Genomic DNA, 57,671 nt, shown 5'->3' with positions numbered 1-57,671 from the left:
CAATTACGTCAAATGAGTATTAGTAAAAATCAAATGTTTTAAAAGCCAGTAATTCATAAAAAATTAGATACAAAATAATAAAAATGGTTCAGCAACTACAAAAAGATTGCTGAACCATTTTTTCTGTTCTTTTTATCACTGGTTTTATAGTAATAAATTACCTCCCCAAAATCAATGGAAGTGCATCACATAAATTATCATATTTTTTTAAGCAAAGAGAGTCTAATCCACTTGCATGAATGTTTCCACCATGTAATCCAATCGCTTGGAAACCTGACAGCCGTATCGATATAACACCTGCAGAGGAATCTTCAAAGCCTAATACGCTAGCTTTATCCTTCTCTTCAATTCCAAGACCAACTCTTGCAGTTTCAGAATAGAGCCATGGATGTGGTTTTGGAGCTAATTCACCTATGGTACCTGCTTGACCTTTCTGTAAAGATTGTCCTGCGGTTATAATAGCGTCATAAAAATCGAAAGGATCTCCCATATTTAAAGTGTGAAATGCTGAAATAATCTCCGGTATTGCCTTATTATACAATCCTGAAGTTACTAGTCCGATTTTTATTCCATTTCCTTTGACTTCCGTTAGAAATTCTTTTAGTCCCGGAGCTGGACTAAATGCTCCCGGTTTTCCTCTTCCTTCTAGAATTTCTTTCATCTCATATTCTGTGGTTTCAAAATAAAGTTTCCTTGCATCGGTAATTTTTTTATCAGGACAATATTTGTCAATACAATATTGTAAATGCTCTGATACAGAATGCCCCGATACATGGGGTTCATCCTCGCATTCCAGTTGAAATTTGGGTTCTTTTTTTAGCTTTGCAATGGTCTGCTCAATGATCCACATCCAAAAGGATTCACTATGTACGCTTGTTCCATCTAGATCCATTAAAATCGCTTTTGCAGGACCTTCATAGCTAGATACCGGCACATTATAGATAGCTGGATACCCCATGGCGGATTTCACATTACATAAGGTTTTATCATCAAAGGCAATAAACTCTACTTTTCTATCATAAGGCGTGAAGATCGCCTTTACCCCTTCCTTCCCTGATGTAAAACTTCCATCCGATGTTTTATCTAAAAAGATCATATCTTCCACGTGGCCAACACCTGTAAAAAATTGTTTTTCCATTCTGATTCTCCTATAGTAGTAGTTGAAAATTAAAAGACAAGTATTCACCATCTTGATTTAACGCACGTTAAAGCGCGCCGATGTGAGTTAATGTGAATTTTATTGTGTATATTTTATTTGCAGGGATTACTAATTTTATCGTATTTTCATTGATATCTAATTCTTGTACAAACTCTTCTTTTAAATCGGTTAGCTCTGCTTTCTGAATTTTTCCATTCAATTTAACAGCAACATCTTCCCTTGTTTTATTGGAGTTATACACCCTCAATATAATGGTATTATCTTCTATCCCTTTTTTCAAACAAGAAACATTTACTTTTCCTGATACTTCGTAGAAGGAATAGGATGATGGGAGTATTCCTTTACCGCTAGATGGTACACTCGTCTGTATTGGTTTGAGCGGAACGTTAAATTCTTCTGCCTTTCTTGCTAAATCTTCCTTCGTAAAATCTTCTCTTTGAGGTGAAATAGCATAATGATACTGAAGTTTTCTTAGTAACTGTCCTCCATCTTGATTTGGGAAGTATCCCTCACTACGAAATTCTGTACAGATTATATTTCTTACTGCCCTAAATAGTGTAAAGGCTACCGTGCTAGCATGATCTTTTCTAAGCTCATACTCCCCAAGACAGTCTGTTATAACTGCAAATCCTCTATTGCCGTCATAAAGGGAAAGGAAATTTTGCAAAGGCTGTGTTGTTAATTCATTGTAATATCTACCATCTTCATCCTTTCGTGGTAGTGCAGGTCTTTCATCTACCGTAAAATGCCCTTGTGCACAAGCGGTATCTGTTTTAACACCTGTTTCCATTAACACACTCATTCTATGATCCATGCACTTATTGTCTATGATTACTTTAACTTCCACCTGGTCGCTATCTTTTTTTAATGTATAGTAGGTCGTGATTGGCAATTCCTGCAGTTCTTCACTTCTCTCACTTTTTCCCCTTATATAATTATCAGGACGGTAAGCATATTTAGGCAAATGCATTACCATATCAACTCCTATCGTTGCAGATAGATTTCCGTTTTCTTTTAAATAGATGGAAGTATGTATTCCTTTGCTTGTATAAGTTTTGTTTGAATATGGTGGATAATACATCCAGTAATCTCCCACATCCCCAGTGCTTTCATAGTAGTTTAGAGGGCCATAGGTTTCATTTATTCTCTTATCTGTAATCGTGATACTACCATCTGAATTCACTTTCACACGAATGATATCATTTTCCATAAAGTCACAGCCAGTTGCTAACTCTCTACCATCTGTTTTCCTTGTTTTAGCCCAGAATTTAGTTTTTCTTATAAAGGTATCCATTTCTATTAAGCGATAGACTTCATATCCACCTGCTGAAACCTCTCCGGTATCGAAAAAAATTCTATGCCTGTCAGTATAATAAGGATATGGCCTTGCGTGAAGATGTACTACTGGTGAAACCACTTCTTTTCTTTCCGCAAATTGTAGTTCTCTTTTATTCCCCTTGGAATCTTCCATGCAGAAATCCCAGATGTTTCTATCTTGTGGAGTATCTATATATACCTCTATAATTTCTCTTCTTGCCTTAGCTCCTTGGTTAAATACAACTAAAATTAAGTCCTCTTTCTCATATTTAGAAAAATCTATCTTCTTAATGATCTGTTGTAGTCCTCTATTATATACGGTATCTGCAATTTCACCCGCTTGAGATAAGCGGTATACCACGTCATCAGCAGTTTTATCCTGTGTTACCCCGTTAATCGAATCATGAGGATGGGATAATAGCAGATAATCCATTGCTTTATCAAGAAACTTCTCCTCATATTTTTCTCCAAGGAGCATATTCATAGCAGATACAGGTTCGGCCATTCCAAATAATTTATTTTGTACATTTTTATTTAGTGTTTTAATATAAGCTCTTGTCATTAGAGCATTTCCAGAAAGAGAAGTAGTAGGACCATCTCTCATCTCTCCATGAATCTCGATTACATCATCAAAATTTAACTTATCCTTTAAAATAGACACGTATTCTTCAAGAGAGGAGCTTCTAAATTCAATTTCTTCTATCTGTTTATTAATTTCTTGCAATAATTCCATTAGCTTAGGCTGGCTGGTAGTGGAGTCTGTTCCGTCCATCATAATTCTATGGTCTGGCAGTAGGGTATCCTTCATTCCATGCCATGCTTTTTTAACAGCTTCTTCAATATATTCCTTATGAATTTTTCCGGTTTCCTCTAACAGAAAATAATCTTGTATATGCTCCTTATCTCCTTGGTGATAAATCTGTCCATCTTTTCCATATTGATATTCATACTCTTCTGATTTATATTCTTTTCCGGTCATAATTTTTAGATATGCATTCATAAAGAAATTAGCACGGGCGTCATCTCCAAGCCTTGTAGCTAAAACCTTTGTTCCATCCGCTCCAACCCAGATAAATTCACACCTTGGAGCTCTGCTTTTATCTACATTCTTCGATACAATCACCGTATCGATATCAAATCCTTTGTATATTTGCGGTAATTGAGAGGGTTGGCCCCAACCAAAGGATTCATAGCCTATTTTCAAATACCCACCTAGCTCCTGTGCCACTATTTTACCCTTTAACAAGTTCCGAACAATGGACTCTCCCGAAACGGGATATAAATCCGGTAGAGTATACCAGGGCCCAATTTGAATTCTATTTTCTGAAATTAATTTTTTTAATACCTTCTCTTTTTCGGGACAAATCTCCAGATAATCCAGTATTGCAATTACCTGACCATCCATTAAAAAGCTTTTATAATCTGGATTCTTTTCAAGGGTATCTATTAATTCTTCCATTAAATCTCTTAAATAGAGACGGTTTTCCCAAATTGGATATCTCCACTCCCGATCCCAGTGGGTATGTGGAACCACATACCCAATTGCCTTTTCTTTCATTCGTCTAGTCCTCCTTAAAGCAGTTGTCACTAGGTATCATATAATACGTAAAGCAAAATTCTTTTTCTTTAAAGCGATACTGCTCAAAGGTGAAAGGACCACAGCTTCCTGTTCCTAAACCTGTCATACCATAATCTATATGCAATACGGTGTATCCACTTTTCTCTAACATAATGTTATGTGTTTTATTTTCAAGCTCTTCCCTTGTGTATTCAGACACAGAGAAACTAAAACTTCTCTCGGAAGTAAACAAAAGTTTAGTATCATCACTCATAAGCGCACAGTATTCTGAATTATAATGAGATGAATTTTCCTGTGGTCTAATATAGTTTTCAAACATATTGCTAACATTGTCTGTAAACCTATCCATATAGCAGCCTTCGTGTTTATCAATATAGCTTTCTGTTGGACCATATCCAAAATACTCACATTTGCTTAATTCTTTCTTTAGGAAAAATCTCATTCCAAATCTAGGTAGATATTCAATATTCTTTCTAACCTGTACCTTTAAATCAACTTTTACAGCGCCACTGTTATAGATGGTGTAGCAGGCATTAATTTCTGCTATATTAGCGATATGATCCGTTACTAAGGATAACGGACAAGTGAGCACCACACCTTCTTCTACCTTTTCTATAGTTGTGTCATAGGTATAAGGATACATCTTATCAAACCCAAGTGCTTTCCAGTTTTTTTGTACATGCGGCATTCTTCCAGCTTCATTCATATCATTATCTGCCGGAGCTCTAAAAATTTCATATTCTACCGGCTTTTCTATCACAGACTTTCCATTGTATATAAAGGAAGTAAAGCTTCCGCTTTTTTTGCTAAAGCAATAGGAGAATTTTTCACCTTCTATATATACGTCTTCCTTATCTTCCCTAACCTTAAGATTACCTGAATGGTTTGGATGAGCTATCTTTGTACGCGTTGTTGAAAGATCAAATTGGGAAAATCCTACTATGCTTTCTTCTTTTACAAGCTCTTCTGAATATTTCTTTACGAAATCAAATTTAACATATACTCTTTCTCCAGTAATGGATGGAATGTTCACTTGTAACTTCTTTTTCTCATGAGGCTTGATATCTAGATCATCAATTCTGCCCTCTGCTTGTAATTCTCCATTTTTACGAATCGTCCATGTAATATATAGGTAGTCCTTTAAATTCGTGAAATCCAAACGATTGATAATATAGTACTCTTGATTCTCATAACTGATTTCTGCTGGTTTAGCACAGTTCTTTAGCTCTAAAAGTCCGGTATGAGGGGTGCGATCCGGGTATACTAAGCCATCTACACAAAAATTGGAGTCATGTAGCACTTCACCAAAATCTCCGCCATATAGGTACATATCCCTTCCCTCTGCATCTTTTGAAAGAATGGCGTGATCACACCACTCCCATACAAAACCGCCAGCTAAGCTATCATATTGATAAAACAGATTGAAATACTCCTTTAGTCCACCCGGTCCATTCCCCATGGCATGAGCATATTCCACTAATACCAATGGTTTATCATATTCCTTCTTAAAATACTCTTCCACCACGTGAAGCTCTGGATACATAATACTTTCAATCTCTAGATCTTCAAAGGTAATAACTCCCTTTTCTATAGAAGATATTACTTTAGACTCGTAGTGTAAGATTCTGGTAGAATCCAGACTTCTTAATCTTTTTATTGCAGCATAGATATTCACCCCATAGCCACTTTCATTTCCAAGGGACCAAAAGATAACACTAGGTCTATTAATGTCCCTTGTAATTAAACGGTTTACACGATCTACTACTGCCTTTTCAAATCTAGAATCCTGCATAACCAAGTTATAATATTCGTTATCCCGTATTCCTTGGCTAGACCATGCTCCGTGAGTTTCTATATCACATTCATCAATGACATAGAAGCCATAGTTATCACATAACTTATAAAACTCGGGACAGTTAGGGTAATGGGAGGTACGAATTGCATTGATATTATGCTCTTTCATTAAGCGTAAATCTTTTTCAAGCTTTTCAATTGTAGCAACATATCCTGAATCCGGATAGCTGTCGTGCCTGTTGACGCCTTTTAACTTAATAGCCTGACCGTTTAATTTTAGAATCCTATCTTCTATGGCAATTTTTCTAATTCCTATAAAATCAATAATACGTTCCTCTTTTGTATCCATAATAATTTTATAAAGATAAGGCTGCTCAGCATTCCATAGAGTAGGCTCATTTATTGTTAAACAAACCTTATTTTCATTGGTCTCTTGCACATCTACTACTTGATTTTTATTATCTAAAATTGTTATTTTCTTGCTGATATGGGAATCCCCATCATCAAATTGAATGAATACCTCTGCTTTTTTCTCATCAAACTCTGTTTGGATGATATAGTTATAAATAAAGGATTCCGGTCTTTTTAATAGGTAGACATCTCTAAAAATACCTGACATTCTAAATTTATCTTGATCCTCTAGATAGGTGCCAAGGCTCCATTTTAGGACTACTATGGTAAAGCGATTCCTTCCTTCCTTTAAATATTTCGTAACATCATATTCGCTGGTGGAATGAGATACCTGGCTAAATCCTATAAATTCATTATTGACAAAAAGATAGTGACAAGAATCAGCGCCTTCCAAATTCAGGTGGAATCTATATCCCTCCTTTAAGCTTACCTCCACGTCCTTCGTATACACACCGCAAGGATTATCCTTTGGCACATAAGGAGGATTGTATGGTATGGGATAATCAATATTCACATATTGATGAGAATCATATCCATAATATTGCCAGTTAGAAGGAATTTCTATTTTATCCTTTCCTTCCTCTTCTATATTGGATTCTGTGAATATATTAGATTCTGTAACTAGATTGAGTTCTGTAACGCTTTTATAATAACTAAAATTCCATTCTCCATTTAGGAGCATCACCCTATCATTGTCTTCCTTTTTATCTGTTTCTCTCGTTAGGGCGCAAGGTATATAATATGCCCTATCCTTCATTGTACCGATGCGAATCGTATCAAAATTTTGATGATAGTTAAAATTCATTGCACTCTCCCTTTTCCTCTTTAATTGTACTCTATTTTCAAAAACTGTTCTGTTTCTGAAGATTCTTTTGCTTTTAGACATAGTAATGCACTTTCCATTCCAGCTTTTAATGGTGCAACAGACTCTGTTTCCTTTCCTCTGATTAATTGGATAAAGTTTCTGCACAGTACAATATCACCACCGCCATGTCCGTTTGCTGGAGTATTTACCTTAATCGTTGTTACCTTATCACTCATATGATCAAATACTTTTATTTCATCTGTTCCAAAGTTAAATTCAATCGTTCCTTTATATCCATACAATCTGGCTCCTCTTCGAGCAGCTCCTTTTCTTGCAAAGAAATTTTGTGAATACACCACATGCATTCCTGATTCATATTTTACAATCATACTTCCGGAATCCTCATTTCCTGTATCTACTGCAAAGGAGCAGTAATCACTTCTTGGTATATCATTTCTAATCTTTTCAATGTTATAGGTACTATCCATACAAGTTTCCCATTTATCGCATTGACTGCATCTAAGACCAGCGGGCATATCCCCTTTGTATATCTGTTTCGACTTCATAGCACAAACACTTACAGGCTTTTCCCCTAATAAATAGTTAATTACATCTATATCATGAGTTGCCTTTTGTAAAAACAATCCGTGAGAAATAGTTTCATTTCGATACCAATCATGAAAGTAAACAAAGCCGTATGGCACATCATTAAAGGCTTGCACATGCTCCACTTTTCCAATGATTCCAGAATCAATAATTCGTTTAACCTCCTGCACCATTTGTGTTACTCTCAAAGGAAAAGAAACTACAACAGGGGTATTGGTATGTTCTTCGCATACTTTTAACAATTTTAAGTCTTCCATAGAGATTCCAACTGGTTTTTCTAAGAAAAGCGGAATCTTTCTATCTAAAACTTTTTGAGTAAAAAAAGCATGTGTATCACAATTCGTACCAAGCATAATCCCGTCAAGCTCTTCTTTCTCCATCATATCATCTGCATCCGTATAGAAATTGATATCTTCTGGGTTCATGGGACATTCGCGGAGGAGTCCATCTATTTTATCGATTTCCATCTCATGCATTTTTTCTTTCGAAGCATTTTTTTTCATAAGCTCCCATACTCTATCTTTATTTACGTCTGTAATAGCTTTTATCCTTACATCATAAGGTAAGCCCATAATCTGATCCATCAACATGTCAATCCTAACACCATATCCTATCACACCTAAATTAATCACAATTCTTTCCTCCATCTCTATAAATATATTTCGTTATTTTCTCTCCTGCTTTCATAGGTATATGAAGCATTGTAGAATAATAGTTATGCTTAATTTTATCTATGTAATCACTTTCATCTACAAGTATATTCACAATGGTATCATATTGGGTATTATTACATATCTCTGCCAATACATAAGTCTTTTCTTGTTCTTTTATATGGCAAGCTATGTGGTCAAAGCATTTTACAATGCCATTGCTAAAGTCGATATAGACACTTGGAATTTCAGCAAAGGTAAGCATCATCGTTACCTCCGGCCAGTTAGAACCATACAAGAACTCTCCTATCGTTTCTTTTCCCTCCCAGTCACTTGTTTGTACCCTTTCATTTACATATCCATAAGGCAGAAACAATTTTTCTAACGTAAGAACAGCTCTGTTTTTTACGGATACATATTGGGTAATACTATGGGAAATAAGGAAAAGCCAATCCAAATATCTAGAGTCTTTGGTAAAACGATAAAGTTTTAATATGCAGTTCCCTGACAGTGTGCATATCCCCGGTGCAGAATGCTTATTTTGTGCATTAGCAAAAACAGTACCTATGGTATGAGCCTTTCTTTTGGAAGCAGTGCTTTCTGATGGAAAATGAAAATCATAACTCATCACCCATGTAATTGCAATTTCAAAGGTTTCTTTTGCATACTTAAGCCATCTCGGTTCTTTCGTTGTCTCATACAATTGTACATAACCTTCTAACATGGCAAATGCAGATTCACTGTCAGGAGCCTGACAAATTTCTCCCGGACCTCCATTTAATATACCTTGTGAAACATAATTGACATAATAATATTCCCCAAGGTCTTCTGCCGTTTTCAAATATTTATTCGCTTTAAAACAATGAAAGGCTAAAGATAATGCAGCTACTGCAATAGCTGAACTTGCTGAATTACCAATTAATATCTCCTCTGTATTAATATCAATAAATTGACCTATCTGTCCATATTTGTTAAATAACCGAACAAATGCATCTGCTAGTTTTTCTATCTTTTCCTTGTAAGAATCAACGGAAATTCCTTTCTCCTCCAATAACATCATTTCTTTTAGTAAAAAGAACAGCAAATCTGCATTCTTACGTAGCAATAGTATACTTCCGGGCTTACCTAATTCAAAGGCATCTCCGTAATGAATCCCTCTTGCGTAGATACCACTAATCCATCCCTTTTCATTTTGAAGGTTATTTAGTATAAATTGAAAGGTTGAGTAGGCACGGGTAAAGGCTTCTTCTTTATCTTCCAATAAAAAGGCATAATTGTTCATGCCTCCTCCAATCCAGCCTGCCTGAAAGCATTGTTGTGGGAACTTCCACACTGTGCCAACAGAATAATACCCCTCTTCCATAAAATTCTCTACCTGATATTTGTCTTTTATCGCTTTGTAGGCAGTATAAAAGGGAACCACATTAGTTAATCTTCCTGTCTCCATACAATTTCTTACGTTGTTGAAATAGGAGTAAAACTGAGACAGATTTTCTGCTTCAAACTGGTAAATATGAAAATCGAATGCGATTTTCTCCCCCTCTTCAAAGCATTTTCCTAAATCATCCGAAAGAGTCCTAGCGTCTGGATAGAAGCCTGAGCCATCTCTTCTTTCTCCAAAAAAATATTTTACTTCTTCTCTCACCGCGGGAAGTGATAAAGAAAATACCGCTGTTTTATGCTCTAAATTTTCTATGATAGAAAATCCGGTATAATCTTCTCCAACCTCTTGTGGTCCAAATAGCAAGATTCCTAATTTTTTATTTTCATCATAAAATCCAATTGCTGGTGTAGTCATATCGCCGGAACGAAGTTGGATTTTAGAATAATTTTCTTCCTTACTAAGATGAGGAATATTTGTAATTGTCCCAGGTTCTGTCAGTGCTTTTTCCTTTTCTACCGCATTATAAGGAGGATATGCTAATACCTTACAATTAAAACGATTCCCGTTATAAACTGCACCGGGTGCAAATACATAATTTTCTCTTGACCAATCCTCTATCTCCATTTCAAAAGCAACTCCCGAAGGAGTGCTTAGCGTTTGTGAGAAGGAAACATCAATTCTTCCACAAATTTGCTCCTTTTCCGTCTTTATGTCCACATTGCCTTGACAAAAAAAATCAGAAAACCAAGCTTTGCTGTTACCGCTGCTTGCAACTTCATATCTTTGTTTTTTAATATTAATACTTCTTTCATAGCCACTGCATGATAGATAAAATTTCATATTAGTTCTCCTTTACGTGCCCTAGCACACATATAAATCAAGATGTTTTATAATCGCTTTTTATTTTTAACCTAACTCCCATCTACGTGCCTTACACATACATCAATCAGGATGTTTTATAATCCCTTTTTATCTTTAAAACAGGTGTATCACAAAAGTAATACACCCGTTTTTCATTCCTATCTTTATATTATTTACTAGCCTTCCATGCATCTATCTGTGCCTGTTTTTCTTTAATAATGTCATTTATTCCTGCATCTTCCAGTCTCTTTAACAATTCTGGAAGTATTTTCGCTGGATCTACAGAACCAGCACTTAAAGCTGGAACAAGTTCAGTAGTGATAGAAGAACAATTTGCTAATTGCGTTTTTACAGGTGTTGGGTCGAATGTAAAACCAGAAAGTGGAGATACATCTGCTTCTTTGTCTGCCTTAAATACAATTGCCTGGCTTTCTTTTTGTTTATCACCAGATTCATTTTTGTGATAAAGTGCTCTAGTGAAATTAGGGCTGTAAGATTGTCCAATTTGCCATTCGTTCCAGTTAAAATTAAATTTTCCTTCTACTTGAGTAAAGGCTCCATCTTCTCCATAGACATAGTCAACCCCTTCTTCTCCTTGAGTAATTAACATGTAAAGCTCATCGTCTGTATTAAGTAATTCAATTAATTGTACTGCTTTTTCAATATTTTTAGATTTCGCATTTACAGCAACCGCTGCAGTGGAACCAGCGTTTGCAGGAATCACTGTTCTAGATGTAGATACGGTTAATGCAGGTGCGTTCTCTGGAGTACACATAGACATCTTTTCAGTATCTTGGTTACCAGGGAAATCAACACTATCTGGCCATCCCTGTGCATATTCAGCAACAAATTTCGCTGCTTTTCTATCAGGGGAGGTATCATTAATTGTTGCACCATCCGCTCTTACATATCCCTTGTCATACCATTCCTTCATGATGTTAACATATTCTTCAAATTCCGGTGTTGCGAACTGATTAATAACCGTATTAGGCTCATTAAAGCGAATCCATCCAGGAGTTGTTACATCACCAATGTTCTCCATATCCCACATAATTGGCTCATTTGCATAAAAGCTCCAGTAGGAAGATGTCTCCCAACCAATCATATCTGGATGTTTTTCAAGAGCCTTTCCAATAAACGGATCAATCATCTTCATTGCTTCTAACGGAGCTTTTCCTTTTACCGCTTGCCAGTCAAAACCTACTTCATCCACTAGGTCTCTACGGAATTTTAAACCTTTTCTAGCAGCAGCTCCCCATTGCTGATAATTGACTGATGCGTAAATTTTACCTTTAATTGTAACTGCATCCCATAACCCTTTTGGTATACGTGAGTAGGTTTCAGGAGCATATTTAGGAAGAAGTTCTGTTAAATCAGCATACGCTCCTTTGCTAGCATTGTCAGCAAAGTTAATGCCACCCCAGTTTGCTGTAAAACATAGATCCCATTTGTCACCAGAATTAATCATTAGGTTCATCTTATCTGCATAAGTGGAACCATCAATTAGTATTAAATCTAATTTAGCGCCGATTTTTTCACCAATAATCTTATTTGCTTTTTCCATAATGCGATCAAGGTCATTCACAGGACTATTCGACATATAAAAGGTTAGTTCTACTGGCTTTTCTGTGTCTTTGTTTTTATTGCCCTCTGTTACTGTTGGGTTCGTTTTGTTCCCTCCAGTATTGGAAGAGGTGCCCTCTGATGGGTTTTTAGGCCCACATCCTGAGAGCATTGCAGATGTAAGCATCACACCCGCTAAAAGCGTTGCAAGAATCTTTTTTCTTTTCATAAATATTTCCTCCCTTTTTAATTTTTTATAATTTTCCGAATCTCCGCCTATATTGGATTATTCGGTAAATTTACTCTTTTACAGCTCCTATCGTTAAGCCTTTTTCAAAATACTTTTGTAAAAATGGATACAGCAATATAATAGGTCCAATCGCCAAAACACAAGTAGCCATACGGGCACCTTCACTAGGAAGCATTCCAAGTGCTGCTTCCATGGACTGTGAAGCGTGGACATTTGCTTGTAAATATTCAATGTTATTCATTAGAGCCTGTAGTAAATACTGTAAGGTATATAGTTTCGATTTTTCTATGTATAAGGAACAAGTCATCCAGTCGTTCCAATAGGCGATTGCTACAAAAAGGCCTATCGTAGCTAGGGATGGTGTGGATAATGGTAGCACAATTTTATAGAAAGTTTTAAACTCACTAGAGCCATCAATCCTAGCTGATTCTATTAGGGCATCTGGAATGGTCCTAAAAAAGTTCTTCATAATAAGGACATTGACTGCCGATACCACATTTACAATAATTAGAACCCAAATTGTATTCTTTAGATGTAAATACCTTGTCATTAATATATAATATGGAACCAAGCCACCATTAAATAGGACAGGTATATATACAAATAAAGAAATCCCCTTCCGATGTGTAACTTCTTTCCTCGATAAAGAATACGCCAGCATAGATGTAACAAATAGGTGTAAAATTGTTCCTAAACAAGTTACTAAAATAGTTACTCCATAAGCATTGAATACGGAAGTAGCACCACTAAACACATATCGATATGCCTTTACGCTAAATACCTGAGGTATAAATCTGTAACCATCAACCATTAAAGTACGCTCATCTGTGAATGATATGGCAACAACTAGGATAAGTGGTAAGATGCAAAGTAAACATAATAAAATAAATATGACATGAGTTGCTATTCTACCTGCTGATATTTTTATTCTTCTTGATTTCACAAACTCACTCCCTTTCTAGAATAACGCGCCATCTGGGTCGATTTTCTTTATGATAGCATTGGATATAAATACCAGCACGAATCCTACTGTTGACTGATACAACCCTACCGCTGATGTCATACCATAGTCATTCAGTTTTTTCAAGGAACGAAATACATAGGTATCAATAACATCGGTAGCTTTATAGAGGACACCTGCATCATGCGGCAAGGTGTAGTAAGCATTCCAATCACCTAAGCCTCCATTAAATAATTTTCCAACCCATAATAGTGATAATACGATGACTGTTGGCTTTATTAGAGGTAGGGTTATATTTTTTACTCTTTGCAACTTGGAGGCTCCATCAATCTGAGCAGCTTCATAATAATCTGGATTAATTCCTGCGATTGCTGCTACGTAAAGTACGGAATAATACCCGACATTCTTCCACAAATAAGCAAAGGGAAGTATGAATCTCCAATATCTAGGTTCACTATACCAAGCGATAGGTTTTCCTCCCATTTCTATCAGTATTCTATTCACAATTCCTCTATCTACACTTAATAAGCTAAATACTATGTACTGTATAACAATCCAAGAAAGAAATGTTGGTAAAAGAATGGCTCCCTTATAAATAGCAGAGACATATTTATTTTTAACATCTGTTAATAAAACTGCGAGTGCTACTGAACAAACTGTAACTAATACTGCTTGTAAAAGATTGTAGAATAATGTATTCATGGTAACTGTACGGGCAGTATCAGATTTAAAAAAGAACTCAAAGTTCTTAAATAATGGATTCACCCATTCACTTCCAAATATCCCATCGTTAGGATTATAATTTTTAAATGCTAACATAACGCCCGGCATAGGTAAATAAAATAAAACACTTATTAATAACAATCCCGGAGCCATCATCATGTAAAATGGCATTTGTTTTTTTATGGAACGTAGTCTTTTTTTATTCCTTACTGTTTTTACATTTTCATTTGTCAAAGTACTATCTCCCTTCTTGATATCACATTTCTACTCCATTGTATTCACAGAAGCTCTATTCTTCAACAAATATAAGTAACACTTTCATAGTTTTCCCTTGTTTTGCTTCTTTAAAAAATAACACTTTCTCCAAATTCCTTAGATAGAGCATAAAAAGATTGAATCAAAAAACTTTTCTCGATATAATATTCCTAGGATATTTGGAGGAGGGATCACATGCTTACCAGACATAAGGAACATAGTAGTCAAAGTTTTTTCAAAAAAGTTTTTTTGTCGTTTTTATTTGTATCCATAACACTTACTATTCTATTAACCACATTTTTAACGATAAATTATTTTAAGACTTCAGCTAATCTTGTTACTCGTTTAAACCATAATATGTTATCACAATTAAACTACAGTATTAACTACTTAAATGAACAATCGAATCGATTAAGTATTTCATTATCTAATGATAAAGACGTTATTGCCTTTTTAAATATGAAGCAAAAAAATAATTTGATTCCTGTGTTAGTGAATAATGCTTTAAACAAGCACATTGTTACTCTTGGTAATGTTGAGAGTATTTATCTTTATAACAGTGAATTGGATTTATTTTTCTCTTCAAAAAGTGGTGAGCAGCTATCTAGCGATCAATTTTCGGACAGAGAAATTGCAAGATTAGTTACTACGCCTGATTTTATAACTTCCTATAATGGAAAACCAATGATTCATCAAGTCCCTTTGCCTAATTCCTCAAGTACCGAAACTTGTACTTATATAGTTTTCGATAGCTATTCTAATAAATCTGATATTAAAAATGCTGTGATCATTAATATGCGTTTAAGCATCCTCACAGATTCAATTAAAACAATGAATCAATTCAAGTCAGACAGTAATATGTCCTATTTTGTGGCAGACAAAGATGGAACCTTAATCGACACTCCTTTAAGCCAGCCTTTTATTGATAAACAAAAAGTATTCTCTAGCTTACAAGCAAAAATTGCAACACAAAATAATGAAAATAAAAATCATTTTATTAACCTCGATCATAATCGGTACCTTATGTCGTATACCAATGATAATCCGAATGGATGGTATATCATCGGTCTTATTCCAACGAATATTATATTCAAAGATATCATTTCCTCTTCTGTATTAAGTGTTATTTTTGTAATATGTATTTTTATTCTATGTTTTATGGCATGTATTTTACTTGCTAGGGATTTAAATAACCCTATTATCATGATTACTAAGCTTATGACCGGACAATCCATTGACAAATCTTACATACCTAACTTTAAAACAAATGAATTAAAAACGATATGGTCAACATTTCATACAATGCAGGAGCAGAACAAGCGACTTGATAAGCTAAAAAAGGAAACCTCCTATTCGGTAAAGCAGGATTTACTAAATAGCTTGATTTCGGTGCACTCTATCTACTCTTTAGAAGTGGTCGCAAGTAAATTAGAACAGCTGAACTTATCCTACTTAGCTGGGTCCGGGCTTTGCATGGTTCTTTTAAAAATAGATAACTATAATGCCTTCCTTCTTAACACCAATCAGCAAGAATGTTGGGCTCTTAAATTTACTGTTGTTAATATTGCAGAAGAGATTTCTTCCGAGCACTATACCTGTGATGTTTTTAGTAGTGATTCTGATAAGTTTGTATTGCTTATAAAATGTGATGAAACTGCGGATTACAAGGAATTTCAAAATCAATTAGAACCAGTACTTAGGTCTATTCAGGAAAATGTAAAAAAATATATTTCTTTATCCTTATCCATAGCATATAGTACTCCTTTTAAAGGTTTAGAACATCTGCCAATGATGTATTCCAACATGAAAAACTCTATCCTACTAAAGCTTCGCTATGGCCATCAATCCATCATCTCCCCATACATGGCAGATGAAATTGATACCGATAATCTTATGATTCCTGTTAATCAGTTTGATGCATTGATTGGAAAACTCTTAGAAGGTAAGCTAGACGCAAGTAAACAAGCTTATGAAAAAATATCTACCCAGCTTTCTACCTATAATTATGATGAAGTGATGACTAACCTAATTCATCTAATATATAATATCTACACCTCGGTTGTGGTGAAATACCCCACTCTTAAGGAGTACGCAACCCTGATGGTAAAACATTTCATGGTAGAACTGCAGAATATAGAAGTCGTAGTCGACGTTGACAAGTTAATGAATGATACCATAGAATCCCTATGCCAAAAGGTAACTAATACTAAGAATAATTCTGAATATCAAAGCAAAGATTATATTATTAAGTCTATCTGTGATATTATTGAAAAAGAGTACTCTAATTACGAAATCTGCTTAATTTATATCGCTGACAAATTAGGACTATCCCCTAATTATATAGGCCATATCTTTAAAAGTGTTAAAGGTAAATCAATCGCTCAATACATACAAGATTTAAGAATCGAAAAATTAGCTTATTATTTAAATCATTCCTCTTTATCCTTAGAAGAGATTCTTGATAAGGTTGGCTTGGAAAAAAATAATTATTTTTATACCCTTTTTAAGAAGCACTTTGGGGTATCCTTAAGTGAGTATCGGCTAAATTTAGTAAACAAAGGCTTATAACCTGAGCTTTGCTCCGATACATTAGACAAAAGGAGCTGTTGCAAAATCAATATTTAAACCATAACGTGTAGGAGAAAAAAATACCCTCTACAGTATCTGGTATAAAGAATTCTTTTTGCAACAGCCCCTTTTTGGTTCTTTATCGTATCCAAGACATATTTCTGAAATAGCTTTATCGTATCCAAGCACATATTACAGAAATGGTTTCATTAGGTGCCGATTTTATTTTGTAGCTTCCTACTGCTGCTGGTATAATGAATGTCTCCGCATAGTGGACAGTAAATGGTTCAAATTCTTCCTTCATACTTTCGATTACTGCAAAAGAACCCTCTACTAGATTTAAAACTTGTACACTATCATTCATTTCCAAAGAAACTTCTCCTGTAACAGTATAACGATGTGTTTCGATGGATTGTCTTCTATGTAACCCCGTTTTTTCGTCCAAGAATCCTTCTCTTTGCATACATACTTCTTCTTGATTTACTAAGTTCTCTTCTACCCATTTAAGATTTCGATCCCACTGGATGTTTTTCATACCATGCTCAATATGGATAGGTCTTGGTAATCCATCCAGACCAACACGACCCCAGTCCCAGAGCTTAAACGTAAATATATAAGGGGTAGCACTAATCTCTAAAACCATAGTATCTGCACAAGAACAGTGAACGGTTCCTGCCGGAATTAATAGATGATCATGCTTTCCTACAGGAATTTTATTGGCATACTTATCTGCATCAAATACTATTTCTCCTGCTTGCGCTCGCTCTAAATCTTTTTTCATTTCTTCAGTATCTACATTATCTTTTACGCCAAGATAAGCATGAGCCCCTGCTTTCGCATCTAGAATATAATAACTTTCATCCTGAGTGTAATGCATTCCAAAATTCTCTTGTATGTAATCCGTCAATGGATGCACTTGAAGAGATAAATTTCCTCCTCCCATAGTGTCCAATAAGTCAAAGCGGATAGGAAATTCCGCCCCGAATCTTCCATGGACTCTATCTCCCAATACCTCGCGTGGATGATATAGCGTTAAATCCATACATGGCAATTGAATGACCACGGAACCATATTGAAGGTTGATACTATTTTCCTCTGGAACTCCGTCAAAGCTCCATGCATAATTTCCCATCGCTGGATCTAGACCAAAAACATCCTTCATCCATTGTCCACCCCAAACACCCGGATCAAAATATGGCTGCATACGGAAAGGCTGCTTACTTAGCTGCTTAAGCCCTTCACAAAATGCTTTTCCAGTTATCATAACAGGATGATTCTTTATAGTGGTATCTACCACATAATCAAACGTTTCAAACAGTTGTCTCTTATGTTTATCAGCAAGTCTCCACTCAATAAAGAATCCCATCTTGTACTTTGTTAAAACAGCATCTTTTTCATTTGCTATGAGCCAATTGGACATCCCTTTTCGATATCTAAGCTGTATTTCCCACCTTGTCATATCAAAATAAAGCAATAAATCGCCTTTTGTAATAAGAGAGGCACCTACACCAATGACGAGTAACATCCCTTCCTGGTGGCTTACTACTTCTTCCTTTGCTTTCTCCAATCTATCTGGATTAAAACAATCTGTCAGACTTTTGTGGGTCATGATACCAAAAACACGATCCTCCGTAATAGAGTCTCTAAATATATTAAGTATTTTATCCCTTTCCCACATGCAAGTCTCAGTGTCTATTACTTTTACTATACCACACTTCTTAATTTCAGCTAAAATCTCTTCCTTATCAGCTCCTGGATAAAGATCACATACTATTACTTGCTTTTTACTTTCCTCCCCATCTATCCTACTATTTATTTCCTTTCGTATATTATCATATCCAGAAAAGGCAAAACTGTCATAACCTAGTATTTTTTTCTTAGGATTTAAGTCATAATTATTGTATTTTTGATACATGTTATACACATCCTTCCTTGTATTATTTAGCTATAACTCCACGGAATACTTATATTTATCTCCCGGATAGTAGCAAATCGTATATTCAATAATTTCATTTTGATTATCAACGGTTTTTCTGGTTCGTTTAAACACGGGCATAGTTTCTTTAATTTGAAGCATTTCACTGATTTCATTGCTTGCGCTTACCGCTTCTAGAGTATCCTGTCCTTTTACGATTTGAACGCCATACTCTTCTTTCAATAATTGATATAAGGAGTTTTTATACAATTCATTATGCAAAGGATATTCACGATTTCCATTTAAATAGGTTATGGAATATACAATCGGGGTATTCTTTACACATCGAACCCGGACTAATTTATAACATTTTTCCTGTTCTTTAATACCTAGGTTTAGTGAGACAAGTTTGCTAGCTTTTTCTTCGGAGAATACACAATAACTGGTTTCCATCGTTGTACCTTGTTGTTTCATTTCCTCTGAAAAACTTATGACACGTTTTAAGTTTTCATCAATCTTTTTAAAAACTACAATTGTACCAATTCCACGGTGGCAATCTAAATATCCATCATTGACTAAATTGCTAATGGCTTGTCTTACAGTGACACGACTAACATCGTACATTTCCTGCAATTGTTTCTCCGTGAGAAAAATATCCCCTTTTAAATATTCCCCATCCTCAATTTGCTCCCTTATCCGTTTTTCCAATTGACGATATAGCGGCACTGCTCCTCTTTTGCGATCCAACATATCGGTCACCCTTCCTAAAATGCTGTATATAGTCCTTCTATAATCTTTTTTGATGTGTTAACTTCTAAGTATATTTTTATGTTTAATTTTCTACAATACTCTTCTAAGGCTTTTCCGAAATAAGAAAAGCTTTTTGAGATTTGCCCAGCAAAAATTAATCCATCTGGCTGAAATTTTATAAGATACTCACGGATTGCATCTTCTATGTTTTTCCCAAATTCCAGAAAGGCTTCTTTTGCTGCTTCGTTATTACTTTCCGCCAGTAAAAACAACTCTGCCCCATCCATAGACTTCTTACAGTGCTGAACTGCCAGCGCCTCCAGTCCTCTAACGGAAATATAATCATCTATCCTTCCATCTTTAAATGGCGCATCATAAATCCATCCATTCTGAGGCATACCATACTCTGCTTGTTTTAAAACTTTTTTCCCTCTTGTAAAAGCAGAACCTGCACCTGTTCCTATACACAAGTGCATTAATTTGACTTCTGAAGAGAGGGATAGTCCGTTACAAATCCCTAAGGCAAACCCTTCCACATCATGAAGAAAACGAAATGGACAATTTTTAAGCTTGGGATAAATACTACAAATTTCATCTTCTATCCTAAGGTTATATATAGCATCATATTTATCCAATCCTCTTATTTTGCTTATCCCTTTTTCATAATCAAAAGGTCCAGGAAACGCCATTCCTATTCCTGAGATGACATACGCCTCATCTTCTATAGTCTTTTCTAACTCTATAATTATTTCTTTAAAATTTGAAAAGATGATTTCCTTGGGCTCTGTTGCTCTTGAAGGGTAGGAATAAATTTCATTTTTATATAATTCCCCCTTCTCATTCAGAATTCCAGCCTTAATCTGTGTTCCACCCACATCAAACATAACATAATATTTCATCTTTTATCCTCTTACTTGTCTATATAAAATCCTAAAACACCTTCGTTGGTAGCTTCACATTTTATAAAAGATTCTTTTGGCGTCTCATTTTCTGTTACAAGGATGGAGTAAGCAAATTCATAGAACCCTCCAAGATCCGCTTTAAAATTAGTTTCCCAATAGTTGTTCATAATCCAAGAGTACGGTGTTTCTCTATTATAATCCACATCTTCACCGGTACATAATTCGATTGGTTTACTTTCTAAATCTCCAAAAGTTATTAATGGTGCATCTTTAATACTAATAATAACATTCGACTTTTCACCATGGAGCACAATTCCATTTTGAATAAGGTAAAATTCTTTATTGCTTCCAGGTAACTGGTCAATACCGGGACGAATAATACATCCTGTTTTATCAACATAAGTTGATTCATTTTCATTGGTTGTAAACGGAAGTGCTACATAAAGATTTTCTGGTTCCCATATACTATGTTTATGAATACGGACCATAGCATCAATTTGAGGCATTTGTTTATATATTTTTAAAAATACGGAATACGTTCCGGTACCTTCTAGTTGATAGTCTAGTCTAAGAGCAATAAATACCTCTCCATTCTCTACTACTCCAATATCCGTAAGGAAACTATAGTATCTCTTCGTAGACTCTGCTTTTCGATTTCTTCCCATTCTTCTTCTGGTATCACAAAAATCTCCTTTTATTGGTGTTATCTCGTATATCCCGGAAAAAGGTGCAATATCCATATCTCTTACTATATTTTCATTGGTAGCTTTGTTAATAATTTTTTCAATTCCCTTCTTCAGTGAAAATTGAATTATAAAATCGTTCGTTTCAACTTTTCTAGTGCTTTCTTCATATGTATTGGACAAGATAATATCTTCAATGCCTTCAGCACCAATATGGGCATGATTTTTTATCGTTATTTCTTTTGGCTTTATTCTGCGAATAGAAAGCTCTCTCTCTTCTTTTGCCTCTAAGGATACCATGACTTCTATTTCAAATGCTCTTGGGATTCGCACCACTTGGGATGGTAGCACCTTTCCTGTTATTGAATCAACTACTTCAAAAGGCACATCAAGCCCAAAAGAAACTCCATCTAAGTACTCCCATAATTCCACATAGATAACTGCTTTTGTTCTTAGAGGTATCTCATGTGGATTGATTACTCTAAAATGCTGAGGTCGGAAGTTCTTAATGGATACTTCGCCCTTCTTAGCCAAAATCTTGTCTAGATTTTTTGAAGCATAGGTATTTCCATTAATTGCGTAAGCAGTTTTTTTCATCTCAAGCTCTCCAACTAATGTTTCCCATGGCTCAGATATAGAAGAGGAATAACCCCATGTGTGCTCTGCATAAAGCATTAGATTTTCTGATGCCTTTTCTACTAATTCTAGATCTCCAAGATCGGTTTCTTTATCCAGTTTCTTGCATAAATTCAGTTTTCTTTGGGCATTTTTATATATCTTAACCGGACCCGGAGTGGAACCAACCCCATCTGCCCACCAGTCATTCCAGTCTCCCTTATAAGTAGGAATATCTTTCTCATATTCTCTTACACATTGAAAAAATGTATCAAGAGTTGCCATTTGAAATGTTATTTTTCCCTCATACTTTTGATTTAGTAGATTCACTCTTTTTGCAATCTCCTTGCTTGGAGGTGAATTGTCAGTAATTGCACCGGATACCATAACTGGCACAAAATCAAAAGGATAGTTTTCTTTCTCTAAATTTTCTAAATAACGCTTCAAACGTATTTCTAAAATAGAAAGCTCTTCTTCTTCCGTTTTTTCTTGACTTGTATTATATACAGAACGCTCCCTTATTTGCTTCCCTATTTCATCATTGAGCATATATGTACTACCAGCATTTGGCGCAAATTGAAGTTCGTTTCCAAAATTATAATGTTCACCACTCCAAATTAAAATCTTATTTCCTTTTGGGCTTTCCCAGAAAAAAGGAATCATTTTTTTATACAGTGGGAACATTCCATGGTGAGGATGTAAGCAGGAGTAAAGGTTCTTAATACCATTTTCGTAAAGGGCATCTACATATCCCCATGCATACCCGTTAATATCTGCACTCATTCCACTGCTGATTGGGATGTTTCGTTCTTCCCCATATTTCTTTGCCTTTGCTATTCTAGAGTTTAGTACCTCCTCACCAACTAATTCTGTCATATTTAAATAGTTACCTGATAACCCTATTTCGCCTGATTTTACATAGTTCTCAAAATCCCGTATGTATTGCTCTGATGCACACTGATAGAAATTTTCAACCTGCCAATGATTTTCACATTGCCACACAAATCCTTTATATTCTTCACTATTGGATTCATGAATTTCATGTAGTATGTCAATAGCTTGTTTCATAAAATCCACATGATACGTTGCAATTTTATCTTGCCTCTCAGTATATCCAATATCTGTGTGAGAATGATGCATTAAATATATTTTCCATTTTCTTTTAAGCTCCATTGTCTTCCTCTCCTTTTGTTGTAATGTTATAACATTTCAACTTAATCATATCACAGATCTTTTTTCATTCCTATCCACTATATTTTTTTCGTGAATTTGAAGATTTTTTTTCTATTACATTAGCTATTTTATCTTAACAAACATCGTAAATGTATTGAAATTGCCGAATAATTAGATACAATCCCAACAATATTCAGGAACTTATAAAATTTAAAAAATTGGCATGATTGATACATTCGTCCGCTAGATTGCGCCCACGCTAGGTGCACGCAAAAGAGGAGCTCCATTCAAATATGGGCTCCTCTTTTATTTCGTATATTAATTTCTATATAAGTTATAAAATTAAATCTCATTTCCTCTTACATAAACTTGTTTTAAATTAAAATCACCATCTACAAGTAGTAAATCTGCTTTTCTTCCCACACCAATACTTCCCACTGTATCTTCTAAATGAAGAGATTTTGCAGGATAGTAACTAGCGCTTAGAATTGCTTCCTCAATAGGAATGCCAAATGATACTGCATTCTTCACTGCATCAAATAGTGTTATGGTAGAACCAGCAAGAGTGCCATCTTTTAAGAATGCTTTATGATCCTTTACTGTGATTGGTAATCCTCCTGCAACATATTCTCCATCTGGTAAACCAGTTGGATTAATTGAGTCTGAGATTAAAATCATTTGTTCTGGTACTGCTTTAAACATCAGTTTTACTACTGCTGGATGAATATGAATTCCATCACAGATAATTTCTGCATTTAAGCCAAACTCACTTACTGCACCTACTAGACCTGGTTCGCGATGTAACAACGGTCTCATTGCATTAAATAAATGAGTCACATGAGTTGCACCCGCTTTCGCTGCAGCTTCTGCTTGATCAAAGGTACTCATTGTATGCGCTAACGATATCGTAAAGAACTCTTTGTTTCTTTGAATAAATTCCAAAGCTCCATCTAAGGTTGGATCAATATCTACCAAACGAATTGCATTTCCTGACAATTCATTATATTCATCAAATAAGTCCTGAGAAATTCTTCTTAAGTACTGAGGATCATGAGCCCCCTTCTTTTCTATGCCAAAGAAAGGTCCTTCCATATTAATTCCTTCAATGGAAGCTTCTTTCGTATCTGAGTGCTCTTTTTGACCATCCATGACCTCTTTTATATAAACCATTGCCCGGTGATACTGATTTTCCTCATTTGTCATAGTTGTAGCAAGTATTGAGGTTACACCATGCTTTGCATAATACTCACACATCTCTTTGATTTCTGCTGGATTTGATTTAGAAAAATCATAAGATAAACAACCATGTGTATGAATATCAAAGAATCCAGGTACAATGCGTAGTCCAGTGCAGTCTACTTCATTTTCATTTCCTGTGATTGTGTCTGATATTTCTTTTACAAAACCATCTTCTACAAGAATATCTTTTCGTTCAAACTTTCCATTAATAAAAACTTCACCATGTCGAAATATCATAGGCCACCTTCTTTCTATTCAAAACAACAGATAACAGTTAAATCCGGATGTAGCTGAAGAATAGATGCTGGTACACTTGGAGTTACCGGTCCATATAATGCTTTTTCAATGATGTCTTTTTTATCTGGTCCATTGGCAATTAAAAGAACCTTTTTGGCTTGCATAATGGACTTTATTCCCATTGTAATCGCCTTAGTTGGTACTTCATTAATGTCTTCAAAGAATCTTGCGTTAGCCTTAATTGTTGACTCACCTAAAGATACAATATGGGTCGTCTTTTCGAATGCATCGTCAGGCTCATTAAATCCAATGTGGCCATTGTGTCCAATACCTAGTAACTGTAAATCAATACCGCCAAGATCTGTAATTAAAGCATCATAATTCAAACACTCTGCTTCCATATCTTCTGCCAATCCACTTGGAACATTTGTATTTTCTTGTGGAATGTTAATATGACGGAATAAATTTTCATTCATAAAATAGCGATAACTTTGTTCACTCGTTGGTTCTAATCCAATATATTCATCTAAATTAACGGAAATAGTACTTGAGAAATCGATATCTCCTTTGTTATACCACTCGATTAATTGTTTGTATGTACCGATTGGTGTAGATCCAGTAGCAAGCCCTAATACACTATTTGGTTTTAAGATTACCTGAGCTGATATAATATTTGCGGCCTTTCTACTCAAGTCGCTGTAACTTGTTGCATGAATTACTTTCATATTTAACCTCCAAATCTACAATTTTGAAAATTTTTTTCAAAAAATGACAAGAATAATCAAAAATAACAAAAATAATTTTCAAATGTACTTTAATTATAGCTTGAAACAAAGAAAAAGCAAGTGAAAAATGAAAAAACCTTGAAAGTAATCTTTCAAGGTGATTAAAGCTGGGCTACAAGGATTCGAACCTTGAGATGCTGGAATCAGAATCCAGTGCCTTACCGTTTGGCGATAGCCCAATATTTTATTTTCCATGACTTAGTAATTGTCAGCCACGAATGATATTATAACCCATAGACATATAATTTGCAAGTCCTAATTTTTTATTTTTTATACCAATTTATACCACTGTATTTTCCCATATTTACCATCATCATTTGGAAATGATTACTTCTTGTATCTTACGATCTTTCGTAAAGATAAAGACCACCTAATCAAGAGACAACTTTTTTAGTTATGTCTCTTGATAATGCTCTTTATAGATACTCTTTATGATATATGTTAGTAATACGTTTGTTGAAATTTTTTTTCATAATATTATAACTTTAATAGCATGTTTTATTAAAAACCTAACAGACATCTTGTTTCGTTAACTTTTATTGGCTTATGGAAATTAATCTTCTGCTATATAGCTATTCTCTAATGTAATCACACATTGATAGCGTTCATCGAGTTCTTTAATGCGTTCCTGTAAATCAAACAAAAATTCCTCTTCCTCATTTGGCTTATAATGATGTGGTAATACTAAATCAAAAATTAGATTAATTTGATTTTCTCCATTGACCACTCGAAAATCATGAATCGATGCATTCATATCTAATTCTTTGACCTTTTTCGTTACCTTAGCCCGAATTTCCTTTACTTTTTCATTATTGACCTCAACCGGATCCATATGAATCACTAAAAAGATGTTTTCATCTCTTAGCATATCCCGTTCAATTCTATCAATTACCTCATGGGCGTCTTCCATTGAAATATCATTTGGTACTTCGCAGTGTATCGTTGCCATCGTATGAGTCGGTCCATAATTATGTGTAACCAAGTCATGTGTGCCAATAATATAGGGATATTCCATTACCTTTTTCACTATCTTCTTATATAATTTTGGATTTATTGCTTGCCCAATCAATGGTTCCAGAGTATCTTTTGCTATATTAAATCCTGAAATCAGAACGAATATAGAAACAGCTACACCCATATATCCATCAACCCTTAAGCCTGTAAAATGACCAATGAATAAAGAAAGTACTGTCGCAGAGGTAATTAGCACATCACCTAGGGCATCTGCTGCTGTTGCCTTCATTACGGTAGAATTAATTCGATTTCCAAGCTTTCGATTAAAAAAAGCTAACCAAGCTTTTAAGAAAATTGATAACATCAATATAACAATAGAAATCATGGCAAATTTCGTGCTTTCCGGATGCAATATCTTTTTCACAGAGCTTTTAAAGCATGTAACACCGACCTGTAATACAAAGAATGCTACAATAAGAGCGGAAATATATTCATATCTTCCATGCCCAAACGGATGCTCTTTATCCGCTGGTCTGCTAGCCAGTTTTACTCCCACCAAACTAATTAGGGATGATGCTGAGTCTGAAAGGTTATTAAAAGCATCTGCTGTAACGGAAATACTATTAATAAAAAGTCCGATGGTAAACTTACATAAAAACAGAATTAGATTGCAGATAACTCCGACAATACTAGCAAGTATTCCATAGGAAGTACGTACTTTTTGTTCATGAATATCTTCACTATTTTTCACGAATAGCTTTACTAATAAATTTGTCATAACTCTCCTCCTATTTCTTTATTCCGCTTCCTTAATCGAATAGGACTATTATAACATACAATATTATAGTATGCTACGTTGTAGCCTATAATATTGTATACCCAAATTGTAGTTTCTATAGACAACCAAAAGGAACGTAGTAACCTCTTTATCAAAAGACAACCACGTTCCGCTTAACCTAAATACTATTCTCTAATAAAATTAGTAAATACCGCCTTCTCACGAATTGGTAGCTCTACCCCAGCCTTCCTACCAGCTTCTTTACATTTTAAGAGATAAGCCATATTTCTAGCTAGAACTCGCATTGTATATAGACCCTCTTCATCCTTCAATACATCCTCCGGTTTTACACCATGAACCATATTCCAATACCTTGAGGAGACTACAGGCATCTCTTTAATCGTAAAGTATTTTATGAGCTGATCAAATGTCGCTGTAGTTCCTGCTCTTCTTGCTGAGATTACTGCTGCTGCAGGCTTCATATAGAATGTTGTATTTCCTTTGCCTAAAGAATCACAGTAGAAAACACGATCCATAAAAGAAGTAATTGCACCACTTGCAGCGGCATAATGAACCGGTGAGCCAAAGATAAATCCATCTGCTCCTTCTGCTAAATCAAGAAACTCGTTTACTTTATCATGGAATACACAATCTCCTGTTTTGGCACAGCTTTGACAAGCAATGCATCCAGCAATTGGTTTCGTACCTAACCAAAAAATTTCAGTATCTATTCCTTCTTCTATTAGCGTTTTCGATACTTCCGTAAGTGCCGTATAAGTGCATCCCTTTTCATGCGGGCTTCCGTTTACCAGTATTACTTTCATACGATTAACCTCTTTCTGGCTTTTTTATGCCTTTTTGTAATAACAAATTTCTAGTCTATGTAATATTTATATCTTATGTATCTTAACTCCTAAACCTATGCTTTTGCAACTGAAACTATTACATATTGGGCAAATGCATATACTCTATATCTTCTTTTCTTCAATTTCAAACTGTTCTAACGTCTTCATTAACTTGTTTGCCTGTCGAACCATCTCTTCTGAAGTATTATATAAGCCATTTGCAGTTTCTGACTGACTTAAGGTCTTTTCTCCTACCGATGTAGCAGAAGAAACGATCTCTTCAATCACCGCTGATATATTCTCCATATCAGTCAAAGATTCTTGTTTTCTATTTTGCATCCTGTTCACTTGATCAAATATATTATGTATTGTAATCATTAAATTCTCAACTTCCAATTTTAGTTCATCAAATGCACCTTTTGCATTACGAACTGCCTGCTCCTGCGAGGTTATCGTCTCACCAGCAAGTTCTGCACTTGTTACTGCGGAAATTGTTTTTTTGTTAATTTTATCAACGATTACTCTAACTTCATCGGTAGCTGCAATGGATTGTGCTGCTAACTTTTTAATCTCTTCTGCTACTACCAGAAAACCACGCCCTGCATCCCCTGCTCTCGCTGCCTCTATGGAAGCATTTAAAGAAAGAAGCGTTGTTTCATCTGCAATCTCATTGATTGTCTTAATAATCTGCCCAATTGCACTAGATTGAATATGTAATTCTTTTATCGATTCAATAACAGTCTGCGTAATATGATTTGTTTTGGTCGCCTTTTCTCTTAAATCTTCCATTTGACTTAGACTTTCGTGTATGGACTCCTTGGTTTTACCCGCAATATCTTGCATTTTCCTCGTTCCATCATCGACTAAGCCGATCTGAGATGCCAAATCATCTAACTTATTCATACAAGATATCGAATCCGTTGCCTGACTCGATAATCCCTCCTCGATATCATTCATAGCACAAGAAATCTGATTTGATGATTCTGCAAATATCTCGGAAGACTTTGAAACTTTTACAGACATCGTTAAGACTTGATTACTCACGGATTTCACTTCTAATAAAAGGTTATGAATACCATCCATCATACTATTTAGATGACCAGATAGCTCCATAAATTCATCCTTATGTTTTCTTTGAAATCTTGTATTAATCTGCCCCCCCGCAATTAATCTCATATTTGTTATCATGTACTTCATTGAGCCACTAATCCGATGATAAATGCTACCTCCAATCAGAACGACTAAAACACTTGCCACAAGCATAGCACTCATAGCAACATATTTAATACTTGTTGCTTGGCTAACTAGCTCACTATTCGGAATCAGTGTACACACCATAGTGTTTGTATCACCAACCATTTCGTATAAAAAGATATAGTCATTATTAAGAAAAGATACTTCCTTAAACTCTCCTTCTAAAATCTCTCCTTCTCTTGCCATGTTATAAAAATTAGTATCTATTATTAATGTTTCCCAATCACCATCTTGATGAAGTTCCATACCATCTGAGGAGATAAAGCTCAGATAACCCTTTTCCCCAACATCAACTTTATTGATGATATTTAAGATTGCATCCGTTTTAATATCAATTGCTAAGAAAGCATCCATTTCTTTAAACGCTTTTACCAATCGTATCGCATAAGATTCTTTATTTATTTTAAGAGATTCATCAATTACAGAGGTCCCCTTTACCCATTGATATGTATTACTACTTTCTAAAACAGTTTTTCCCTGTTCACTGTTTTTATAAGAAGAATACATACCTAGAGGTAATTTTCTATTCGTAGATAAAGGATTTACGGTATCACTAAAGAAGTAAATATTACTGATAAAATGATTTGCAGATGCCTTTGTCAATATCTCTGTTTTCATACTATTATAAAATTTACTTTGCCTAACATTATCCGATTCATAGCCACCACTTAAGTATTGGTTTAAGTCTGGATTCATTAAGTACTCCACAGCTGTTGTCTTTACTGAATCAAAGCCATACTCAATGTGCTCTCTTAGCAGGTCTAGGGACTGCTTTGTTGAGTTTTTGTAGTTTTTTATAATGGTATTTGATGCATTCCAATACGATAATACTCCAACCGTTATAACTAATCCAAGTAACAATAGATAAGATCCTAACACTTTAATACGAATGCTGTTAAAATTAAAAAAATGTTTATTAGATTTCATTTTTTTCATTGACCTCCATGCTCCTTTTCGTTTGTATATAACGAAACTCTCCCACTAAATTATAGCGAATGATTCTCTTCCTTAAGCTTACCTTTGTTTCCATATATAGTCAATGTTTAAACTTGTGAATTTTTGTTTATATAGACTATAATTTGTATAATAATATCGATTTTTTTAGTAATTATTATTAAGTCAAATTATAAAAAACATCCATGAATGGAATAATTTATTATTTATAGAACTTTTACTTTCTTTTTTCATAAATCCGAATTATAATGAATAAATACTATATAAATTGACAGATACTGATATTTGTAAATGAAAGGAGTTCTACCATGAAAAAATTCTTTAAATTCGTTGCAGGTGTAGTATCCATTGGTGCTCTTGCATGTGGTGCATATTATTTTTGCAAAAAATATATCTGTAAAGAAACACCAGATGATTTTGATGATTTAGAGGATGACCTAGATGATTTTGACATGACAGATTCTTCTAGTTCAAATGATAGTCGCGAATATGTTTCCATCAACATTACAAGTGAACCTACAGAATCTTTAGCCGAAGAATCATCCTATGAAACAGAATAATCTTCTGAGGAAAAGACTACAGAGCTGAATAATGGACTAACATGAGGGTAATAGTCTCTCATAACATAAGAAAAGGACTATAACGATGAGATCAATTTTCTTGTCTTAACCGTTATAGTCCTTTTTTACTTCTTTGTATTTATTAAATCATTACTGTAATATATTTTCGATGTCTTGAATCAAGTCATAGTCCTGATCGACCTCATAAGAGGTAGACGTTACTATTCCCTCATTCCCATAGGTTTTTATAAGAACTTCCGTATCATTTATGAAATATACAATCTCATCTTCTTCTGTCAATGGGATAGAAATTATATACTTTATCTTCTGGGCAGGATCTTCTGTTGTTAGATGCAAATGTTTCGAAGGCATAAGGAGCATAATATCTTTAATCTTTTCCTCATCGCTACTATCCAAATTAACTTTCACAGTATTGACGTCGTTTAATAAGTTAATGTCTTCCATGGCATAATCAAAAGCTTTTCTTGATCCTCCATCTGGATTCAAATTATATCCATTCGCCTGAGGCTCCATTGTTGTATCAGTTTTATCACTCAAACTGTCCTGACTCGTTACAGATACCTTTTCATCCTCTAGGCCTTTATCATTAGAATCTAGCTCGTAATTTTTCTTAAGTTCAATTTGAAGCTCTTGTTCTTCACTCCCTGTTGTAACATCTCTCTCGATAGGTGTCACAGTGTCAAAGGAGGTATTTGAACCTTCTTTATCCAAAGATCCTAAACGTACCTCACTGCCTGATTCTGATGAACCTAAGTTAGTATCTTCCATGGATGTTGATTTACCTTCCATAAGTTGAGATAACAAACCCTGTCCTCCCAAATAAAAAATTAGGATACTTGCTGCAACTACGGAACCCCATGTACCAATATACTTTATGATTTTTCTCTTGTTCTTACTTTGGTTCTCTCTTTTTACTTCTTTTTTTGCTTCTCTTTTTCCTTCTCTTTTTCCTTCTCTTTGTTTCTCAATGGAAATTATCTCTTTTTCCTCTGACGGTAGTGTTGCTTTTTCCTTTGTAGTTACGCTATCATCCTCATGAAACGCAGTCTCTTTCTTTATTTCGATAGCCCTTAAGGTGGACTGGATTAAATCCTCACTCACCATAATATTCTCTAGGTCTAATGATTCGTCTAATTGTTTTTTTAACGAATCAAAGAAAGGGTCTGACATCAAATCAGATTGAATCATAGTATTGTTTTCTTTTTCTATATTCTTTTTCATACTATATCCTCCCTTCCATAAGTTCTTTTAATTTTTCTTTTGCTCGTGCCAATCGACTTTTTACAGTCCCAACTGGCAAGTCTAGTGCTTTTGCAGTTTCCTCCATACTAAGTTCATCATAGTACACACAAAGGATAACCGAACGGTAGTGTTCCGGTAAGGACATTACAGCTTCCTTTACGGTATGTATGGTTTCTTCTCGCTCCACTGCATCAAAATCACTCTCCGATACAATGGAATCTTCTAAAAATTCCTCCATCGGAACCATTTTTCGATGGTATGCACTCTTTATATAATCTTTGCAGGTATTGATTGTAATTCTTAAAATCCAAGTTTTAATACTACTATTCCCCTGAAATGTATGTAGATGATTATTAACCTTGATAAATACATCTTGAAAGATATCCTCTGCTATGTGAAGATCTTTTACATACATATATGCAGTTCGAAGTACATCGTTACCGTAGGTTCTCACGAGATCTTCTATCTCAAAGCCATTCTCGGTCTGCATCCTGCCTTCCCCCTATAAAATATTTTTACGAAGCCGCCCCCGCAAATCTATTCTATAGTATAACTTATAAGAAGCTGCGAAGCAACTTCTTATAAAAAGGTGCGTTTTTTTGCACCGTAAATTCGATTATTGAAACATGCTTTTCGTTTCAATAATCGTGTCACAATGTAAGTTTCTACTGTTTCTCTCTTTGTTACCGCTTTTAACGTAACATAGCACAACGATTTACAATCTGTGCATTATATAAAAATAAAATGTCCTGATTAGTAAAATCTACAACTTCACCTAAATACTGTGTAGCAACAAATCGAAGATCGATTAATGTAATCTTCTCATATGCTTCCAAAAGTAATGGTGTAAGACTACTTGAAAAAGAATCCCCAAAGATAATAAGTTCTTTTCCATTTGTTACTGCAGGATTTTCTATTGTTACCAAAGGATTAGGTCCAGACAAAAACACGTTATACCATACATCTGTATTGAAAGCATCCGTAAAATAAACACCGTTTTGCTCCGCAACTTCATAAACAGTAACTAAAGCATTTTGGGTATAATCATTCGTCAAATAGGTTAAAGTCTCTGGTTTTGCTTCAATTCCATACTCCTTATAAACTCCATAATAATCTTCGACTATATTTTCTTTAAAATTCTTAGTATTAATCTTAAAGCCCATGGCTTTTCCGAGCTTATTAACTACAGGGAATAATTTTTCCTGTTTCCAATGCAAATCTGTCTTATAATAATCAGAGATATTTAATGTATCAAATAAATCAATATACTCCATACCTTTTACTTCTTCTTTAAGAATGGATAGCATGGAATCATAGTTTTCTTTTGGATAGATATCATTTTCTACAAAATAACTTTTTTCTGGTACAATAGAATAGAATTTTTTCATAGTATCATTTAAATATAAACTTGAGATTTCATTTAGTTTCTTACTCATCAAATGAGAGTATTTTTCTTCATATTTATCCATCGCCAAAATATAATAATCTCCTGCAGAAAATATTCCGTTTTCACCAACTTCACTTGCTACTAGTGGTTCTTCCTTTTTGACATTTCCCTTTTTTATAAACACGGATAACCCTATCAAAAGGCATAGTAAGCAAACAACCGAAATTCCCAAGATGCCCTTTTTCTTCATACGTATTTCCTCCATTACTGTTTTCTCGTTTCTAATCATTAGACGATATTACTTAATAATAGTTCCAAAGAATCATTAGATAAGGAATCCTTAGAACCATTTTGTAAGATGGGTTGGGTATGATTTAGGCGGATAGTATGGTTTTATACTGATGGATAATGATGGATAAAGAAGAATTAAGATTGATTAAGAGGAATTAAGAAAATTTAAAAGTAATTATTGTCCATTATTCAAAGAAAAGAGCCCCAACCTCATACATTTGATTTTGTAATAAAATCATAATACAAAAGTTGGAGCTCTTTTTTTTATTTCATTTTATTATTCATGGCCAAACTCAGAAAGTACTAAACCTTTGTTTCGATCAAGTACCGTATTGATACTCCAAGCGTGAACAAAGAGGAGAAGAGGATTTCCCTTCATATTTTTGATACGCTTTGTATCCGAAGTAACACTTAAGCTAGATACTTCAATGTCTTTGCTTTCTACCCAGCGGATGTACTCATATGGAAGCTGTTCCATACGAATTTCAACACCGTACTCCGATTCAAGACGGAATTTTAAAACATCAAACTGAAGAACACCAACAACACCAACAATGATTTCTTCCATACCAGTATTAAACTCTTGGAATATCTGAATTGCACCTTCTTGTGCAATCTGTGTGATACCTTTAATAAATTGCTTTCTCTTCATCGTATCAACCTGACGAATTTTCGCAAAATGCTCTGGTGCAAAGGTTGGTATTCCTTCATATTCATACTTCTGTCCAGGCATACATAAGGTATCACCAATAGAGAAGATACCAGGGTCGAATACACCTATGATATCACCTGCATATGCTTCCTCTAAGATTTTTCTCTCTTGAGCCATTAACTGCTGTGGTTGTGAAAGTCTTAGCTTTTTACCACCTTGCACATGATAAACTTCTTCATCAGCATCAAATTTACCGGAACAAATTCTCATAAATGCAATACGATCACGATGGGCTTTATTCATATTTGCCTGAATTTTAAATACAAATGCTGAGAAATCATTCGTTAATGGATCTACTTCACCTAGATTAGAATGTCTAGGAAGTGGAGATGAAGTCATTGATAAAAAGTGCTTTAAAAATGTTTCTACACCAAAATTAGTTAATGCTGACCCAAAAAATACAGGGGATAATTCACCATTATTCACTAATTCTTGATCAAACTCTGCACTTGCGCCATCTAATAATTCAATCTCTTCTGAAAGAATATCATGACGGTCTTTTCCTATTAAATCATCAAGACTAGAATCTCCGATAGTAGCCTCAACCGTCTCAACTTCCTTCATACCATTATTAGCTGCGATGAATTTACTAATCGTCTGAGTACTTCTGTCATAAACACCCTTAAATTCTTTTCCAGAACCAATTGGCCAATTTACAGGGCAAGTTTTAATTCCAAGAACTGTCTCGATCTCATCTAATAATTCAAATGTATCTCTAGCTTCTCGGTCCATTTTATTAATAAAAGTAAAGATAGGAATGTGTCTCATGACACATACCTTAAATAATTTTTTAGTCTGGTTCTCAACACCCTTAGAAGCATCAATTACCATGACAGCAGAGTCTGCTGCCATTAAGGTTCGATACGTATCTTCCGAGAAATCCTGATGTCCTGGTGTATCAAGAATATTAATACAATAATCACCATAATTAAACTGCATTACAGAGGAGGTAACGGAAATACCACGCTCCTTCTCGATTTCCATCCAGTCAGACACCGCGTGTTTTGCTGTTTTCTTACCCTTAACAGACCCCGCCAGATTAATGGCACCTCCGTATAGAAGTAATTTTTCTGTTAACGTCGTTTTACCAGCATCCGGGTGAGAAATGATTGCAAACGTTCTTCTCTTCTTTATTTCCTTAGCATGATTTATCACAGCTAGTCCTCCATCCAATATTACAGAATTCTATTTTAATTGTAATTTTCGAACAATTTTTACAAAACCACTTAATCATATAATGAATTCCTATGATTTGTCAAGGGTCTTGCTTGCTTTTGGACGGATTTTCATTACAGTTTGGCTGGAGGCTGAACTGCAATTTATATAACTTTCTTAAATTTCCTAGGATCTTCTCTTAGTCATCAAGTCGATTCTTTTTATAAACTCGAACAAAGATTGCCACGCAAAGAGCCATATTTGCTAGCATAATAATAATTGTTTCTAAAGATAGCGGTTTCGATATATTGGTCATCGCTTCACTCATTTGAGTACTATAGACATATTTTGCAATTGGATATAAATCACGATTTAAACCAGCTAGCGCAGGAAGTATTCCAACAACCATCATCACCGGAGTAAGATAGGAGTTGGCATTCATTTGCGATTTCGCAATTAAGCCAATGGTGGAACCTAACACCATTGTACATAGACTTCCAAGTAGTATCACGATTATGGCTCTTAAAATTTCAATTCCATGAAACCCACCTAAGTATATAAAATATGCAACTCCAAAAGATTCAATCGTTAATACAAAAAGACAGATACTAGCCATATACTCTGCAGGCTTTACATTTGACATCATAAGCACTCGTAAAGTATTCTTTTCTTTCTCTTCCGCCATAGTAGTTCCTGTTCCCATAAGACCGCACATGGCAACATACATAGGAATATAGAGCCTCGTCATCATACGAATCTCTTCGGAAGGTATATCCATCTTTGAAAAAAAGAAACCCAAAAGTGGTAGTACTAAAAAACCAAGCAGTAATGTTGGATTTTTTGTTAAATCCCTGAGCTGTTTTCCATATACGGTTTTTATTCTGAGAAATGACATTATAACAGCCCCCTTCCTGTTAGCGTTAAAAACACGGTTTCTAAGTTTGGTTCTGAAGAATGGATGGATTCCACCATTCCTTCACGTAGTAAATCAGCAATCTTTTCTGCATCGGAAGGATGATTAGAGAGCGTAATTTCCGTTCGATCCTTTGTTGTTATAGTAATTTTATTTTCTTTGTTATATTTACGGCAGAGTTCTTTTGGTTCCCCAAATTCAACAATAGTTCCCTCATTTAATAAAGCAACATGGTTACAAAGTTTCGTAGCCTCCTCCATGTTATGAGTTGTTAAGAATATAGTTATACCTTGGTCTTTTAACGATAATAGTAGCCTATGTATCATCGTTGCTGTTGCCGGATCTAATCCGCTGGTTGGTTCATCAAGAAACAATATCTTAGGGTTATGAAGTACCGCTCTTGCTAAATTCAAACGCTGGCTCATACCTTTTGATAATTTCTTTGCTTTCGTTTTCTTCTCCTTCTCTAAACCTACTGCTGATAATACTTCATGAATTCTTACTTTCGGAACTTGGTTTAGTCTAGCAAAAAACTCTAAATTTTCATAGCAGTTCATTCTTTCATATACGCCACTATTATCCGATACAACTCCAATTTGCGAGTATATCTTATCACTAAGTTTTAATGACTCTTCCCCTAATATTCTAGAATTCCCCTTGGTCCTTTTAAGCTGTCCGGTCATAATCTTTATCATAGTTGTTTTCCCGGCGCCTGACGGCCCAAGTAATCCAAAGACTTCTCCTTGCTCTACTTTGATATTCAAATCCTTTAAGACTTTTTTCTCAGCAAAGTCTTTTGAGATATGTTCCATCTCAATTGCATACATATTCGTTTCCCTCCTTTGATTTAACTAACCATATTATAAGGAATCAATAGTACTTTGTGATAAATTCCAGCCCAAATGTGATTAATTTCAGGCTAATGGTGCATTCAAGGTGGTGAATTGTGCTATCCAGGTGGTGAAATACGCTTAAATATGTAATAATTCTTTTATTTCTTCAAGCTTTTGTCTTGATAAAGGTATTTGGCTATTTTCATAATTACTTAATTTGAGTACATAGCTTCCTCTAGAATAACTTATAATCTCTCTAATTTTTTGTATATTAATTATGTAGGAACGATGGCATCGAAAGAAACCATAATCCCGAAGTCTTTCTTCTAATTGAGTAAGAGTTAAGGTAGCTTGAAATGCCTTACCATTCACGTTCACATAAGTTTCTCCTTCTACGCTTTCTGCATAGTCAATTTCATTCGGGCTAAATAAAAGTAGCTTATCTTCATAACGACAGGATATTTTCATAATTGGAGGAACTATAATTGTACGTTCAATTTTTGTAACTTCCTTTACAGGTTGTTTCGCATCAGTTTTTTCATTATTTTCTGTTTTTGCATTATTTTCATGATTTGTACCATTTTCTGTTTTAGTATCATTTTCTGTTTTAGTATCATTCTCTATTTTTGTATCGTTTTCCCTTTCATAATCTGTTTTATTAGCTTCTCTTCTCTCTTCTTTACTACTCACTTCTTTTTTATCTATCTCAACCATCTCTCCATTATCAAATGGTCTTAAGCCAATCTGGTCATATAAATAGGTAAATACATTAAGATTCAAGGCATCCTCTAAGTTATTGGTTAATAAAAGAATGGCTACTTCATACTCCCTTATGATATATTGCAATAATTCTCGATAGATTAAGGTTTCATTTGGACTTAAGATTTGTAGAGGATTATTTAAAACAATAACCCCTGGATTTAAAGAAACGACTCTTATGAGATGTAAACACTGTCTCTCCAATATATTCAAAGATCCTGTTTTCTTTTTCTTACTCTCTAACAACCCCGCAACATGTAATAATCCATCAAGTTGATAATTGCTTAACGGCTTACTGCTTATTTTATTAAAAAAATTTAAATAGGAAGCTATATTGTCCCTCTTATAGATTCCATCTTCATTACATAATACATATATTTTTTTATCTGAGACTTCAACTTTCCCCTCTAAGTGATCTAACTTCCCCTCCATTAAGCGAATTAAACAATCTAAATAGTCATTCGTTGTCTTTATTACAACAAAATCCTTTTCACCTAATCGTAGATTTAATCTAGGTAGAGAATATCGATTACCTTCTATTGTACAAACTTCATTCATCTCGAGTAGCGGCATACTGTCCCCCTTATTTATCTCTTTCAATGCACTAATAATAAATTTTTCTATCATATTTTAGTTTATTGAGTCTTCTTTCCTCTAAGATCATTATGGAGGCAATCCATAATTCAATACTTGGAATTGAATCGCTATATTCTATATCATAATATATATATCTCCATATGTTGTCAAACTTATATTTGAAGAAGAATGAGGTAAAACAAAAATTTCACTTGTATTAGGTAACCAATTTGGCATCAGGTTGATGATTTTTATAATTACTCATTTATTCCGTTCCTTCCCTTATTGATTTCATAACATTTTTATTATACATCTTTTACAACTTTTTGAATTATTTATCCCCATTATTTGAGTCTCTTTTGATATTCATATAGGAAATGAAATTTTCATTCTAACCGGATAGTTCAGAAGACGATCCTTAAGACATTAAAAAAGCACCATAAGTATCACTTTCTAATACTTACGATGCTTCCTATTCCTATTTAAGCTTCACCTAACATAAATTTATCATGAACTGCTTTAATTGCCTGTTCTGTATAAGCTTCATCAATTAACACTGTTATACGTATTTCAGAAGTTGCAATCATCTTTATTGTAACACCAATATCATAAAGTGCTTCAAACATCTTTGCAGCTACTCCTGGATTACTCATCATTCCAGCACCAACGACAGAAACTTTAGCTACTGCTGTCTCAACTTCAATGTAATCACATGCAAGACTCGTATTCTTATGGCGCTTAATAACCTCTAATGCATCCTCTACTACATCTTCCGCTACTGTAAAGCTTACATCTTTGGTTCCTTCACGAGCCACTGACTGTAAGATAATATCAACATTGATATTATGATTTGCCAAATGTTGAAAGAGCTTAAATGTCACTCCCGGATTATCTTGTAAACCAATAACCGAGATTCGGGCTGTATTTTTATCTCCTGCTACGCCACTTACTAACATTTCTTCCATTCTTGTCTCCTCCTTAACAACGGTACCTTCCGACATATTCAAACTGGAACGCACTACGAGCTGTACCCCATATTTTTTAGCCATTTCAACGGATCTATTATGAAGTACACCAGCACCAAGAGACGCTAAATCAAGCATCTCATCATAAGTAATTTCATTAAGCTTTCTAGCATTCTTAACAAACCTTGGATCGGCAGTGTAAACGCCATCTACATCTGTATAGATTTCACAGGAATCTGCCTTTAATGCAGCTGCAAGAGCCACTGCTGTCGTATCCGAACCTCCACGTCCTAGAGTTGCATAGTTATCTTGCTTATCGATTCCTTGAAATCCGGTAACGATTACAATACGCTTTGCATCAAGTTCGTTGCGGATTCGCTCTGTATCAATACGTTTTAGGCGGGCATTTCCGTAAGCTGAGGTCGTATGCATTGCTACTTGAAATGCATTAAGAGATACTGCAGGAACACCGAGGGAATCTATCGCCATCGCCATAAGAGCTACCGATGTTTGCTCTCCTACTGTTAATAGCATATCTAATTCCCGCTTCTGTGGATTTGGATTGATGTCTCTTGCTTGCGCAATCAATTCATCTGTCTTTTTTCCCATGGCAGACAGAACTACTACTACCTCGTTACCTTTTTTATACTCTTCTATGCATCGCTTCGCGACATTTAATATTCTCTCTTTGTTGGCAACAGAAGTACCACCGAATTTCTTAACAATTAGCATAGATGCCTCCTAAACCTAGCTTTCCATAGAATGAATTTCTTCCTCTATTAGCCTGTTGCTTTATTTTATTAATCATCCTATTTTTAAGTGCTTGATTAACACATATTTTATGCTAGCTTAACTGAAGTAATTTGTCAATGAGCTGATACCCTTCTTTTACTAAATTTCCGCTTAATTTTGCTTCTTTTTCATTGTAGTAAGCAACTTTATTTAACTCTTTTGTACTATCATATAGCATATAAGGTACTGGATCTGAGGTATGTGTCCGTATGCTAAGCGGAGTTGGATGATCTGGCATTACAAGCATTCGATAGTCACATCCTCTTGTTTTCATTTCCTCTTTTATAATACGAATAACACGATCATCTAATGCTTCTATTGCTTTCATTTTATTCTCTAGATTTCCCTGATGTCCCATCTCATCCGGTGCTTCCACATGTACATATGCGAAATCATAACCATCTTTGCTTAGTGCTTCGACCGCAGCCATGGCTTTCCCTTCATAATTCGTGTGTAAGGTACCATCTGCTCCTGGAACTTCGATTACCTTCATACCAGCTCCTACTGCAATTCCTTTTAACAAATCAACTGCTGAAATCATTACCCCGCGTTTTCCTGTTTTCTCTTCAAATGAGGATAAGGCTGGCTTCGTTCCTGCCCCCCAAAACCAGATAGAATTCGCTTTGTTTAATCCTTTTTTCTGACGCTCCATATTAATTGGATGATTGTTTAAGATGTCAAAGCTCTTCTCCATCATTTCCTTTAATTTGTTTTCCTCAGGAAGATACTCTCCAATTACTCTACCCAGAATGTCATGTGGAGGCGTTAATTCTACCACCTCACCCTGATCCCAAATAAGGAGATGGCGGTAACTTGTGCCTAAATAATAAGAAAACTCTTCCGAACTTAATTCCTTTTTTACTGCCTCTAATAAAATGGCTGCGTCCTCTGTTGATATCTCACTCGCGCTATGATCTATGATTGTCTTTTGCCCATATGGTACCTCATCTTCTGATATCGTTACAATATTACAGCGTATTGCAATATCTGTTGGGCTTAATGGAACTCCTATGCTTAATGCCTCAAGAGGGGATCGTCCAGTATAATATATTTTTGGATTATATCCTAAAACGGCTAGATTTGCCGTGTCACTTCCTGGTTTCATCCCTTCTGGGATTGTCTGGCAAAGGCCTATCTCTGATTTCCCTGCTAGTTCATCCATGGTTTTTGTTTCTGCATACTCAAGTGGTGTCATACCATTTAAATGATCGATTGGCTCATCTGCCATTCCATCTCCAAGTACTACTATATACTTCATCTTATCCTCCATTTCTAGTTGAATCTTATGTCTTATTCTTTTTATTAATACGACAGTTGCTTTTCATAACTTAACCTAAAATAGTAACCTATATATTTGTAGGTGAAGAATGTAACCATCCTTCACCTAACGATACTCATAATAAGCAGGAGGGAACTTACTCCTCTTGTCATTCTCTCTATACATATAATACATCCCCTCAGATGTAACATGTAATCATAATTTCATGTAACAAAAAACCATTCTCCATATCACATGAAAGCATTATTCGTAACAAAAACCTTACATATAACCAGATAGCAATGCTTCATTAGCAATAACTTTATCCATTTAACAAGATAGCATTGCTCTATGTCACTAAACTTTACAGAAACAAGTAATCAATATTTATATACTTAAAATTCCACACGGATACGGTTAATTATCGATAACTTCTTCATTGCCTCTTCAAAGGCTTCTTCGGTCATCTTCTCCGTGATAAATGCATACTCTCCATCTATGTCAGGTATTGAAACAACCTTTTCAATCTTAAAAAGTTCCTTCGCAGATTCCTCTTCTCTTGCAGGTACACGAACAAAGAATTTACTCTCATAGGTACTCATATCTGCTGGATTTAGATGCTTGCTGCTCCATAATGTCATAATGTTTGTTCCCATATGCTTGGTTGCATCTACAACATCAGAAACAACTGCACTCGCTGTTGGAAGTTTTCCTGCTCCACTTCCATAGAACATAACATCACCTAATAAATTTCCCTTCACGAGAATTCCGTTAAATACACCATTTACAGAAAATAATGGATGCTTATCATTAATCATTTTAGGAGCAACCATCGCATACACCTTACCATCTACATTTTTACTGGTCGCTAATAATTTAATACTAGCATCTAATGCATTGGCATACATAATATCTTCTGCTGTTATCTTCGTAATTCCTTCTGTATAAATCTGTTCGAAATCAACATGCATTCCATATGCAAGAGAGGTAAGAATCGCTATTTTACGGCAAGCATCAAACCCTTCAACATCAGCCTCTGGATTACGTTCTGCATAACCAAGCTCTTGCGCTTCCTTAAGAACGGTCGCAAATTCAGAGCCTTGCGTTTTCATCTTCGATAAAATATAGTTTGTAGTGCCATTTAAGATACCTGTTATTTCCTCTATCTCATCTGCTGTTAACGATTGATTCAAAGGACGAATAATTGGAATACCACCACCAACGCTAGCTTCAAATAAAAAGTTAATCTTCTTTTGTTTTGCTATCTCCAATAATTCTGCTCCATGTCTTGCTACCAGTTCTTTGTTGGAGGTACAGACAGATTTCCCTTTTAATAAGCATTCCTTAACATAAGAATAAGCAGGCTCTACACCACCCATAACTTCTACAACAACCTTAACTTCTGGATCATTTGCAATTACACTAAAATCATGAGTAATGATATTCTGAACAGGATTTCCTGGAAAATCTCTTAAGTCCAGTACATATTTAATATCAACTACTTCACCAGCACGTTTTGCAATCGTTTCATAATTTGTTTTTATTACTTCATATACTCCAGAACCTACGGTTCCAAATCCTAACACTGCTATCTTCATATAAACTCCTATCTGCGTGCTTTAGCATGCATTAAAATCGAGATATCTCGCATTCCTGTACCCGCTTTAAACATAAATAAAACAATTCTTCTCGCAAAATCTACACTAACGCTTGTAAAGGCAGAGTATTTTCTATTCCCTACCTAAAATTTTTAGATTATGAATCCCATCAAGCGCTTCTATTGATTCTAACATTTGTGATAGCTCTAATGTCTGCGGCAATATCTCAATGCTTAGTGTTAGAGATGCTATACCACCAATTGGAATCGTTTGATGAATCGTCAATATATTTGCACTACTTTTTGCTATATGATTTAAAACCATCGACAATAATCCAGGAATATCATCCATCTGTAACATAAAAGTAATGGTCTTACCACGATTATTTTCATGAAATGGAAAGATATCATCTTTATATTTGTAGAAGGAACTTCTGCTTATGTCCACGGCATCCGTCGCCTCTTGTATTGTCATAACCCGCTCCGAATCCAGCAAGCGCTTTGCTTCAACTACCTTTAGTAATACCTCTGGTAACGCCTTCTTCTTCACTATATAGTATTTTTCGTCGTCCATAAGATCCCCCCATAACACCCGTTACATACCACATCCGCTTGCAGATGTGATACAGACAGGAGTTAATACTACCTTTATTCCCACTTACACTATTGTATGCGTGCTTTTTGTTTGTACTACAAGCACACATGTCCGTACTGAAAAGATATGTTACCACAATTTATCACTTTGTGCAATACATTTTCTCGAAATTATAAATTTATCGTTTAAAATCGTCAGGTCTCCCGTTGCATGTCCATTATAAAACGCTTATAATACAACTTATCAGAAGTTTGCTTTGCGCTTTTCGCACCGCAAATCCGATTATAGAAATATGTTATTGTTTCGATGATATTAGGATAGTTGAATTTTAACATATGTATGCACTTAAAATTTAATGATTCAGATATATCTATTATAATTATTTGGACGAGATGTATGAATTATTTATGGACTCACATGGAGGAACGTATGGACTTAAAATCCAGAGCAAAAAAACTTAAAACAGATATTCCAGCGGTCTTTCTTGCAATGAAGAAGAAAGAAACCCCTTGGATAGCTAAGGTAATTGCTGCACTAACAGTTGCTTATGCACTCTCTCCGATTGATTTCATACCAGATTTCATTCCCATTCTTGGGTACCTAGATGATATTATTCTTCTACCTGCTTTAGTTGCACTTACTATAAAGCTGATACCTACAGAGGTGTTTTCCGCTTGTCGTGTAGAAGCCGCTTCTATATGGCAGGATAAAAAACCTAAAAATTGGTTTTTTGCACTTCCGATTATAATATTCTGGGTACTATTAATCTTCTTACTTGTAAAATAATTTGTACTGCAACACGCTTTGCTTAGGCGAGTTTACTTCGTCTTACTGACAGGGTGAATGTACATGCCTCGAAGGATTTTAAATTAAGTACATGCCTCGAAGGATTTTAAACTAATATGAAATTGTAGTGCAACTTTATTAAAAGCGTTACCTCATAACTCTTTTTCTACTAAAAGTTATGAAGTAACGCTCTTTTTATTATTTTATTTGACTTTTCAAAACCTCAATGGCCTTCTGAAGCTGATTATCTTCATCGTGAGTAATCACTACTTTTTTCTTTAACGCTTCATTTAACTCTACTACAACATCTGGGGTAATTCCTGTTTTATGAATGCTTCTTCCATTTGGAGTAAAGTAGTTGGATACTGTTACCTTCACCGCACTACCATCAAATAATGGGAAGAGGGACTGTACAATACCTTTTCCAAAGCTCTGTGTGCCTACAATAGTACCCTTCTTATAATCCTGTATTGCACCAGCGAAAATCTCAGAGGCACTTGCACTATTGCCATTTACGATAACAGCCAATGGTACCTTTAATTCTTCTTTTGTAGTCGCATAATCTTCGGAACGAGTACCATCCTTAGTCTCCGTATAAACTAATAGACCTTTCCCTATGATACGGTCGAGCATCTTTACTGCAGAATCATATAATCCGCCTGGATTATCACGAAGGTCAATTACAAGACCTTTCATGCCTTGCTTCTCTAATTCATTAATTGCTGCCATGTACTGATCTACCGTTATTTTATCAAATTCTAGAATGCTAATATAACCAATATTATCTTTTAGCATCTCATGTTCAATGGTAGGTATCTCCACCTGACCTCTTGTAATCGAAATATCGATTGGCTCAGACTTGCCTTCTCTCATAACAGTGATTTTAACTATGGTATTTTCTTCACCTTTCATCTTATTAACTACTTTGGTAAGTTCAGTACCAGTTACCTCTTCGCCTTCCACCTTATAAAGAATATCTCCTGGAAGAATACCAGCCTTATTTGCAGGTCCATTGATAAATGGTTTTACTATAGTAATGATACCAGTATTTACATTCTGGCTAACAGTAGCACCGATACCATAATAAACGCCATTGGTAGTTTCCATAAGGGCATCGTATTCTTCTTTCGTATAGTAAGTAGAATATGGATCATTTAAGGCACTCATCATCCCCTTTAACATACCAGTTTGATAATTACCCTCATTTACATCCCATAAATAATAATTATCTACTAAATTTTTAATATACTTTAGTTTCTTTTGAAACGTTGCTTCATCAATTGCTGTAGTTTCTTCTGTTTTCGTACCATTATCTGTAGACTGTACAGATTCATTCTTGTTACCATTATCTTTTTGTGCTAAAGCATTACGATATAACACACCAAAAGAAAGGCTACAAATAATTAAGGTACAGAGCACTCCGGAGATTACCCCGGTCACAAATCTGTTTTTCATTCTACCTCCAATCCTGCGCATGACTTTGCGCATATTTTTTGTGCTAAAGATGACGCAGGTGTAAAAATACATTACAACGAATCCTACGCATGTCTCTGCGCATAATGAAATTTTGTGCCATAAATTCTTAAGGCACAAAACTTCTGATGAAAAGCCATAAAAATTCTTTCCACTTTTTATTAAGGTATGATACAAAATGCAAGCACCCTAAACTCGAATCGTACCATATGCTTACTATTATCTTATTATAATTAATTGTAACTTATGTATTTAAGTGGATCAACATAAGTTCCATTTAATACTAAACTAAAATGTAAATGAGGTCCGGTGGAAATTCCAGTTGAACCAACCTTTGCAATAACCTGCCCTTGCATAACAGTATCACCAACACCAACCAAAAGTTTGGAGCAATGTAGGTATCTAGTCTGAACACCATTACCATGATCAATCGTAATATAATTTCCTGAAGAGAGACTATAAGATGCAGCTACAACTCTTCCAGCTAAGGATGCTACAATATTTGCTCCCATCGCACCTCCAATATCGACTCCTCGGTGATAGGTACTTGCTCCTGCAGTCGGTGCATTACGATAACCGAATCTACTATAAATATTAGGATCTCCAGGTAATGGCCATATCATCTCACTTAAATCTTTATTATCCGTCTTTTCTACACTTGAAGCATCGGAGGACTGATTAGCTTGTTCCTGCTTTCTTTTCTCCTCCGCTTCTCTTTTTCTTCTTTCCTCTTCCTCTTTAGCCTTTCGTGCCTCTTCTTCGATACGTTTGCGCTCTTCTTCTTTTATATCCGAAATATTTTTTTCTTGGTTTGCAATTTCATTCGAATACTCAGCAAACAACTCCTCATTGGCACCGATTGCTTCTGTATAACGGATAATCTCCTTACCCTTCTCGGCGGATAACGCAAGCAGTGTCTCCTGTTCGTAAAGAGCACTCGCTTCAAGAGCTTCTAATTCTTCCAGTTTTGCCTGTTGATACGTTTCCTGCCTAATGATTTCTTCCTTTGTTTCAGTATAACGCTTTAACAGATTATCATCATATTCCGTTATCTTTTGGGAGTATTCAACTTGATTCAAAAATTCTACAATACTTCCTGAGCTTAAGAATACATCTAAAACATTTTCTGATCCATTCTCATAAAGATATTGTATACGTTTCTTCATCGTCTCATACTGCTTTGCTTCTGTTTCTTTTGCTACTTTAAGATCAGCTCTGGTTTTCTCAAGTTCTGATTTCGTATCCGATATTGAGGTTTCTAATTCTTCTAAATGCGTGGTAAGTTCATTTAGCTGAATATCCAGTTGCTCAATGTAATTTAAAATATCATTTTTATTCTTTTCTAAATCTGCTAATTTCTTTTCTGTATCTTTTTTCTTCTGATCTAATTCTTCTTTCTTCTGTTGTGCCTCTTTCAGCTTATCTTCATAAGTTTTATTAAAGAAAATACCATAACTTCCACTCATCGTGGCTAGCTTTGGTGTGGAAAAAGCTTTCGCTGTAATATAACTTTGACCTTGAAAGCCAATACTTACGAAAGGTACAGATAGTGCCATAACAAGACCACAGGTTAGCATGCGATATTCCCTCTGTTTTCTTTTTTGCATTACTCCTTGTTTCTTTATCGGCTTCTTTCGTTTCATCCCAACTCCTATTCCTGCGCTTGATTTATTGCGCATTAGTAGATTAATGCCAGGTTTGTTGGCATAGTTTATATGTGTGTTTGCTAAGTAAATTTATTACTTATTTGGTATTCCACTTTAATGTACTATTTCGGTATTCTTTTCCGGTAGCTATTTAAGAATTCTAATTTGATATTCTTTTTTACGTCTATTTAAATATCCTATTTTAGTAACTATTTAGAACTCCTATTATAAGCATTCTATTTTGGTCTATTAATTAATCTTTCTAAGCTGCTTCCCAAGAGTAATAAAACTACCTAAGAAACCAATACCTACTCCAATTAGCAGACATGCTGGGATTAACGTCTTAAACATCGTTCCAGTTGCTAAAAAGTCTGCTTTCTTTAACGGACTACTAAAGCTAGTCATAAGATATTTAACACCCTTATTATAAAGCACATGCAGTAAACCTAAAGGTAGTATCGCTCCCACTAATCCAATAATAATACCTTCCACAATAAATGGAGCTCTTATAAAGAAATCGGTTGCACCAATCAACTTCATAATAGAAATCTCCTGTCTTCGAACAGAAATACCCATGGTAACCGTCGTGCTAATTAAGAACACCGCAACACCTAATAATATTACAATGATTGCCGTTGTTCCAAAGGCTAAGCCTTTATTTACTCCAGATAAGACATCAGCGATTGCTTCCGAATTATTAACTTGTCTTACTCCTGGTATCGATTGGAGATATCGTACTAATATTTCCTGCATCTCCACATCATTTAAGTACACAATATAATGGGCAGAGTTCTCAAGCGGATTGTCATCGCCAAAGCTTGCCGCGTGCTCTGGATCAAGCTTTGTATTCTTATATTCCTCCCAAGCTTCTTCTGCGGATACATAATCGTATTTTGCAACTTCTGCTCTCTGTCCTATTTTCTCACCGATTAACCCTATCTCCTGTGAAGTTATGCCTTCATTAAAAAAGACAGTTACACTAACACCTTGCTCTGCATTTTTAATAATATGTTGAAAGTTCATTAGAATGCAATAGAAAATTCCAAATAAAAATAAACAGGTCGTTATCGTACCTACCGATGCTAGCGAAAACATACGGTTACGTTTTATATTTTTTGTGCCCTGTCTCACACTATAAGCTATTGTACTAATTTTTGGCATGTGCATACCCACCTTTTTTATCATCACTGATGAGAACACCATTTTTCATCGTAATGACTCTCTTTTGCATCGCATCTACAATTTCACGATTATGAGTTACTACCACAACCGTAGTTCCACGCTTATTTACTTCCTCTAACAAATGCATAATTTCCCACGAATTTTTGGGATCAAGATTTCCTGTAGGCTCGTCTGCAAGCAACATTACCGGATTATTTACCAAGGCTCTAGCAAGAGCAACCCTTTGTTGTTCTCCACCAGAGAGTTCCTTCGGATAAGATTTATGTTTTTCAGATAACCCTACGATAGAAAGCATCTTTGGGGTTTGTCTTCGTATTTCCCTTGCTGGTGATTCTATTACCCTTTGTGCAAATGCTACATTCTCAAAAACTGTACGATCAGGCAGCAAACGAAAGTCCTGAAACACTACTCCGATCGTTCTTCTATATTTACAAACCTGCCAACGCTTTAACCTAGAAAGCTCTCTTCCTGCTATAAAAATTCTTCCATCGGTTGGTTTGATTTCTTTCAGCATTAGTTTAATTAAAGTCGATTTACCGGAGCCGCTTGCTCCTACAATAAAGACAAATTCACCTTTACGAATTTCGAAGCTTATGTTATTTATTGCGTGTGTTCCCTTCTGATAATCCTTACTAACATTCTGAAATAGGATTACCGGAGTATCTATGTCTCTTAAATCCTTACTAATATCATAAGTTCCGGCCATAATTATACCCTTTCTAAGTATTCTAATATTGCCGCTGCACCAGCCTATCGTCAGACGAAGCTTACCGGAACAGCGGCAATAAAGCATTCTTTTGTTGCTGTGAATTAGTACTCCATACTCTCCATGTACTTCATGTACTTAACTACCATCAAAGCTATCTTGAAGGTAATCGCGTCCTCGAAAACACGAAGGTCTAGATTTGTACTTTTTTGAAGTTTATCTAAACGATAAACTAAAGTATTTCTATGAATATATAACTGTCTAGAAGTCTCAGATACATTCAAACTATTCTCAAAGAACTTATTAATCGTTGTTAATGTTTCTTCATCGAAATCATCTGGTGATTTGCCATCAAAAATTTCGCGAATAAACATCTTGCAAAGCGGCATAGGTAACTGATAGATTAAACGTCCGATTCCAAGATTGCTATAAGCAACTACATTACGTCCGCTATAGAAAATCTTGCCTACATCTAAAGCCATCTTCGCTTCTTTATAAGAACGAGAGACATCTTTAATTTCATTTACAATGGTACCAAAAGCTACATGAACTTTTGTCATAGCCTCAGTATTTAACATATCTAATATAACCTTAGCAGTCTTCGTTAAGTCTTCGTAATTTTCATTCTGCTTTACTTCTTTTACTAAGATAATATTCTTTTCATCTACAGCAGTAATGAAATCTTTTGTTTTTGTAGAGAATAGTCCACGAACTGTTTCTAATGCATTCGTATCCTTTTCATTCTTTGTTTCAATAATAAATACAACTCGTCTTACATCAGTCTCAATGTGAAGCTTCTTAGCGCGATTATAAATGTCTACGAGTAAGAGGTTGTCTAGGAGAAGGTTCTTAATAAAGTTATCCTTATCGTAACGCTCCTTGTAAGCAACCAAAAGATTTTGTATCTGGAAGGAAGCAATCTTACCGACCATGTATACATCATCACTATCACCTTTTACTAAGATGACATACTCCAGCTGGTGTTCATCAAACACCTTAAAAAATTGGTATCCCTGTAAAACTTGACTATCTGCTGGGGAATCCACAAATGCAAGTACTGCATTCTCATATTCGTCAGCATTGTTAATGGTACTTGCTAACGCTTTACCTTCTGTATCCATTACACAAATATCAATTCTTGTAATGGCTTTCAGGCCTTCAATTGTATTTTGAAGGATTTGATTAGAAATCATACATACACCGAACCTTTCTTTATCTTCACCACGCGGTGATTTCTTATAATGTGAAGTTTTATTTAACTATATTTTTAGTGTCGTAATACTCATTTATACTACTTGTATAAGTATCTTATTACCCATTTTAACACTCATTTCGTAGAAAGTAAACTAAATTTCTTATATAATATTTGCATTTTTTATGTATAAGTGTTAAGTTAGTATATAAAATATTTAGTTTAGTGATTAAATTAAATGGCTTTTTCAAAAAAATGTTAAGACTTTACGAAAGCATACTTTTCTGATAATTTTCCTTTGTTTTATATTTGTATTATAAAAAAAGCTTTTGTCACAAATATGGTAAGAATTACTTTTTAATTTTCCATATCACGGTAACCAACCTAGAGTGGATCAGAACAAATTAATTTATATTAGCGCAACTTCCTATAAATTAAGAAAGAGCCGTCCAATCGGACGGCTCATAACATACATAATTAGTGAGAAATAACCTGCTCAGTTTCCTTATCGAATAAATGAATCTTAGATAAATCAAGAGCAATCTGAATTGTATCACCAGGTCTAGCCTTTGTACGTGGGTTAACACGTGCTGTGATATCAAATTGATCAATTGTGAAGTATAAGAATACTTCCGCACCTAATAATTCGTATACTTTTACAGTAGCATCGATTGTGCTGTCAGGAGACTGGCTGATGAACATCTCTTCATCCTTAACATCCTCAGGACGGATACCAAGAACTACTGTTTTATCAATATAGTTGCCATCTACAAGTTTCTTAGCCTTAGCTTCTGGAACCTTGATAGAATGAGAACCAAACATTAATCTAATATCATTACCGCTCTTAACAACCTTAGCGTCTAAAAGATTCATCTGTGGAGATCCCATGAAACCAGCAACGAAAAGATTGTTTGGCTTATCGTAAAGGTTCTGTGGAGAATCTACCTGCTGAACAACACCATCCTTCATAACTACGATTCTTGTACCAAGAGTCATAGCCTCTGTCTGGTCATGTGTTACGTAGATGATAGTAGTTTCAAGTCTCTGATGTAACTTAGAGATCTCGATACGCATCTGTACACGTAGCTTAGCATCAAGGTTTGATAAAGGCTCATCCATAAGGAATACCTTTGGATTACGAACGATAGCACGACCCATAGCAACACGCTGTCTCTGACCACCAGAAAGAGCCTTAGGTTTACGATCTAATAAATGCTCGATATCAAGAATTCTTGCTGCCTCACGAACTAACTTATCAATCTGATCCTTTGGAGTCTTTCTTAACTTAAGACCGAATGCCATGTTATCATATACAGACATATGTGGGTATAAAGCGTAGTTCTGGAAAACCATCGCGATATCTCTATCCTTAGGTTCCACGTCATTCATTAGCTTATCGCCAATCCATAACTCACCAGATGTAATCTCTTCCAAACCTGCGATCATACGAAGTGTTGTGGACTTACCACATCCAGATGGTCCTACGAAAATGATGAATTCTTTATCTTCTACTTCTAAGTTAAATTCTTTAACTGCAACGAATCCATTTGGATAAGTTTTGTTAATATTCTTTAATGATAAACTTGCCATTATTAGTTCCTCCTAATTATGATTCTTTTGCGCTCTTCACGTTAACATTCATGAAAACCAAGTAAGTCATAGAATTACTTGACATGAACAATCAATTACTAACATAGGTACATGATACAACATATAACCTATAAAAACCATATCCCATTTTAACAAATTAATTTTTGCTGATTTGTGTAATTTGTATATTCTCCTTTAGGATAAGTATTTTTACTCATAAAATCTCTTGGAATCCGCTATTTTACTGTCTAAATTCAATAAAGCCCTCCCCCATCACCTCTCTTACATCACTCACAATTACGAATGCTTTTGGGTCCTTTTTGCTCACGAGGTCAAGAACACCAACCATTTCTTTCTTAGCGACTACACAAAACAGCATCTTTTTATCCTTATTAGAATACATTCCAGTAGCACTAAGTCCAGTGACTCCATGATCTAGTACATGTAAAATATCATGGGCTATCTCCTCATACTTGTCTGATATAATGTATGCTATTTTAGCGAATTTCAGACCCTCCAAGATTCCATCCGACACCTTGGCAGCGATATAGATCGCTATGATTGCATAAAGAGCAGTATGAATACCAAAGACAAAGATTCCAAAAATAATAACGGAAGCATCCACTATCATAAGAATCATAGGTACTGTAATATGCTTTATCTTTGCATGAATTAACATCGCTAAAAGATCAGTTCCTCCAGTTGTCGTCATAGTGGATAATACAAAGCCCATTCCTGTTCCACAGATTGCACCACCAAATATTGCTGCTAATAAGAAATCATTTTCAAACAAATTTTGCGTTGGAATCAAATAGATAAATACAGTTAGAGCTGCTGCTCCTAATAATGTTTTCCCAATAAATCTCTTACCCAGGATAAAATATCCCGCTATGAATAAGGGTACATTTAATATGGTATTGGTTAACCATATTGGAAGCCCCGTACCAAACGCTCTAAAGGTTAGTTCTTTGATTACAATCGCGAGGCCGGTAACTCCGCCAGTTACCATCCCCATTGGTTCAAATACCCAGTTTATAGCGATAGAAATTAAAAAGGAACCTAATATCAAAAAACAAATATCTCTTTTATTCGTTCTTTTCCCTAACCACTCCATACCCTACCAAAACTCCATGGATTCTATCTAATCCATGGAATAACTTCCTTTCACATAAATTATACTATTTGCTGTTGCTTTCATCCCACTGGCATTCGATGGTGATATATACTGATGATACAACTTTGCACTACTACTTTTTTTTGCTAATGTTCCTGAAGTTGCATTGATGAAACCCATATTCCCAAGTACCGTAGCTCCTCCACTGTAGATAATGCATTCTGTACCTTCATTTAAGTACAAACTCTTTCCTTTACTTATGTTCACCTTCTGAAATCCATTTTGCCCGGAATTACCGCCAGAAACTTCTCGTAGCCTCTGCTCCAGATAGCTTTGAGTAATTAGCGGATCCCCTGCTGAACCAGGTTCTTGTGATGCTGCACCTGCGATCATACCGAAACGAAATATTCCGGTTCCAGCCAATAATAGGATTAGTATCCCTGCTATTTTCTTTCTCATAAATGTTCCCTCCGCCAATTCTTATGTATAATATCCGCCGATATTATAACATGCTTTGATTTAAATTCCAATCTAGCCTTGATAAAATTCTTTTGCACCCTGTAAATTTATGCTATAATAAATTACGATTATCGATAAACTAAATAGAAATTATATATAGAAAGGAATTGGAGCGAAAATGAATAAAGTTGCTCTTATTACTGGCTCCTCTCGAGGTATCGGAAGAGCTATTGCTCTAAAATTCGCAAAGGAAGGCTATGCTGTTATTATAAATGGTTTAAAGGAATCAAAACAACTAGCTTCTTTACAAGAGGAGATCCTATCTCTATCCGTTCCATGCCTAAAGTTTGCTGGCGATATCAGTGATTATCACGTAGTGGAGACATTGTTTGAAGAAATTAATCGTCAGTTTGGTAAACTTGATATACTTATCAACAATGCAGGCGTTTCACACATAGGTTTATTCACAGATATGACACCAGAGGAGTGGACAAGGTTACTTCAGATTAATTTTGTTTCTGTTCTTAATACCTGTCACTTAGCAGTTCCTATGTTTGTATCTAAAAAAAGTGGACGAATTTTAAATATCTCCTCCGTATGGGGAAATTGTGGAGCTTCTTGTGAAGCTGTCTACTCCGCGACCAAGGGAGCTATAAACTCATTTACCAAAGCACTTGCTAAAGAACTAGCTCCAAGTGACATTCCAGTGAATGCTCTCGCCTGTGGTGTAATTGATACCGAGATGAATCAGTGTTTTACTGTAGAGGACCGAGAAGCGCTTTGCGAGGAAATTCCAATGGGACGAATGGCGACCACAGAAGAAGTTGCTGATACGGTATTTCGTCTTTGTGAAGGAAGTGCATACCTAACCGGACAAGTAATTACATTGGATGGTGGATGGATTTAATAATATAAAGGCTGTGTATTTAGATTTATATCTAATACAACAGCCTTTTATCCACAGGAAAGCTTGTTTTGTTACATGTTATAAACTTATTTATGGGATAGCCACATAAGTTATAGTAAAAACTTTCTGTGAAAATCCCATATTACTATAAAAAATCTTATTTCTTCTTATGCGTATTTCGAATTTTTTTACTGGAATTCTTGTTCTCTGCTTTTCTACCTTCGAACCGGCTTAATTCACTACTTTGTGCACTTCTTCCAGTCTTACTTCCAAAGCCACCTCGTGCACCCTTACTTCCTTTGCTACTTCCATTTTTCTCTCTACCATCGCCTGAATTAGTAGTTCCTCTGACATTACCTGAATTAGCAGTTCCTCTACCACTGCCTTTTCTCGCAGAATTCTTTCCTGTCTCTGCCGGCTTGCTTCCGAACTTATCCTTATCCATGTAATTTGGTCGTATCAGACACTTCTTATCATAACCAATTAAATCCGTGCGGTTTGCTAAAGTTAAAGCTTCTACTACCAAGTTATAGTTCTTCGGATTACGATACTGGATTAGAGCTCGTTGCATTGCCTTTTCGTGCGGAGACTTTGGCACATAAACCGACTTCATCGTACGAGGATCAATACCGGTATAATACATACAGGTCGAAACTGTGGATGGAGTTGGATAAAAATCCTGAACTTGCTCTGGCATATATCCGATGTCTCGTAAATATTCGGCTAAAGCAACTGCTTCCTTCATCGTGGAACCAGGATGTGAGGACATCAGATAAGGAACAACAAACTGTTTCTTTCCTACTTCTTCATTTGTCTTTTTATAACGTGCGATAAATTTCTCATAGACAGCATTTTCTGGTTTCCCCATCATAGATAGTACAGCGTCTGAGATATGCTCTGGAGCAACCTTAAGCTGACCACTCACATGATTCTCACATAATTCCTTCATAAAGGTATCGTCTTTGTCCTCAATTAGGTAATCAAAGCGGATACCAGAACGGATAAATACCTTTTTCACCTTTGGAAGTTCTCTTAACTTCTTTAGTAAGGAAAGATAATCGGTATGATCAACCTTTAGATTAGAGCATGGTTTTGGGAAAAGACACTGTTTATTTAAGCACACTCCCCTTGTATTCTGCTTTTCACAAGAAGTATGACGAAAATTCGCAGTAGGTCCACCAACGTCATTAATATAGCCTTTAAACTCAGGATCCCAAGTTAAAAGAGTTGCTTCGGATACAATGGATTCATGGCTTCTTGTTTGTATCATTCTTCCTTGATGGAAAGTTAATGCGCAGAAATTACAACCGCCAAAGCAACCTCGGTTACTGGTTAAACTAAATTTAAGTTCTTCTATCGCTGGAATTCCTCCCTGTTCCTTATAACAAGGATGGTAATCACGCATATAAGAAAGAGCATAGACACGATCCATCTCAGACTGTGTAAGTGGCTTTGCAGGAACGTTTTGCACTACATAATCACCCGATTCATAGCTTTCAACAAGACATTTTGCCGTAAATGGATCTGTGTTTACATATTGGGTATAAAAACTTCGTGCAAATACTTCCTTGTCCTTTAATATCTCTTCGTAAGAAGGTAGCATGACTGGTTCATATACGGAAGATAAGTCTCTTGCCTTATAAACAGTACCGGCAATAAAGGTTACATCCTTCACTGAAATTCCGCTATTAAGAGCATCTGCTATTTCAACAATAGAATGTTCCCCCATCCCGTACGAAAGAATATCCGCCTGGGAATCCAGTAAAATAGATCGTCTTACCTTATCACTCCAATAATCATAATGTGCAAGTCTTCTTAAAGAAGCTTCGATTCCTCCAATGATAATCGGAGCATCTTTATATACCTTACGAATTAAATTACAGTATACTATCGTTGCTCGATCAGGACGAAGGCCAATCTGCCCGCCAGGGGAATAGGCATCTGTTGCTCTACGTTTTTTCGCAACAGAATAATGATTCACCATCGTATCCATATTTCCACCACAAACTAAGAACCCAAGTCTTGGAGTCCCTAGAATCTGAATGCTATTTTCATCCTTCCAATCCGGCTGTGCAATGATACCAACCTTATAACCGTTACTCTCCAACACTCGGCTGATAATTGCAGGACCAAAAGATGGGTGATCAACATAAGCATCTCCGATGACGTAGACGAAATCGCATTGCTCCCAGCCTCTATTATTCATATCTTCTCTGCTTATTGGCAGGTAATCTTTCATCATCTTAACCTCCACTTCTGCGCACGTTCTTTGCGCATCCAAAATCTGTACCGAAGAATATACCGGTACAAATTTGGGGGTTGAAAATTTTTTTCAACCTAACCTCTATTTTGCGCATACTTTTGCGCAAAAGTAAGTTTGATCCATTATATAAAGTAAGTTTGATCCATTATATAATAGACAAAACTATCCTTAACTTAAGCTTACTACTAGCGATTCGTAAAAACCGCTTCTATCGTTAAATTTTCGGTACTTTTTTCAAAATTATTGACATCAACTCACTATAACATGAAAAACTTATGCTTTCAAGTTCTGATTCTTACCATAAATGACAGTTCTTCGTCTCTTATTCGTGGCTCTTTATAATGGAACGTACGCCTGACGATCACACGAGAAAAAAGAGGATGGAAGGAAACTCCTTACATCCTCTAAATATTATTCACGTTATTTACTCATAGATAACACATTATCTAATTCCTCAACTGGGAATGGTATCGGCGTATCATCAATACATAAATCAAAATCGCAGTGATTCGATATTGCCATCATGATTTCTGCACATTTTCTTGCATCACAAACTTGTACTTTCGCATTTCCCAGTGTTCCATAAGCAAGTGCTTCTCCCTGATAAAAATAAGGTTCGAATTTTACGTAGTTCTCTGAGATATGACTACAATACGGATTGTAATGTACATAAGAATAACGTTCGGTCATTGTACCATCTTCATTCCGTATAAGTAAGTGTTTCTTT

At 35.3% G+C, this 57,671-nt stretch carries 42 protein-coding genes, 1 tRNA gene and 1 pseudogene (1 of these 44 running past the window's edge); 5 read left to right on the top strand and 39 right to left on the bottom strand.

What is annotated here, in order from left to right; all coding sequences use genetic code 11:
• On the top strand, positions 1–23 hold the end of the coding sequence (locus RTP52_RS04175; protein WP_312369380.1) for an ROK family protein. The gene continues 868 nt to the left of window position 1, outside the view; 23 of the gene's 891 nt are visible here — the last part of the coding sequence; its start codon lies beyond the left edge, outside the window; its stop codon occupies positions 21–23.
• 134 nt (positions 24–157) lie between these two features.
• On the opposite strand, the gene RTP52_RS04170 is transcribed toward RTP52_RS04175, so the two are convergent.
• From RTP52_RS04170 to RTP52_RS04135, 8 genes are all read right to left on the bottom strand, one after another.
• Positions 158–1,138 carry an HAD family hydrolase gene (locus RTP52_RS04170; protein WP_312369378.1) on the bottom strand — a complete coding sequence of 327 codons (981 nt, stop codon included), beginning with the start codon at positions 1,136–1,138 and terminating at the stop codon, positions 158–160.
• Between the two features lie 67 nt (positions 1,139–1,205).
• Positions 1,206–4,034 carry a glycoside hydrolase family 38 C-terminal domain-containing protein gene (locus tag RTP52_RS04165; protein ID WP_312369376.1) on the bottom strand — a complete coding sequence of 943 codons (2,829 nt, stop codon included), beginning with the start codon at positions 4,032–4,034 and terminating at the stop codon, positions 1,206–1,208.
• Between the two features lie 4 nt (positions 4,035–4,038).
• Complete coding sequence (locus RTP52_RS04160) at positions 4,039–7,065, bottom strand: glycoside hydrolase family 2 TIM barrel-domain containing protein (RefSeq protein WP_312369374.1); 3,027 nt, start codon at positions 7,063–7,065, stop codon at positions 4,039–4,041.
• Positions 7,066–7,085: 20 nt separating this feature from the next.
• Positions 7,086–8,303 (bottom strand): Gfo/Idh/MocA family protein, encoded by a 1,218-nt coding sequence (locus tag RTP52_RS04155; protein ID WP_312369372.1) that lies wholly within the window; start codon positions 8,301–8,303, stop codon positions 7,086–7,088.
• Positions 8,296–10,545 (bottom strand): hypothetical protein, encoded by a 2,250-nt coding sequence (locus tag RTP52_RS04150; protein WP_312369370.1) that lies wholly within the window; start codon positions 10,543–10,545, stop codon positions 8,296–8,298. The genes RTP52_RS04155 and RTP52_RS04150 overlap by 8 nt, the downstream gene beginning before the upstream one ends.
• A 190-nt stretch (positions 10,546–10,735) precedes the next feature.
• Positions 10,736–12,358, bottom strand: a complete 1,623-nt coding sequence (locus tag RTP52_RS04145) for an ABC transporter substrate-binding protein (RefSeq protein WP_312369368.1) — start codon at positions 12,356–12,358, stop codon at positions 10,736–10,738.
• A 70-nt stretch (positions 12,359–12,428) separates the two neighbouring features.
• The gene (locus RTP52_RS04140) at positions 12,429–13,322 is read right to left on the bottom strand and encodes a carbohydrate ABC transporter permease (protein ID WP_312100383.1); all 894 of its coding nucleotides are present in this window, start codon (positions 13,320–13,322) and stop codon (positions 12,429–12,431) included.
• A 15-nt stretch (positions 13,323–13,337) separates the two neighbouring features.
• Positions 13,338–14,297, bottom strand: coding sequence for an ABC transporter permease (locus RTP52_RS04135; RefSeq protein WP_312100381.1), 960 nt, complete (start codon positions 14,295–14,297; stop codon positions 13,338–13,340).
• Positions 14,298–14,513: 216 nt separating this feature from the next.
• On the opposite strand from RTP52_RS04135, the gene RTP52_RS04130 reads away from it, so the two are divergent.
• Positions 14,514–16,886 carry an AraC family transcriptional regulator gene (locus RTP52_RS04130; RefSeq protein WP_312369366.1) on the top strand — a complete coding sequence of 791 codons (2,373 nt, stop codon included), beginning with the start codon at positions 14,514–14,516 and terminating at the stop codon, positions 16,884–16,886.
• Between the two features lie 172 nt (positions 16,887–17,058).
• Here RTP52_RS04130 and RTP52_RS04125 read toward each other — a convergent pair whose 3' ends face one another.
• From RTP52_RS04125 to RTP52_RS04080, 10 genes are all read right to left on the bottom strand, one after another.
• Entirely contained in the window at positions 17,059–18,801 is a 1,743-nt protein-coding gene (locus RTP52_RS04125; RefSeq protein WP_312369364.1) for a class I mannose-6-phosphate isomerase, read from the bottom strand.
• A 30-nt stretch (positions 18,802–18,831) separates the two neighbouring features.
• Complete coding sequence (locus RTP52_RS04120; protein ID WP_312100376.1) at positions 18,832–19,551, bottom strand: GntR family transcriptional regulator; 720 nt, start codon at positions 19,549–19,551, stop codon at positions 18,832–18,834.
• Positions 19,552–19,565: 14 nt separating this feature from the next.
• Complete coding sequence (locus RTP52_RS04115; protein WP_312369362.1) at positions 19,566–20,450, bottom strand: ROK family protein; 885 nt, start codon at positions 20,448–20,450, stop codon at positions 19,566–19,568.
• A gap of 11 nt (positions 20,451–20,461) precedes the next feature.
• Entirely contained in the window at positions 20,462–22,924 is a 2,463-nt protein-coding gene (locus tag RTP52_RS04110) for a hypothetical protein (protein ID WP_312369360.1), read from the bottom strand.
• 342 nt (positions 22,925–23,266) lie between these two features.
• On the bottom strand, positions 23,267–24,400 hold the full coding sequence (gene nagA / locus RTP52_RS04105; RefSeq protein ID WP_312369359.1) for an N-acetylglucosamine-6-phosphate deacetylase: 1,134 nt from the start codon (positions 24,398–24,400) through the stop codon (positions 23,267–23,269).
• Between the two features lie 14 nt (positions 24,401–24,414).
• On the bottom strand, positions 24,415–25,125 hold the full coding sequence (gene nagB / locus RTP52_RS04100; RefSeq protein ID WP_312369358.1) for a glucosamine-6-phosphate deaminase: 711 nt from the start codon (positions 25,123–25,125) through the stop codon (positions 24,415–24,417).
• 167 nt (positions 25,126–25,292) lie between these two features.
• Positions 25,293–25,364: transfer RNA gene (locus tag RTP52_RS04095), tRNA-Gln, on the bottom strand.
• Between the two features lie 374 nt (positions 25,365–25,738).
• Positions 25,739–26,917: a cation diffusion facilitator family transporter gene (locus RTP52_RS04090; protein WP_312369356.1), complete on the bottom strand. Its 1,179-nt coding sequence runs from the start codon at positions 26,915–26,917 to the stop codon at positions 25,739–25,741.
• Between the two features lie 185 nt (positions 26,918–27,102).
• Positions 27,103–27,741 carry a flavodoxin family protein gene (locus tag RTP52_RS04085; RefSeq protein ID WP_312369354.1) on the bottom strand — a complete coding sequence of 213 codons (639 nt, stop codon included), beginning with the start codon at positions 27,739–27,741 and terminating at the stop codon, positions 27,103–27,105.
• Positions 27,742–27,885: 144 nt separating this feature from the next.
• Positions 27,886–29,943 carry a methyl-accepting chemotaxis protein gene (locus RTP52_RS04080; protein ID WP_312369352.1) on the bottom strand — a complete coding sequence of 686 codons (2,058 nt, stop codon included), beginning with the start codon at positions 29,941–29,943 and terminating at the stop codon, positions 27,886–27,888.
• Between the two features lie 335 nt (positions 29,944–30,278).
• On the opposite strand from RTP52_RS04080, the gene RTP52_RS04075 reads away from it, so the two are divergent.
• Positions 30,279–30,530, top strand: coding sequence for a hypothetical protein (locus tag RTP52_RS04075; RefSeq protein WP_312100367.1), 252 nt, complete (start codon positions 30,279–30,281; stop codon positions 30,528–30,530).
• Positions 30,531–30,680: 150 nt separating this feature from the next.
• On the opposite strand, the gene RTP52_RS04070 is transcribed toward RTP52_RS04075, so the two are convergent.
• The 11 genes from RTP52_RS04070 to RTP52_RS04020 form a co-directional block, all read right to left on the bottom strand.
• The gene (locus RTP52_RS04070; protein WP_312369350.1) at positions 30,681–31,772 is read right to left on the bottom strand and encodes a hypothetical protein; all 1,092 of its coding nucleotides are present in this window, start codon (positions 31,770–31,772) and stop codon (positions 30,681–30,683) included.
• A gap of 1 nt (position 31,773) precedes the next feature.
• Positions 31,774–32,283, bottom strand: coding sequence for a sigma-70 family RNA polymerase sigma factor (locus tag RTP52_RS04065; RefSeq protein ID WP_312369349.1), 510 nt, complete (start codon positions 32,281–32,283; stop codon positions 31,774–31,776).
• A gap of 202 nt (positions 32,284–32,485) precedes the next feature.
• Positions 32,486–33,430 carry a DHHW family protein gene (locus RTP52_RS04060; protein ID WP_312369347.1) on the bottom strand — a complete coding sequence of 315 codons (945 nt, stop codon included), beginning with the start codon at positions 33,428–33,430 and terminating at the stop codon, positions 32,486–32,488.
• A gap of 318 nt (positions 33,431–33,748) precedes the next feature.
• On the bottom strand, positions 33,749–35,338 hold the full coding sequence (locus tag RTP52_RS04055) for a peptide chain release factor 3 (RefSeq protein WP_312107024.1): 1,590 nt from the start codon (positions 35,336–35,338) through the stop codon (positions 33,749–33,751).
• Positions 35,339–35,537: 199 nt separating this feature from the next.
• Positions 35,538–36,233, bottom strand: a complete 696-nt coding sequence (locus tag RTP52_RS04050; RefSeq protein WP_312369345.1) for an ABC transporter permease — start codon at positions 36,231–36,233, stop codon at positions 35,538–35,540.
• Positions 36,233–37,078 carry an ABC transporter ATP-binding protein gene (locus RTP52_RS04045; RefSeq protein ID WP_312369343.1) on the bottom strand — a complete coding sequence of 282 codons (846 nt, stop codon included), beginning with the start codon at positions 37,076–37,078 and terminating at the stop codon, positions 36,233–36,235. The genes RTP52_RS04050 and RTP52_RS04045 overlap by 1 nt, the downstream gene beginning before the upstream one ends.
• A gap of 144 nt (positions 37,079–37,222) precedes the next feature.
• Positions 37,223–38,416: a LytTR family DNA-binding domain-containing protein gene (locus tag RTP52_RS04040; protein WP_312369341.1), complete on the bottom strand. Its 1,194-nt coding sequence runs from the start codon at positions 38,414–38,416 to the stop codon at positions 37,223–37,225.
• A 485-nt stretch (positions 38,417–38,901) separates the two neighbouring features.
• Positions 38,902–40,116 carry an aspartate kinase gene (locus RTP52_RS04035; protein ID WP_312106163.1) on the bottom strand — a complete coding sequence of 405 codons (1,215 nt, stop codon included), beginning with the start codon at positions 40,114–40,116 and terminating at the stop codon, positions 38,902–38,904.
• 112 nt (positions 40,117–40,228) lie between these two features.
• Positions 40,229–41,434: a cofactor-independent phosphoglycerate mutase gene (locus RTP52_RS04030; RefSeq protein WP_312106165.1), complete on the bottom strand. Its 1,206-nt coding sequence runs from the start codon at positions 41,432–41,434 to the stop codon at positions 40,229–40,231.
• 395 nt (positions 41,435–41,829) lie between these two features.
• On the bottom strand, positions 41,830–43,032 hold the full coding sequence (locus RTP52_RS04025) for a homoserine dehydrogenase (RefSeq protein WP_312369339.1): 1,203 nt from the start codon (positions 43,030–43,032) through the stop codon (positions 41,830–41,832).
• Between the two features lie 132 nt (positions 43,033–43,164).
• A complete protein-coding gene (locus RTP52_RS04020; protein WP_312106168.1) occupies positions 43,165–43,605 on the bottom strand; it encodes an ACT domain-containing protein in 441 nt (146 codons plus the stop codon).
• 417 nt (positions 43,606–44,022) lie between these two features.
• Between RTP52_RS04020 and RTP52_RS04015 the strand changes: the two genes are divergently transcribed.
• Positions 44,023–44,412, top strand: a complete 390-nt coding sequence (locus RTP52_RS04015; protein WP_330694369.1) for a YkvA family protein — start codon at positions 44,023–44,025, stop codon at positions 44,410–44,412.
• Between the two features lie 198 nt (positions 44,413–44,610).
• Here the strand turns inward: RTP52_RS04015 and RTP52_RS04010 are convergent, their stop codons facing one another.
• The 8 genes from RTP52_RS04010 to RTP52_RS03975 form a co-directional block, all read right to left on the bottom strand.
• Positions 44,611–45,867, bottom strand: a complete 1,257-nt coding sequence (locus RTP52_RS04010) for a S41 family peptidase (protein ID WP_312369338.1) — start codon at positions 45,865–45,867, stop codon at positions 44,611–44,613.
• Positions 45,868–46,118: 251 nt separating this feature from the next.
• On the bottom strand, positions 46,119–47,528 hold the full coding sequence (locus RTP52_RS04005; RefSeq protein ID WP_312369337.1) for a murein hydrolase activator EnvC family protein: 1,410 nt from the start codon (positions 47,526–47,528) through the stop codon (positions 46,119–46,121).
• Between the two features lie 252 nt (positions 47,529–47,780).
• Entirely contained in the window at positions 47,781–48,692 is a 912-nt protein-coding gene (gene ftsX, locus RTP52_RS04000; protein ID WP_312369336.1) for a permease-like cell division protein FtsX, read from the bottom strand.
• Entirely contained in the window at positions 48,679–49,419 is a 741-nt protein-coding gene (gene ftsE, locus RTP52_RS03995) for a cell division ATP-binding protein FtsE (protein ID WP_312369335.1), read from the bottom strand. The genes ftsX and ftsE overlap by 14 nt, the downstream gene beginning before the upstream one ends.
• Before the next feature lie 104 nt (positions 49,420–49,523).
• Positions 49,524–50,612 (bottom strand): PucR family transcriptional regulator, encoded by a 1,089-nt coding sequence (locus RTP52_RS03990; protein WP_312107353.1) that lies wholly within the window; start codon positions 50,610–50,612, stop codon positions 49,524–49,526.
• Between the two features lie 476 nt (positions 50,613–51,088).
• Complete coding sequence (locus RTP52_RS03985; RefSeq protein WP_312102087.1) at positions 51,089–52,201, bottom strand: ABC transporter ATP-binding protein; 1,113 nt, start codon at positions 52,199–52,201, stop codon at positions 51,089–51,091.
• A 241-nt stretch (positions 52,202–52,442) separates the two neighbouring features.
• Positions 52,443–53,315: a YitT family protein gene (locus tag RTP52_RS03980; protein ID WP_312369333.1), complete on the bottom strand. Its 873-nt coding sequence runs from the start codon at positions 53,313–53,315 to the stop codon at positions 52,443–52,445.
• Positions 53,316–53,342: 27 nt separating this feature from the next.
• Positions 53,343–53,774: a hypothetical protein gene (locus RTP52_RS03975; protein ID WP_312369331.1), complete on the bottom strand. Its 432-nt coding sequence runs from the start codon at positions 53,772–53,774 to the stop codon at positions 53,343–53,345.
• Positions 53,775–53,952: 178 nt separating this feature from the next.
• Here RTP52_RS03975 and ymfI point away from each other — a divergent pair, with 178 nt between their 5' ends.
• The gene (gene ymfI / locus RTP52_RS03970) at positions 53,953–54,681 is read left to right on the top strand and encodes an elongation factor P 5-aminopentanone reductase (RefSeq protein WP_312102096.1); all 729 of its coding nucleotides are present in this window, start codon (positions 53,953–53,955) and stop codon (positions 54,679–54,681) included.
• Positions 54,682–54,838: 157 nt separating this feature from the next.
• Here the strand turns inward: ymfI and RTP52_RS03965 are convergent, their stop codons facing one another.
• Positions 54,839–56,923: a YgiQ family radical SAM protein gene (locus RTP52_RS03965; RefSeq protein WP_312369329.1), complete on the bottom strand. Its 2,085-nt coding sequence runs from the start codon at positions 56,921–56,923 to the stop codon at positions 54,839–54,841.
• Positions 56,924–57,364: 441 nt separating this feature from the next.
• Positions 57,365–57,671: pseudogene (locus RTP52_RS03960) on the bottom strand (hypothetical protein); the annotation flags it as partial.

This window comes from Lachnoclostridium sp., from assembly GCF_031997925.1.
Taxonomy (GTDB): Bacteria; Bacillota; Clostridia; order Lachnospirales; family Lachnospiraceae; genus Lachnoclostridium.
Note: the sequence above shows the minus strand (reverse complement) of the source record. Positions and strands in the feature narration are given on the sequence as shown.

Coding starts and splice junctions, on each gene's coding strand:
- RTP52_RS04170 (WP_312369378.1), bottom strand. CDS start 1,138: ATGGAAAAACAATTTTTTACAGGTGTTGGCCACGTGGAAGATATGATC.
- RTP52_RS04165 (WP_312369376.1), bottom strand. CDS start 4,034: ATGAAAGAAAAGGCAATTGGGTATGTGGTTCCACATACCCACTGGGAT.
- RTP52_RS04160 (WP_312369374.1), bottom strand. CDS start 7,065: ATGAATTTTAACTATCATCAAAATTTTGATACGATTCGCATCGGTACA.
- RTP52_RS04150 (WP_312369370.1), bottom strand. CDS start 10,545: ATGAAATTTTATCTATCATGCAGTGGCTATGAAAGAAGTATTAATATT.
- RTP52_RS04145 (WP_312369368.1), bottom strand. CDS start 12,358: ATGAAAAGAAAAAAGATTCTTGCAACGCTTTTAGCGGGTGTGATGCTT.
- RTP52_RS04130 (WP_312369366.1), top strand. CDS start 14,514: ATGCTTACCAGACATAAGGAACATAGTAGTCAAAGTTTTTTCAAAAAA.
- RTP52_RS04125 (WP_312369364.1), bottom strand. CDS start 18,801: ATGTATCAAAAATACAATAATTATGACTTAAATCCTAAGAAAAAAATA.
- RTP52_RS04120 (WP_312100376.1), bottom strand. CDS start 19,551: ATGTTGGATCGCAAAAGAGGAGCAGTGCCGCTATATCGTCAATTGGAA.
- RTP52_RS04115 (WP_312369362.1), bottom strand. CDS start 20,450: ATGAAATATTATGTTATGTTTGATGTGGGTGGAACACAGATTAAGGCT.
- RTP52_RS04110 (WP_312369360.1), bottom strand. CDS start 22,924: ATGGAGCTTAAAAGAAAATGGAAAATATATTTAATGCATCATTCTCAC.
- nagA (WP_312369359.1), bottom strand. CDS start 24,400: ATGATATTTCGACATGGTGAAGTTTTTATTAATGGAAAGTTTGAACGA.
- nagB (WP_312369358.1), bottom strand. CDS start 25,125: ATGAAAGTAATTCATGCAACAAGTTACAGCGACTTGAGTAGAAAGGCC.
- RTP52_RS04090 (WP_312369356.1), bottom strand. CDS start 26,917: ATGACAAATTTATTAGTAAAGCTATTCGTGAAAAATAGTGAAGATATT.
- RTP52_RS04085 (WP_312369354.1), bottom strand. CDS start 27,741: ATGAAAGTAATACTGGTAAACGGAAGCCCGCATGAAAAGGGATGCACT.
- RTP52_RS04080 (WP_312369352.1), bottom strand. CDS start 29,943: ATGAAATCTAATAAACATTTTTTTAATTTTAACAGCATTCGTATTAAA.
- RTP52_RS04075 (WP_312100367.1), top strand. CDS start 30,279: ATGAAAAAATTCTTTAAATTCGTTGCAGGTGTAGTATCCATTGGTGCT.
- RTP52_RS04070 (WP_312369350.1), bottom strand. CDS start 31,772: ATGAAAAAGAATATAGAAAAAGAAAACAATACTATGATTCAATCTGAT.
- RTP52_RS04065 (WP_312369349.1), bottom strand. CDS start 32,283: ATGCAGACCGAGAATGGCTTTGAGATAGAAGATCTCGTGAGAACCTAC.
- RTP52_RS04060 (WP_312369347.1), bottom strand. CDS start 33,430: ATGAAGAAAAAGGGCATCTTGGGAATTTCGGTTGTTTGCTTACTATGC.
- RTP52_RS04050 (WP_312369345.1), bottom strand. CDS start 36,233: ATGTCATTTCTCAGAATAAAAACCGTATATGGAAAACAGCTCAGGGAT.
- RTP52_RS04045 (WP_312369343.1), bottom strand. CDS start 37,078: ATGTATGCAATTGAGATGGAACATATCTCAAAAGACTTTGCTGAGAAA.
- RTP52_RS04040 (WP_312369341.1), bottom strand. CDS start 38,416: ATGCCGCTACTCGAGATGAATGAAGTTTGTACAATAGAAGGTAATCGA.
- RTP52_RS04035 (WP_312106163.1), bottom strand. CDS start 40,116: ATGCTAATTGTTAAGAAATTCGGTGGTACTTCTGTTGCCAACAAAGAG.
- RTP52_RS04030 (WP_312106165.1), bottom strand. CDS start 41,434: ATGAAGTATATAGTAGTACTTGGAGATGGAATGGCAGATGAGCCAATC.
- RTP52_RS04025 (WP_312369339.1), bottom strand. CDS start 43,032: ATGAAGATAGCAGTGTTAGGATTTGGAACCGTAGGTTCTGGAGTATAT.
- RTP52_RS04020 (WP_312106168.1), bottom strand. CDS start 43,605: ATGGACGACGAAAAATACTATATAGTGAAGAAGAAGGCGTTACCAGAG.
- RTP52_RS04015 (WP_330694369.1), top strand. CDS start 44,023: ATGAATTATTTATGGACTCACATGGAGGAACGTATGGACTTAAAATCC.
- RTP52_RS04010 (WP_312369338.1), bottom strand. CDS start 45,867: ATGAAAAACAGATTTGTGACCGGGGTAATCTCCGGAGTGCTCTGTACC.
- RTP52_RS04005 (WP_312369337.1), bottom strand. CDS start 47,528: ATGAAACGAAAGAAGCCGATAAAGAAACAAGGAGTAATGCAAAAAAGA.
- ftsX (WP_312369336.1), bottom strand. CDS start 48,692: ATGCCAAAAATTAGTACAATAGCTTATAGTGTGAGACAGGGCACAAAA.
- ftsE (WP_312369335.1), bottom strand. CDS start 49,419: ATGGCCGGAACTTATGATATTAGTAAGGATTTAAGAGACATAGATACT.
- RTP52_RS03990 (WP_312107353.1), bottom strand. CDS start 50,612: ATGATTTCTAATCAAATCCTTCAAAATACAATTGAAGGCCTGAAAGCC.
- RTP52_RS03985 (WP_312102087.1), bottom strand. CDS start 52,201: ATGGCAAGTTTATCATTAAAGAATATTAACAAAACTTATCCAAATGGA.
- RTP52_RS03980 (WP_312369333.1), bottom strand. CDS start 53,315: ATGGAGTGGTTAGGGAAAAGAACGAATAAAAGAGATATTTGTTTTTTG.
- RTP52_RS03975 (WP_312369331.1), bottom strand. CDS start 53,774: ATGAGAAAGAAAATAGCAGGGATACTAATCCTATTATTGGCTGGAACC.
- ymfI (WP_312102096.1), top strand. CDS start 53,953: ATGAATAAAGTTGCTCTTATTACTGGCTCCTCTCGAGGTATCGGAAGA.
- RTP52_RS03965 (WP_312369329.1), bottom strand. CDS start 56,923: ATGATGAAAGATTACCTGCCAATAAGCAGAGAAGATATGAATAATAGA.